56 protein-coding genes (1 of these 56 only partly in view) are annotated in these 55,444 nt (G+C 62.4%); 28 read left to right on the top strand and 28 right to left on the bottom strand.

The genetic code is table 11. The annotated features are described in order from the left end of the window. On the top strand, positions 1–1,406 hold the 3' portion of the coding sequence (locus tag IB236_RS21005; RefSeq protein ID WP_192422099.1) for a PLP-dependent aminotransferase family protein. 91 nt of this gene lie to the left of the window's left edge; 1,406 of the gene's 1,497 nt are visible here — the last part of the coding sequence; the start codon falls outside the window, past its left edge; its stop codon occupies positions 1,404–1,406. A gap of 69 nt (positions 1,407–1,475) precedes the next feature. Here the strand turns inward: IB236_RS21005 and IB236_RS21010 are convergent, their stop codons facing one another. The 12 genes from IB236_RS21010 to IB236_RS21065 all read right to left on the bottom strand — a co-directional run bounded on the left by IB236_RS21010 (position 1,476) and on the right by IB236_RS21065 (position 13,817). Then, on the bottom strand, positions 1,476–2,720 hold the full coding sequence (locus IB236_RS21010) for an HDOD domain-containing protein (RefSeq protein ID WP_056747999.1): 1,245 nt from the start codon (positions 2,718–2,720) through the stop codon (positions 1,476–1,478). A 136-nt stretch (positions 2,721–2,856) separates the two neighbouring features. Then, entirely contained in the window at positions 2,857–4,110 is a 1,254-nt protein-coding gene (gene flgL, locus IB236_RS21015) for a flagellar hook-associated protein FlgL (RefSeq protein WP_192422101.1), read from the bottom strand. Positions 4,111–4,138: 28 nt separating this feature from the next. Next, the gene (flgK, locus tag IB236_RS21020) at positions 4,139–6,115 is read right to left on the bottom strand and encodes a flagellar hook-associated protein FlgK (RefSeq protein ID WP_192422103.1); all 1,977 of its coding nucleotides are present in this window, start codon (positions 6,113–6,115) and stop codon (positions 4,139–4,141) included. Positions 6,116–6,140: 25 nt separating this feature from the next. Further along, a complete protein-coding gene (flgJ, locus tag IB236_RS21025; protein ID WP_099729168.1) occupies positions 6,141–7,058 on the bottom strand; it encodes a flagellar assembly peptidoglycan hydrolase FlgJ in 918 nt (305 codons plus the stop codon). Positions 7,059–7,109: 51 nt separating this feature from the next. Next, on the bottom strand, positions 7,110–8,261 hold the full coding sequence (locus IB236_RS21030; RefSeq protein WP_370539937.1) for a flagellar basal body P-ring protein FlgI: 1,152 nt from the start codon (positions 8,259–8,261) through the stop codon (positions 7,110–7,112). Positions 8,262–8,527: 266 nt separating this feature from the next. Continuing rightward, positions 8,528–9,250, bottom strand: a complete 723-nt coding sequence (locus IB236_RS21035; protein ID WP_056065648.1) for a flagellar basal body L-ring protein FlgH — start codon at positions 9,248–9,250, stop codon at positions 8,528–8,530. A gap of 38 nt (positions 9,251–9,288) precedes the next feature. Further along, complete coding sequence (gene flgG, locus IB236_RS21040; RefSeq protein WP_056648212.1) at positions 9,289–10,071, bottom strand: flagellar basal-body rod protein FlgG; 783 nt, start codon at positions 10,069–10,071, stop codon at positions 9,289–9,291. Positions 10,072–10,114: 43 nt separating this feature from the next. Further along, positions 10,115–10,855: a flagellar basal-body rod protein FlgF gene (gene flgF, locus IB236_RS21045; protein ID WP_056065654.1), complete on the bottom strand. Its 741-nt coding sequence runs from the start codon at positions 10,853–10,855 to the stop codon at positions 10,115–10,117. Between the two features lie 46 nt (positions 10,856–10,901). Continuing rightward, positions 10,902–12,182, bottom strand: a complete 1,281-nt coding sequence (gene flgE / locus IB236_RS21050) for a flagellar hook protein FlgE (RefSeq protein ID WP_192422105.1) — start codon at positions 12,180–12,182, stop codon at positions 10,902–10,904. Between the two features lie 38 nt (positions 12,183–12,220). Further along, positions 12,221–12,874 carry a flagellar hook assembly protein FlgD gene (locus IB236_RS21055; RefSeq protein WP_056065659.1) on the bottom strand — a complete coding sequence of 218 codons (654 nt, stop codon included), beginning with the start codon at positions 12,872–12,874 and terminating at the stop codon, positions 12,221–12,223. Between the two features lie 31 nt (positions 12,875–12,905). Then, positions 12,906–13,310: a flagellar basal body rod protein FlgC gene (gene flgC, locus IB236_RS21060; protein WP_056065662.1), complete on the bottom strand. Its 405-nt coding sequence runs from the start codon at positions 13,308–13,310 to the stop codon at positions 12,906–12,908. Between the two features lie 36 nt (positions 13,311–13,346). Continuing rightward, positions 13,347–13,817, bottom strand: a complete 471-nt coding sequence (locus tag IB236_RS21065) for a flagellar basal body protein (RefSeq protein WP_056065666.1) — start codon at positions 13,815–13,817, stop codon at positions 13,347–13,349. Positions 13,818–14,048: 231 nt separating this feature from the next. On the opposite strand from IB236_RS21065, the gene flgA reads away from it, so the two are divergent. The 3 genes from flgA (at position 14,049) to IB236_RS21080 (ending at position 15,690) form a co-directional block, all read left to right on the top strand. Next, the gene (gene flgA, locus IB236_RS21070) at positions 14,049–14,861 is read left to right on the top strand and encodes a flagellar basal body P-ring formation chaperone FlgA (protein WP_225581286.1); all 813 of its coding nucleotides are present in this window, start codon (positions 14,049–14,051) and stop codon (positions 14,859–14,861) included. A gap of 94 nt (positions 14,862–14,955) precedes the next feature. Beyond that, on the top strand, positions 14,956–15,276 hold the full coding sequence (gene flgM, locus IB236_RS21075; RefSeq protein ID WP_056065669.1) for a flagellar biosynthesis anti-sigma factor FlgM: 321 nt from the start codon (positions 14,956–14,958) through the stop codon (positions 15,274–15,276). A 42-nt stretch (positions 15,277–15,318) separates the two neighbouring features. After that, positions 15,319–15,690, top strand: a complete 372-nt coding sequence (locus IB236_RS21080; RefSeq protein WP_192422107.1) for a hypothetical protein — start codon at positions 15,319–15,321, stop codon at positions 15,688–15,690. 128 nt (positions 15,691–15,818) lie between these two features. Here the strand turns inward: IB236_RS21080 and IB236_RS21085 are convergent, their stop codons facing one another. From IB236_RS21085 to IB236_RS21130, 10 genes are all read right to left on the bottom strand, one after another. Then, on the bottom strand, positions 15,819–16,535 hold the full coding sequence (locus IB236_RS21085) for an RNA polymerase sigma factor FliA (RefSeq protein WP_192422109.1): 717 nt from the start codon (positions 16,533–16,535) through the stop codon (positions 15,819–15,821). 166 nt (positions 16,536–16,701) lie between these two features. Further along, positions 16,702–17,499: a hypothetical protein gene (locus IB236_RS21090; protein WP_056748013.1), complete on the bottom strand. Its 798-nt coding sequence runs from the start codon at positions 17,497–17,499 to the stop codon at positions 16,702–16,704. Continuing rightward, positions 17,492–18,988 (bottom strand): flagellar biosynthesis protein FlhF, encoded by a 1,497-nt coding sequence (gene flhF, locus IB236_RS21095; RefSeq protein WP_192422110.1) that lies wholly within the window; start codon positions 18,986–18,988, stop codon positions 17,492–17,494. Before flhF ends, IB236_RS21090 begins: the two co-directional genes overlap by 8 nt. Continuing rightward, positions 18,985–21,066, bottom strand: coding sequence for a flagellar biosynthesis protein FlhA (gene flhA, locus IB236_RS21100; protein ID WP_056065684.1), 2,082 nt, complete (start codon positions 21,064–21,066; stop codon positions 18,985–18,987). Before flhA ends, flhF begins: the two co-directional genes overlap by 4 nt. After that, positions 21,063–22,217, bottom strand: a complete 1,155-nt coding sequence (locus IB236_RS21105) for a flagellar biosynthesis protein FlhB (protein ID WP_192422112.1) — start codon at positions 22,215–22,217, stop codon at positions 21,063–21,065. Before IB236_RS21105 ends, flhA begins: the two co-directional genes overlap by 4 nt. A 222-nt stretch (positions 22,218–22,439) precedes the next feature. After that, complete coding sequence (locus IB236_RS21110; protein ID WP_056748017.1) at positions 22,440–23,057, bottom strand: protein phosphatase CheZ; 618 nt, start codon at positions 23,055–23,057, stop codon at positions 22,440–22,442. 4 nt (positions 23,058–23,061) lie between these two features. After that, positions 23,062–23,448, bottom strand: coding sequence for a chemotaxis response regulator CheY (gene cheY, locus IB236_RS21115; protein ID WP_010466076.1), 387 nt, complete (start codon positions 23,446–23,448; stop codon positions 23,062–23,064). A 72-nt stretch (positions 23,449–23,520) separates the two neighbouring features. Continuing rightward, the gene (gene motB, locus IB236_RS21120; RefSeq protein WP_056065694.1) at positions 23,521–24,453 is read right to left on the bottom strand and encodes a flagellar motor protein MotB; all 933 of its coding nucleotides are present in this window, start codon (positions 24,451–24,453) and stop codon (positions 23,521–23,523) included. Positions 24,454–24,500: 47 nt separating this feature from the next. Then, positions 24,501–25,361 carry a flagellar motor stator protein MotA gene (gene motA / locus IB236_RS21125; protein WP_056748020.1) on the bottom strand — a complete coding sequence of 287 codons (861 nt, stop codon included), beginning with the start codon at positions 25,359–25,361 and terminating at the stop codon, positions 24,501–24,503. A gap of 251 nt (positions 25,362–25,612) precedes the next feature. Continuing rightward, entirely contained in the window at positions 25,613–27,091 is a 1,479-nt protein-coding gene (locus tag IB236_RS21130) for a flagellin (RefSeq protein ID WP_192422114.1), read from the bottom strand. Between the two features lie 325 nt (positions 27,092–27,416). Between IB236_RS21130 and IB236_RS21135 the strand changes: the two genes are divergently transcribed. Next, positions 27,417–28,892 carry a flagellin gene (locus tag IB236_RS21135; RefSeq protein ID WP_121941109.1) on the top strand — a complete coding sequence of 492 codons (1,476 nt, stop codon included), beginning with the start codon at positions 27,417–27,419 and terminating at the stop codon, positions 28,890–28,892. A gap of 54 nt (positions 28,893–28,946) precedes the next feature. On the opposite strand, the gene IB236_RS21140 is transcribed toward IB236_RS21135, so the two are convergent. Continuing rightward, positions 28,947–29,138, bottom strand: coding sequence for a hypothetical protein (locus tag IB236_RS21140; RefSeq protein ID WP_147455638.1), 192 nt, complete (start codon positions 29,136–29,138; stop codon positions 28,947–28,949). Here IB236_RS21140 and fliD point away from each other — a divergent pair. Genes fliD through IB236_RS21155 form a run of 3 tightly spaced genes read left to right on the top strand, consistent with a single transcriptional unit; the run spans position 29,113 to position 31,367 of the window. After that, positions 29,113–30,555, top strand: coding sequence for a flagellar filament capping protein FliD (gene fliD / locus IB236_RS21145; RefSeq protein WP_121941108.1), 1,443 nt, complete (start codon positions 29,113–29,115; stop codon positions 30,553–30,555). The two genes, IB236_RS21140 and fliD, sit on opposite strands and share 26 nt — an antisense overlap. Before the next feature lie 60 nt (positions 30,556–30,615). Beyond that, positions 30,616–31,065 carry a flagellar export chaperone FliS gene (gene fliS / locus IB236_RS21150; RefSeq protein ID WP_121941107.1) on the top strand — a complete coding sequence of 150 codons (450 nt, stop codon included), beginning with the start codon at positions 30,616–30,618 and terminating at the stop codon, positions 31,063–31,065. A gap of 2 nt (positions 31,066–31,067) precedes the next feature. Continuing rightward, positions 31,068–31,367 carry a flagellar protein FliT gene (locus tag IB236_RS21155; protein WP_007860919.1) on the top strand — a complete coding sequence of 100 codons (300 nt, stop codon included), beginning with the start codon at positions 31,068–31,070 and terminating at the stop codon, positions 31,365–31,367. 326 nt (positions 31,368–31,693) lie between these two features. Here IB236_RS21155 and fliE read toward each other — a convergent pair whose 3' ends face one another. Beyond that, complete coding sequence (gene fliE / locus IB236_RS21160; RefSeq protein ID WP_056065729.1) at positions 31,694–32,005, bottom strand: flagellar hook-basal body complex protein FliE; 312 nt, start codon at positions 32,003–32,005, stop codon at positions 31,694–31,696. Between the two features lie 175 nt (positions 32,006–32,180). Here fliE and fliF point away from each other — a divergent pair, with 175 nt between their 5' ends. The 13 genes from fliF to fliR all read left to right on the top strand — a co-directional run bounded on the left by fliF (position 32,181) and on the right by fliR (position 43,457). Then, positions 32,181–33,875, top strand: coding sequence for a flagellar basal-body MS-ring/collar protein FliF (gene fliF / locus IB236_RS21165; protein ID WP_192422116.1), 1,695 nt, complete (start codon positions 32,181–32,183; stop codon positions 33,873–33,875). Between the two features lie 48 nt (positions 33,876–33,923). Next, complete coding sequence (fliG, locus tag IB236_RS21170) at positions 33,924–34,919, top strand: flagellar motor switch protein FliG (protein WP_056065732.1); 996 nt, start codon at positions 33,924–33,926, stop codon at positions 34,917–34,919. Beyond that, on the top strand, positions 34,906–35,646 hold the full coding sequence (locus tag IB236_RS21175) for a FliH/SctL family protein (protein ID WP_370539939.1): 741 nt from the start codon (positions 34,906–34,908) through the stop codon (positions 35,644–35,646). The genes fliG and IB236_RS21175 overlap by 14 nt, the downstream gene beginning before the upstream one ends. Next, on the top strand, positions 35,630–37,024 hold the full coding sequence (fliI, locus tag IB236_RS21180) for a flagellar protein export ATPase FliI (RefSeq protein WP_099729183.1): 1,395 nt from the start codon (positions 35,630–35,632) through the stop codon (positions 37,022–37,024). The genes IB236_RS21175 and fliI overlap by 17 nt, the downstream gene beginning before the upstream one ends. A gap of 21 nt (positions 37,025–37,045) precedes the next feature. After that, complete coding sequence (locus IB236_RS21185) at positions 37,046–37,495, top strand: flagellar export protein FliJ (protein ID WP_056065736.1); 450 nt, start codon at positions 37,046–37,048, stop codon at positions 37,493–37,495. A 989-nt stretch (positions 37,496–38,484) separates the two neighbouring features. Further along, entirely contained in the window at positions 38,485–38,874 is a 390-nt protein-coding gene (locus tag IB236_RS24410) for a flagellar hook-length control protein FliK (protein ID WP_370539938.1), read from the top strand. 195 nt (positions 38,875–39,069) lie between these two features. Further along, on the top strand, positions 39,070–39,666 hold the full coding sequence (gene fliL / locus IB236_RS21195) for a flagellar basal body-associated FliL family protein (RefSeq protein WP_192422119.1): 597 nt from the start codon (positions 39,070–39,072) through the stop codon (positions 39,664–39,666). 22 nt (positions 39,667–39,688) lie between these two features. After that, the gene (gene fliM / locus IB236_RS21200; RefSeq protein WP_056065744.1) at positions 39,689–40,693 is read left to right on the top strand and encodes a flagellar motor switch protein FliM; all 1,005 of its coding nucleotides are present in this window, start codon (positions 39,689–39,691) and stop codon (positions 40,691–40,693) included. Next, a complete protein-coding gene (gene fliN, locus IB236_RS21205; protein ID WP_015015804.1) occupies positions 40,683–41,123 on the top strand; it encodes a flagellar motor switch protein FliN in 441 nt (146 codons plus the stop codon). Before fliM ends, fliN begins: the two co-directional genes overlap by 11 nt. A 7-nt stretch (positions 41,124–41,130) precedes the next feature. Continuing rightward, positions 41,131–41,496, top strand: a complete 366-nt coding sequence (locus IB236_RS21210; RefSeq protein ID WP_192422121.1) for a flagellar biosynthetic protein FliO — start codon at positions 41,131–41,133, stop codon at positions 41,494–41,496. Further along, complete coding sequence (gene fliP, locus IB236_RS21215; RefSeq protein WP_225581288.1) at positions 41,489–42,280, top strand: flagellar type III secretion system pore protein FliP; 792 nt, start codon at positions 41,489–41,491, stop codon at positions 42,278–42,280. The genes IB236_RS21210 and fliP overlap by 8 nt, the downstream gene beginning before the upstream one ends. An 11-nt stretch (positions 42,281–42,291) precedes the next feature. Continuing rightward, positions 42,292–42,561: a flagellar biosynthesis protein FliQ gene (gene fliQ, locus IB236_RS21220; RefSeq protein WP_015015801.1), complete on the top strand. Its 270-nt coding sequence runs from the start codon at positions 42,292–42,294 to the stop codon at positions 42,559–42,561. Between the two features lie 125 nt (positions 42,562–42,686). After that, complete coding sequence (gene fliR / locus IB236_RS21225) at positions 42,687–43,457, top strand: flagellar biosynthetic protein FliR (protein ID WP_056065753.1); 771 nt, start codon at positions 42,687–42,689, stop codon at positions 43,455–43,457. Positions 43,458–43,466: 9 nt separating this feature from the next. Here the strand turns inward: fliR and IB236_RS21230 are convergent, their stop codons facing one another. Further along, positions 43,467–44,096 (bottom strand): response regulator transcription factor, encoded by a 630-nt coding sequence (locus IB236_RS21230; protein WP_192422123.1) that lies wholly within the window; start codon positions 44,094–44,096, stop codon positions 43,467–43,469. Further along, positions 44,093–45,202, bottom strand: a complete 1,110-nt coding sequence (locus IB236_RS21235) for an ATP-binding protein (RefSeq protein WP_121941103.1) — start codon at positions 45,200–45,202, stop codon at positions 44,093–44,095. Before IB236_RS21235 ends, IB236_RS21230 begins: the two co-directional genes overlap by 4 nt. Positions 45,203–45,397: 195 nt before the next feature. Here IB236_RS21235 and IB236_RS21240 point away from each other — a divergent pair, with 195 nt between their 5' ends. From IB236_RS21240 to IB236_RS21270, 7 genes are all read left to right on the top strand, one after another. After that, positions 45,398–45,844, top strand: coding sequence for a hypothetical protein (locus tag IB236_RS21240; protein ID WP_056065760.1), 447 nt, complete (start codon positions 45,398–45,400; stop codon positions 45,842–45,844). A gap of 49 nt (positions 45,845–45,893) precedes the next feature. Beyond that, entirely contained in the window at positions 45,894–46,256 is a 363-nt protein-coding gene (locus tag IB236_RS21245) for a response regulator (RefSeq protein ID WP_015015796.1), read from the top strand. A gap of 40 nt (positions 46,257–46,296) precedes the next feature. After that, positions 46,297–48,441 (top strand): chemotaxis protein CheA, encoded by a 2,145-nt coding sequence (locus IB236_RS21250; RefSeq protein ID WP_192422125.1) that lies wholly within the window; start codon positions 46,297–46,299, stop codon positions 48,439–48,441. Positions 48,442–48,496: 55 nt separating this feature from the next. Next, positions 48,497–48,985, top strand: a complete 489-nt coding sequence (locus IB236_RS21255) for a chemotaxis protein CheW (protein ID WP_015015794.1) — start codon at positions 48,497–48,499, stop codon at positions 48,983–48,985. A gap of 103 nt (positions 48,986–49,088) precedes the next feature. Next, on the top strand, positions 49,089–49,994 hold the full coding sequence (locus IB236_RS21260; protein ID WP_043565699.1) for a CheR family methyltransferase: 906 nt from the start codon (positions 49,089–49,091) through the stop codon (positions 49,992–49,994). Between the two features lie 30 nt (positions 49,995–50,024). After that, on the top strand, positions 50,025–50,774 hold the full coding sequence (gene cheD, locus IB236_RS21265) for a chemoreceptor glutamine deamidase CheD (RefSeq protein WP_056748055.1): 750 nt from the start codon (positions 50,025–50,027) through the stop codon (positions 50,772–50,774). Positions 50,775–50,789: 15 nt separating this feature from the next. Then, entirely contained in the window at positions 50,790–51,896 is a 1,107-nt protein-coding gene (locus IB236_RS21270) for a chemotaxis response regulator protein-glutamate methylesterase (RefSeq protein WP_056748057.1), read from the top strand. An 80-nt stretch (positions 51,897–51,976) separates the two neighbouring features. On the opposite strand, the gene IB236_RS21275 is transcribed toward IB236_RS21270, so the two are convergent. Continuing rightward, a complete protein-coding gene (locus IB236_RS21275; protein WP_192422133.1) occupies positions 51,977–53,878 on the bottom strand; it encodes an ATP-binding cassette domain-containing protein in 1,902 nt (633 codons plus the stop codon). Between the two features lie 125 nt (positions 53,879–54,003). Further along, positions 54,004–55,101, bottom strand: coding sequence for a bifunctional diaminohydroxyphosphoribosylaminopyrimidine deaminase/5-amino-6-(5-phosphoribosylamino)uracil reductase RibD (gene ribD / locus IB236_RS21280; RefSeq protein WP_116748051.1), 1,098 nt, complete (start codon positions 55,099–55,101; stop codon positions 54,004–54,006). Positions 55,102–55,444 lie beyond the last annotated feature (343 nt).

Consider the following 55,444-nt stretch of genomic DNA (forward strand, 5'->3'; position numbering starts at 1 on the left):
CACGCCTGCCGTCGGTGCGCCAGTGCGCGCAGCAGCACGGGGTGAGCCCGTCCACCGTGGTGGCGGCCTATGACCAGCTGCTGGCGCAGGGCCTGGTGGAGGCGCGCAAGAACCGGGGGTTTTTTGTCCGCGAAAGTGGCCGAGCGGTGGATGCAGCCGACGGCGACCTTGACACGCGCGCTCGCCCCGACGACCTGGCTCTGGAAAGTGCTGCCGCCAACTGGAGCACGGCGCACTGGTTTGCGGCGCGTGCCGCCGGCCGCGCGGGTCCAGGGGTGTCGCCCGTCAACGCCACGGCGCTGATCCGGGGCATGTTCCACAAGATCAGCGACAAGCCCCAGCCCGGCATGGGGGTCTTTCCGCCCGACTGGCTGGAGTCCACCTTCATGCCCGCCGCCGTGCGCAAGGTCACCAACTCGCGCGCCCTGCAGGAGTTTTCGCTGCAGTATGGCGAGCCGCTGGGCGATGCAGGCCTGCGGCGCGTGCTGGCCAAAAAGCTGTCCACGCTCAACGTGCACACGGTGCCTGAGAACATCATCACCACCGTGGGGGCCACGCATGCGCTGGACATCGTGAGCCGCACCCTGCTGCGCCCGGGCGACCCGGTCATGGTGGAGGAGCCCGGCTGGGCAGTGGAGTTTGCGCGGCTGGCCGCCTTGGGCATGCACATCCTGCCCGTGCCGCGCCGCGCCGATGGCCCGGATCTGGAAGTCATGGCGCGCTACTGCGAGGTGCACAAGCCCAAGCTCTACGTGAGCGTGAGCGTGTTTCACAACCCCACGGGCTACTGCCTTACGCCGGGCAGTGCCCACCGCGTGTTGCAGTTGGCCAACCAGCACAACTTCCATGTGGTGGAAGATGACACCTACAGCCACATTGCGCCCGAGCATGCCACGCGCCTCACGGCGCTGGATGGCCTGCAGCGCACCATCTACGTGAGCGGCTTTGCCAAGATCCTCGCGCCCAACTGGCGCATCGGCTTCATGGCCGCGCCGCCCGCGCTGGTGGAGCAGTTGCTCGACACCAAGCTGCTGGCCACGCTGACCACGCCCGCGCTGCTGGAAAAAGCCCTGGCCTTGTGCATCGAGCAGGGCCAGCTGCGCCGCCACGCCGAACGCATTCGCACTCGGCTGGATGCCGCCCGTGCGCGCAGCGTGAAGCTGGCTCTAGGGGCGGGCTGCACCTTTGCGGCCGAGCCGGTGGGCCTGTTTGGCTGGGTGGAGACCGGAGTGGATACCGATGCGCTGTCCCAGCGCATGCTGGACGAAGGCTATCTGCTGGCCCCCGGTGCGCTTTTTCACGCCGAGCGTAAGCCCAGCACGCTCATGCGCATCAACTTTGCGACGACGCAGGACGCGGCGTTCTGGCGCATCTTTGAGCGTGTGCGGGCTGAGCAAGGGCGGTGAGCCGCAGACATTGCCCTGGAGTCGCGCAATCGCATGGTGGTGTCGCCCGCCGAAAACCGGCGCAGGGGCCTACTTTCTTTCCACTTCCAGGTCAGACAACACCCGCAGCAGCGCGCGGTTGACCTCTTCCAGGTCCATCTCGAAGGTCTCGCACAGCTGGCGGATGGCGCTGGCGTCATCTGTCTCCAGTGCGCAGGCCATCTGCAGACCGCCGGTGTAGGGGCCAGTGCGCAACACGGTGGCGTCGTAGATGCGTTCGGACAGGGGCAGGCGCTTGAGGATGGTGCCCAGGGGCTCGCCCAGCAGCTCATCGAGCTGGGAGAGCAGGCCACACAGGTAGATCTCGCGGCGCAGGTCGTTCTCGATGCCCGCGTCCAGCAGCCGCGCGGTGAGCTGTGCGCGGATCACCATGGCTTCGCGCACCGGCTGCATGTTGGCCTCGGTGCTCGCATGGGGCAGCTGGTCGGACAGCCAGCGCTTGATGGAGCTGTAGCCCATCATCACCAGGCCCCGGCGCAGCGAATCAATTCCGGTGCGCAGGCCCAGGGCGGCCGAGTTGGTATAGACCATGAAGCGGTACGCGAGCAGCGGGTCCTCGCCCATGATGTCTTCAAAGGTTTCCAGCGACTGCTCGTCGTCGATGGCCTTCATGAGTTTGAAGATCACCGCGTGCGAGGGCTGCTGCGGGTGGTGGCGCAGGCTGTAGAGCACATCCTCCGTCGGCCACCCAGCCAGCGCCATCGCGTTGCCCTGGTCCAGACAGTGCTCCATGAGTGCCCGGCTGGCGATGTTTTCATACATCTGGCCGGCCAGCACCGGGCTGGGGGTGCGTTTGGCAACAGGTGCTGCTGCGGCTGCGGCACTGCCTGGGCGTGGGGGCGTGGCCTGCAGCGCAGCCACGGCGTCTTCCGGGCGCAGGGTCAGCAGGCTGTTGTCGAAGCAGCGGGCAATCTCGGGCTCGGGCAGCTTGTCCATGTCGCCCCGCCACACCATGCGCAGCCCTCGCTGGTGCGCGGCCTTCACGCGGTCATAGATGGCAGAGTCCGACAGCCACTCGCCGCGCACCTCGATCCACGGTGCAGCCCGTGGCGCGTTTTCGAGCAGGTCGCACAGCAGCTGGCGGGTCTGTGCCGAGATCAGCAGCGGCGGCGAGCTGGCCGACCACAGCTCCTGCAGCGTGCGCAACAGGTGCCCGCCGTCGACGGTTGCCGAGGCCTCGTTGTGGGCATACAGCTGGATGCCTGCAAGTTTGCGGGCGCGGTTCCACAAAGGGCGATAGCCCAGGATCAGGCTACCTAGGACGGATTGGACCATGGGCTCTCAGGCAAAAAAACAGGGCCAGCCAGCGCTCGCGGGATGGGTGTCGCCACGGTGCACCAGCCGGTGCTGAAGCCTGCTGGCACAGCGTGCGATGGGCTCTGCGCCCGAACACCCTCTGCCGCACAGGCTCCTAGCCAATAAAGTTGAACAGCGACAACTTCTGAACCTGCGCATAGGACTTGAGTGCAGCCTCATAACCCACCTGCTGGTTCTGGAAGTCGGAAATGCCCTTGATCATATCGAGATCCTCTGCCCGCGAACGGTCGCCTTCCAGCTGGATTGAGCGCTTGTCCTGGTCGCCGGTGATGCGGTCTGCGCGATTGAGCAGCTCGCCGGCAAAGCCGCGGATGTTGTGCAGCCGCTCCAGCCCAACGTCCACGTTGGCCAGCGCCTGGCCCACGGCCTGGATGGCTGCGTTGCTGTTGGGGGCGTTGCGGATGCCATTGATGGCGCTGTCCAGCGTGCTGAACATGCTGGGGCTGGGCTGCAGGGTGACGGTGTCGCCGTTGCCGGGGTTGCCCTTGATATCGAAGGTCAGCCCCGGAATGCCGGTGACGGAAATAGTGACCGGCTTGTCGGTGGGGTAGTCAGGCACTGTGACCGGCGCGGATACGGCACCCGTCGTGGTGTTGGTCAGCGTGTAGGTGGCGGTGCTGGTGCCGGTCGTGGCGCCCGGACCCACCGCGCTGAAGGTGATGGTGTAGTTGTCACCAGTGATCAGGCTCTTGTCCACAGGCGTGATGGGAGTCGTGGTGAGCTGGCGGGCGTTGGGGATCGTGCTGACACTGGCGGTGTACACGCCATCGCGGTTGGGGTCGAACATGAAGGCGGCGTCGCCGTCCACGGTGCCGGGGATGGTGACGCCATTGCTGGCGGTCTGGCCCGGCAAGCCGTCAAAAACGTAGTCGGGGCTGCTGCTCAGTGGGCCCAGGAACGGTGCCAGGGCACTGCCCAGCGCGCCCAGCAGCGGGATGCCATTGGTGTCCTTGCGATTGGCCACTTCCACCAGTTGCTCACGCAGGCCCTGCAGCTGGTTGGCAATGGTGGCGCGGTCGTTGGGGGTGAGTGCTGCGCTGCCAGCGTTCACCACCAGCTCGCGGAAGTTCTGTACCAGACTCACCGCATCACCCAACGACGATTCGGCCTGTGCAATCGCATTGCGCTGGGTTTCCAGTGCACGCTGCTCAGTCTGGATGCGCGACAGGCGGTTGAGGGCTCGCTCGGCCTGCGCGGCCGACACCGGGTCGTCACTGGCGCGCACCACGCGTTTGCCAGAGGTCAGGTTTTCCTGCAGCGTGGTCAGGCTGGTCTGGCGCGCGCCCAGGTTGCGCAGCGCGTTGTCATACATGTTGGCCGTGCCGACGCGGTAGATGTTTGTGCTCATGTCGAACTCCTCACGCCAGGGGCGGCATTCATCGGCCCAGGCCCTGGATCAGCGAATCAAAAATGTTCTGCGCAATCTGGATCATCTTGGCGGAGGCCTGGTAGGCCTGCTGGTATTGGATCAGCTTGGCGGCCTCTTCGTCCAGGTTCACCCCCGACACTGCTGTGCGGTCGCGCTCCAGGTTGGCTGCGATGGTGGACGACAGCTGCTCCGCAAACTTGGCGCTTTGGGTGCGTGTGCCCACCTGGGCAATGGCGCCAGCGTAGCCGTCGGAGAGGGTGGACTCGTCAAACATTTTCACGTCGCGCAGTCCCATCAGGGCATTCGCGTTGCCTGCGTTGCGGGTGTAGGCGTCTCCGTACTGCGGGTCCAGCGCATTGCCGATCACCACGGTGTCGCCCGTCTTGGGGGTGCCCTGCAGCGTGATCTCCCAGCCGTTGATCGAGATGGGCTGGCCCGAGGTGTAGGGCTGCGCAGTCGCCAGCGAGGTGGGTGGCGCGGTCCCGCGGTCGAGCACGTCGTAGGTCGTGGGCGGCCCGGCGGTGAACTGCAACTGGATACCCCCCAGGATGGGCGGAATGGCTGCTGGGTTGGCATTTGCCGGCAGCACCAGCCCCGGCGGGTTGGGCAGGCCCGTGGCCTTGAGGCTGCCCAGCTGCATGGTGCCGCCGTTGGCCGTGCCCATGGCGGCGTTGATGGGGTTGGCGGCTGCCAGGTCGCGCGGCGAATACACCAGCGCCTGGATGTTGTTGGCAGCCGTGCTGAACGGCTTGAACAGCATGCGCTCGCCAGGGTTGCCGGGCGTGGTCAGGTTGAAGTTGAGCCCATCGATCTGCAGCGTGGCCAGGTTGGCAGCGCTGGTGAACGGGGTTGATTGGCCGTCGGACAGGCGCACCACCTGCCCGGCTGTGCCCGTGGTGAAGCGAATCTCATAGTCGGACGCAGCAAACTGTGTGGGGCCGGTGAACGACACCGTGCCCACCCCTGCGCCGTTGGTATGGCCCGGCATGCTGGTGGGCAGGGCGAACAGATCCTTGCCTGGCACGCCATCGAGCGTCAGGCCCAGGTTCTGCTGGTCGTTCATCGTCATGCCGATGGCCAGCGCCATGCGGCCCAGCAGATTGCGCCCTTCGCTCAGGTCCGTGTTCTGAAAGCGCAGCAGGCCCGAGACGCTGCCACCGCCCAGCACGTTTTCGTCCAGCTCCACGGGGGTGGCGCCGGGGCGGTTGAAAAACAGCTTGGACTGTCCGCTGCCCGGGAAGGTCGTTGCATCGTCGATCGACAGGCTGGCGGCCGTGCTGCCCAGCACCAGGGGCTGGCTGCCCGCCACGAACAGGCCCACGGTGCCGTCATCCGCCGGGATCTGGGTGGTCTGCACATACTGGTTGATGTCGCGGATGATCTGGTCGCGCTGGTCCAGCAGGTCGTTGGGGCTCTGGCCGTTGCCGGTGGCCCGGGCAATCTGCTCGTTGATGGCCGCCATCTGCGTGGCCAGGCTGTTGATGGCGGTCACGCTGCTCTGCAGCTGTTCCTTGACGGTGTACTCGATCTCGTTGATCCGGTCGCTGGCGGTGCGCATGCGTGCGGCCGTTTCGTCCAGCCGCGTAAGGACCACCGTGCGTGCCGTGATGTCGGTGGGACTGCTGACCACGTCCGAGAACGCGTTCATCATGTCGTTGATGGCGGCGCCCAGGCCCTGGGTGCCGCCGCTGAACACTTCCTGCAACTGGCTCAGGCGCTGGGCGCGGATGGCGTCGGCCGCCTGGGTCGATCCAGCCGCGGCCGACTGGCGCGTGAGCAGCTCGCTCTGGTTGCGCAAGATGGTCTGCACATCCACGCCCTGGCCGATGTAGCCACCGCCCGTGAACTGGCCCTGCACGGTCTGCAGCACCACCGTCTGGCGCGAATAGCCGGGTGTGTTGACATTGGCAATGTTGTGGCCTGCCGTCTGCAGGGCCACCTGGTTGGCCAGCAGGGCGCGGGCGCCGACGTTGAGCAGACTCATGGCTTACCTCGGTTCTTCTCGTCCATCACGCCTGGGCGCGCTGTACACGCAGCGCGCTGTTGATAGCGCCGCTGAGCTTCTTGGCGTACTCCGGGTCGGTGGCGTAACCGGCCTTTTGCAGCTCGGCCGCGTAGGCCACGGCAGAGCCCGTCTTGGCGGTGGCCTGGGCTTTTTCGTAGCGCGGGTTGTCGGTGATCAGCTTGGCGTAGTCGCGGAAGGAATCCTCGTACGAGTCGTACGCACGGAACTTGGCCACCACCTTGCGCGGTGTGCCGTTGATGTATTCGGTGGTCGTGATCTCGGCCACCTTGCCGGTCCAGCCCTTGCCCGCCTTGATGCCGAACAGGTTGAACGAGTTGCCACCGTTGGCAGTCTTGATCTCGCTCTTGCCCCAGCCGGTTTCGTGCCCGGCCTGGCCGAGCATGAAGCTGGCGGGAATGCCGCTTTCCTGCGCCACGCGCTCGGCGGTGCCGCTCAGGTGCTGCACAAAGCCTTCGCGGCCTTTGGGGACGGGCAGTGTGGTATCGACGGAAGACGTGGTGGCGGAGGTCGCAGACCGGTTCTGTGCCTGCGGCAGGCTCAGCGTGGACGGCACCGAAAAGTTGGTGTCCGCACCGCCCATCTGGCGCGAAAGCTGGCGGGCGATGGCTTCCGACAGGCCGCCCTGCAGGCCCGACATATTCACAGACAGCTGCTGGTCCAGCATGTCCTGGCCCAGGTTGGCCTGCTCGCCCTCCATCAGGCCGGACTTCATGGTGGCGTCGCGCATGCTCTTGATGAGTTCGCGCATGAACAGCGATTCAAACTGCTTGGCTGCCTCGCGCGTGACCTGTGCGCTGTTGCTCGTGCCCGCGTCGTATTTGAGGGAGTTGAGCGAGCGGATATCGACCGCCAGCGCGTTCGAGGGGCTGGTGGTGCTGGACGAGGGCAGGGTCAGGGCCATGGTCGCTCCCGGTGGATGGTGCGCGCAGCGGCGGCAGCAGGGCGATCCATGTCAGATCACCTCCAGCTCGGCGTTCAGCGCGCCGGCGGCCTTGATGGCCTGCAGGATGGCCAGCAGGTCGCCGGGTGTGGCGCCCAGCGTGTTGAGGGCCTTGACCACGTCGGCCAGCTGCGGCGACGCGGGCATCTGGATCACGTTGCCCGGTTCCTGGTTGATGGTGATGTCGCTCTTTTGCGTGACCACCGTCTGCCCCTGCGAGAACGCATTGGGCTGGCTGACCACGGGCGTGGAGCTGATGGTGATCGACAGGTTGCCGTGGGCGATGGCACAGGGCCCCAGCGTGACCGACTGGTTGAGCACCACCGAGCCCGTGCGGGCGTTGATAACCACCTTGGCAGAGGGCGTGGAGGATTCGAGCGGCAGCTCTTCCAGGTCGGCAATGAAGCCGACGCGGGCGCCGGGGTCGATGGGGGCGCGCACCTGCACCGTGCGACCGTCCAGCGCGGTGGCCAGGCCGTTGCCCAGCTTGGCGTTGATCACCTGCGCCACGCGGCGGGCGGTCTGGAAGTCCGAGGCGTTCAGGCCCAGGTTGATGGTGTCGCCTTCGTTGAGCGGGGTGGGCACGGCCCGTTCCACCTGCGCACCGAGCGGAATGCGGCCTGCGCTCAGGTGGTTGATCTGCACCTTGCTGCCACCGGACGACGCGCCAGCGCCGCCCACCACCATGTTGCCCTGGGCCAGTGCATAGATCTCGCCGTCAGCGCCGCGAAGGGGTGTGACGATGAGCGTGCCGCCCTTGAGTGACTTGGCATTGCCCATGGACGAGACGTTCACGTCGATCTGCTGGCCCGGCTGGGCAAAGGCGGGCAGTTGCGCCGTGACGATCACCGCTGCCACGTTCTTGAGCTGCAGCTGCGACGCCGTGCCGGGTGGCAGGCTGATGCCCATCTGTTGCAGGTAATTGGACATGGCCTGCGTGGTGTAGGGCATCTGCGTCGTCTGGTCGCCCGTGCCGTCCAGCCCCACCACCAGGCCGTAGCCGGTCAACTGGTTGCTGCGCACGCCTTGCACCGCCGCCACTTCCTTGATGCGCAAGGCCTGTGCAGGCGTTGTCAGCCCTGCGGCCACCAGGGCCAGCAGCAGCCACAGCACGCGCGCGGTGCGGGGCAAGAGGGAATGGGACGAGGCTTTCATGGCATCCATTGTGGTAGGCCATGGCCAGAACTAAAACCCAAAAAGAAGCGGGTTCACCGGCTTATTGGCTGGGTCTGAAGCCGCGTCGGCAAAGTCCGCGCAGAAACGGCACGTGGGCGCTCTGGGCGGCGGTTTTTGAGTAAAAACGGCCAGAGGCGCTAGTGCTAAATGCGCCAATAGCTATCAAATTTGTAGTGAAAAAAGGGACGCACCCAGCCGTCCGTCGGATGCCGGAAGGACTGGGGACCTGGGCGCTTTCGGTGCGCCCAGTGCGGTCAGAACGGCGTGACGGTGTTGAAGAACCGGCCCAGCCAGCCCATGGCCTGGGCTTCGTTCTGCGCGCCGCGTCCGCGCGATTCGACGCGCACATTGGCGACCTGGGTCGAGTTCACGATACTGCCGGGTTGCAGTGCGCGTGGGTCCACCGTGCCCGAAAAGCGCAGTACATCCACGTTCTGGTTCACGCCGATCTGCTTTTCGCCAGTGATGACCAGGTGGCCATTGGGCAGCACATCCACCACCGTGGCGGTGATGGAGCCGGTGAAGGTGTTGGCGCTTTCGGTGCCGCCTTTGCCCGAGAACGCGTTGCCTGACGAAGCGCCCACGCCCAGCTTGTCGGTGAAGCTGGTGCTGGTGAAGGGCAGGGCGGTCACGCCCGCAGAGACCTTGGAGTCACGGTCCACCGTGGACGAAGACTTCTGGCTGGCCGTCACGTTCTCCACGATCTGGATGGTCACGTTGTCGCCCACCAGGCGCGCGCGGCGGTCTTCAAACGCGGGCCGGTAGCTGGCGTTGTGGAACAGTCCGCCCGTCACCGGGGGCGGGGTGCGCGGTGCAGCGGCGAGCGGGGGCGGGGTGGTGGGCAGGATGTCCACCGGCGGCGGTGGCGACAGGGTGGCGCAGCCGGCGCACAGCAGTGCTGCGCCCAGCGCGGGGATGCCCGCACGCAGCGAGCCAAGTGCCTGCAGCAGGCGAAGAGGGCGTGTGAAAGTGCGCATGGCGAAGGTCCTGGGCAAAAGCGCGGGGGGCGTTCCGGTCACAACTGGGCGAGCTTGGCCAGCATCTGGTCCGAGGTCTGGATGGCCTTGGAATTCATCTCGTAGGCGCGCTGGGTCTGGATCATGGTGACCAGCTCTTCCACCACGTTGACGTTGGAGGCTTCCAGAAACCCCTGCTTGATGATGCCCAGGCCGTTCGTGCCGGGGGTGCCCTGCTGGGGCTGGCCGGAGGCGGCGGATTCCTTGAACAGGTTCTGCCCGATGGGCTCCAGGCCGGCCGGGTTGATGAAGCTGGCCATGGCCAGGTTGCCCACGGTCTGCGGCTGTGTGTTGCCGGGCACGGTGACTGCCACGGCGCCTTCGGCACTGATGCTGACGCTGGTGGCGTTGGCCGGAATGGTGATGCCATTGACCACGGGAAGTCCGCTGGACGTGACCATGCGGCCCTGGGCATCGACCTGGAAGGAGCCGTCGCGGGTGTAGCCCACGGTGCCATCGGGCATGGTCACTTCAAAGAAGCCGTTGCCGTTGATGGCGACATCCAGGTTGTTCTTGGACTCCTGCAGGCTGCCCTGCATGAAGTTGCGGCTGGTGGCCACCGTGCGCACGCCCAGGCCCAGGTGCAGGCCGGTGGGCAGCTGGTTTTGTTCGGTGGTGTTGGCACCCACCTGGCGCAGGTTCTGGTAGATCAGGTCTTCGAACACCGCGTTGTTGCGCTTGTAGCCCGTGGTGGAGACGTTGGCCAGGTTGTGCGAGATGACGTCGAGCTGGGTCTGCTGGGCAGACATGCCGGTCTTGGCGATCCAGAGGGAGTTGATCATGGTGCTTCCTTATGGCGGGTGCGTGCTGGGGGTGGCAGCGGCATCAGCCGTTCATGCTCAGCAGCTGGCTGGCGGTCTTGTCGTTGGTTTCGGCGGTCTGCAGCAGCTTCATCTGCTGCTCGAACTGGCGCGATGCAGCGATCATCCCGACCATGCATTCGACCGGGTTCACGTTCGAGCCTTCCAGCGCGCCCGACAGCATGCGCGCGTTGGCGTCGTTGGGCATGGGGTCGCCCGACGTGGTGCGAAACAGCCCGTCGTCGCCGCGCTTGAGCGGGTCTTCCGGCGTGGGAGTGCCCAGCTTGAGGCGGCCAATGGCCTGGGCGGGCTGGCCCGGGATCTTGGAGGTCACGGTACCGTCCGACCCGAGCGACACATCGGCACCGGGCGGCACGTCGATGGGCGCTCCGCCATCGGACAACACGGGCAGGCCGGTGGGGGTGAGCAGCTGGCCTGTGGCCGACACCTCAAAGCTGCCCGCACGGGTGTAGGCCTCGGTGCCATCCAGCCCCTGCACTGCAAACCAGGCATTGCCGGCCGCCATGGCGTCGAGGTTGCGGCCGGTGCGTTGTACGGGGCCGGGGGTGTTGACGTAGCCCGAGGTGGCCTCCAGCGCAAACACGCGCGTCTTGGCGCCGTCGCCTTGCAGCGGCACCGAGCGGAAGGTGGACATCTCGGCGCGGAACCCGCCGGTGGACACGTTGGCGAGGTTGTTGGACAGCACCGCCTGCCGGTGGGCGGCGGCGTTGGCGCCTGTCATCGAGGTGTAGATGATGCGGTCCATGGGGGATCTCCGGTGTCCTGAGCGGGTTCAGTGGGGGTTCAGCCGGTCAGCGCAGGTTCACCAGGGTGGACATCACCTGGTCTTGCGTCTTGATGGTCTGTGCGTTCGCCTGGTAGGCGCGCTGGGCAGTCATCATGTTCACCAGCTCGGCCGTGAGGTCCACGTTGGAGTCTTCCAGGGCGCCCGAGCGCAGCGAGCCAAAGCTGCCATCCGTGGCGGTGCCTACGACGGGCTGGCCCGACTCGAACGTGGCCACCCAGTTGTTGCTGCCCACCGAGGCCAGGCCCTGCGTATTGCGGAAGCTCGACAGCGCCAGCTGGCCCTCGGCACGCGTCACGCCGTTGGAATAACGGGTCATGATCATCCCGTTGTTCTCGATGTTGATGCCGGTCAGCTCGCCCGAGGTGTAGCCGTCCTGGCTCAGATTGGACACTGCAAACTTCTTGCCGAACTGCGTCACCTTGTCCAGGCTCACGTCAACGGTATAGGTGGGCAGGTTATTGGGGTTGGGCGGCGTGGGGTTGATGGTGAGCGGCAGCGAAAAGCCCGTGGCGGGTGGCGTGGCCACCGGGCCGGTGATGGCGCCGTTGTTGTCGAACGTGATCTGGCCGATGGGCGTGGCCACCACGGGCGGCACAGCGGTGGGGTCGTCCAGGGCGTCGTATACGTCCCAGGTGTTGGCGGTGGCAGTTTTCTGAAAGTACAGGCTCACCGGTTTGGCCACGCCCTGGCTGTCGAACACGTTGATCGACGTGCCATAGGTGGCGCGCGGCGTGGCCGGGATGGGGGGCGTGGCTGCGGGGTTGCCCGCCGCGTCGGTGGCGCGGGCGTCCAGGTTGAAGGCCGCCGTGATCGTGGTGGTCTGCTTGGCGGGAATCGGCTCGGCGGTCGGGAACACCATGGGGATGGGGTCGGTGCCGCTGCGCAGACCCGTCACCGGGTCCACCGGGTAGCCCATCACCGACGCGTTGTCGTTGGTGATCATGTTGCCTTCCTTGTCCAGCTTGAAGTTGCCGGAGCGGGTGTAGGCGGCGGTGCCATCGGGCAGCGTGAGGGTGAAGAACCCATTGCCATTGATGGCCACGTCCAGGCTGTTGCCGGTGATGGTCAGGTTGCCCTGGGTGAATTGCTGCGCCACTGCGCCCACTTCCACACCGATGCCTGCATTGGAGCCCCCTGCCGAGCCGATGGCAGAGGCCACCATCTCGGCAAACTCGGCCCGCGAGGCCTTGAACCCGACGGTGTTGGAGTTGGCAATGTTGTGCCCGATGACATCGAGGTTCTTGCTGGCGGCGTTCAAGCCGGACAGGCCTTGCTGAAAACTCATGGTGTTCTCCTGTTGACGCGATACGAAGCAGGCTGGTGTTACACCAAGGCCTTGATCTGGCTGTAGTTGATGGTTTTGCCGTTGGACAGGCTCAGCACCAGCTGTCCGTCCTCGGCACCTGCGGCCGTCACCTTGGCAAGGTTCAGTGCGGTGGAGTCCAGCTTGGTGGAGCCATTGACGGCCGTCACGCGGAACTGCAGCCCATCGGTGGAGCCGGTGTACTGGCTGGCGTCCCAGTCGAAGGTGTGGCGGCCCGCCGCCTTGGCACCCAGGTCGATGGTGTCCACCACCTGCCCGCCTGCGGTCGTGACCTCGATCTTCACGTTGGTGGCGGCCGAGCCCAGCTCGAAGCCGCCCTTGCCGGTCTTGTCCGCCACCGCCAGGCTGGAGCCCTCGGTCAGCACATTGCGGCCCACCAGGGCTGTGCCCTGCATGACCTGCAGCGAGTTGAACTGCGAAGCCATGCTCTGCATGGTCTGGTTCAGTTGCTGGATGCCGGTCACCGTGTTGATCTGCGCGATCTGCGAAGTCATCTGGGCGTTGTCCAGGGGGTTCATCGGGTCCTGGTTGTTCAGCTGCGCAACCAGCAGTTTCAAAAAGCGGTCTTGCGCGGCAGCCGGGTCGGTGGACGCGTTGGCCTTGGTGCTGGACGAGTCCGTCACCGTGGGGGCGTTGGTGGCACTGAGAATCATGGTGGTGTCCTTCTTGGAGCAGGCTCTTGCCTTACTGGCCCATCTGCAGGGTTTTGAGGAGTAGCGACTTGGCCGTGTTCATGACCTCGACGTTGTTCTGGTACGAGCGCGAGGCAGAGATCATGTTGACCATCTCCTCAACCGCGTTGACGTTGGAGTGCGTCACATACCCCTGCTCGTCGGCCGACGGGTGGCTGGGGTCGTGCACGCGGCGGCCCGGCACATTGCTTTCGCTGACACCGCTGACCTTGACGCCCGCAGAGCTGTCGGCCCCCATGGGCGCTGTCTGGAACACCACCTGGCGTGCCTTGTAGGCCTGACCATCGGGGCCTGCCACGGCGTCCACATTGGCCAGGTTGCTGGCCACCACGTTGAGCCGCTGCGACTGCGCACTGATGGCGCTGCCCGATACGTTGAAAATCGAAAACATGGACATGGGGTGGCTCGCTTTCTGCGCTGCGGGGCTGGCTGGTTATTGGCCCTGGATGGCGCTGAGCATGGTTTTGGCGTTGCCGTTGATGAACCGCAGCGTGGCTTCATAGCGCACGGCGTTGTCCACGAAGTTGGCACGCTCGCGGTCCAGGTCCACCGAGTTGTTGTCCAGGCTCGGTTGGGTTTGCACCGCATAGCCCAGGGCGCCTTGCCGGTCGATGCTGGTGCTGGAATTCACGGTGGGCAGCGGAATATGGTGCGGATCGGTCGTGCCTGCGGTTCCGTACGAGCCTCCGGTTGCCAGCCGCGTGACCGCTGCGCCGGCAGTGCCTGTGGCGGAAGAAGTCATGCCTGTGGCCTCGCGCAGCGCGTCGCCGAACTTGAAGTCGCGTGCCACATAGCCAGGGGTGTCGGCGTTGGCAATGTTGCTGGCGATGGCGCGCTGACGTTCCCCACGCAGCACCAGGGCGTTGCCGTGAAAATTCAGCTGGTTGGTCATCTTGTCAAGCATGTGTGCCTCACACCGTCGGTTGCAAAGTCGCCATCCCCGGGGGGCTTTTGGCGTGGCTCGATTATGGAAACCGCGCCCTTTTTCTAAAGCGCGAAGAAGTGGCAAATGGATGCGCAGTTCCGGGTTTTGCGTCCGGGTCATCTGCCTATAGTTCCAGGGGTGAAATGGCCCCTGCCTTCCGTAGCACCCCGTGCGCGGGCAGCCTGGCCAGCCGATGCCCAGGAGGCCCCTATGACCGCCCACTTCCTTTTCTCTGACGCCAACACCGACGCCGCGCTGTGCGGCGCCACCCGGCAGTCGCACGTTGTGCGTGCCGGCGCCTTGGTGCGTACGTTCTGCCTGGTGGGTGCATTGGCTGTGGCTGCGCTGGGCCCCCATGGTGTTGCGCACGCCCAGTCGGCGGCAGACCCCGCGGCGGACCTGGGGCCGCTTACCCAGCGCTGGCTGGACGATGCGTTGGCCCGCAATCCGTCCTCCGCGCTGCCACTGCGTATGGAAGTGAGTGTTGGCTCACTGGATTCGCGCCTGCGGCTGGCGCCCTGTGCGCGCGTTGAACCCTATCTGCCCGTAGGTGCCCGCCTGTGGGGCCGGACCCGTCTGGGGCTGCGCTGCGTGGAGGGCGCCACCGCATGGAACGTGTTTTTGCCCGTCACCATCAAGGCGTTTGGCCCGGCCTGGGTGTTGACCAACAATGTGGCGCCCGGTGCCGTGTTGACGGCCAATGACGCCACAGAGGCCGAAGTGGACTGGGCGGCCGATTCCTCTCCCGTCATGGCCAATCCCGACCTGTGGGTAGGGCAGACCGCGGCCCGCCAACTGGTGGCGGGGCAGGCGGTGCGCCAGGCCATGGTGCGAGCCCCCCTGCTGTTCAAGGCCGGTGCGCAGGTGAAAGTGGTGGCCCAGGGGCCGGGCTATGCGGTCAGCTCAGCGGGCCAGGCGTTGACCGCAGGCTCTGCCGGGCAGACTGTGCGCGTGCGCATGGAGAATGGCCGCATCGTGAGTGGAACTGTGAATGATTCTGGGACAGTGGATGTCACTCTGTGATGACGCCCCGGTAATAAATGGCTAAAGTCCGGGCCAAATGGGTCGAAAACATTGCTACTGATGCCCCACATCCAACGGGGTGGTGGAGAGAGCGATGAAGATAGGTCAAACACCGGAACTGCCGGGCGGGTTGCCGCCGACGGGGCTTGCCAAGCAAGCCAAGGCCCCAGCCAGCGCTGCTGAAGGAGCCACCAAGGACGCACTGATGGCGTCATCCGCCGGTGTGCCTGTCACTGTGTCCACCGCGGCCCGGGCGCTCAGCCCTGCCACCCGCAGCACGGCAGATTTTGACGCAGGCAAGGTCAAGGCAGTGCGCGCTGCCATCGAAAAGGGCGAATTCTCGGTCGACGCCGAAGCCATTGCCGACAAGCTGTTGTCCAACGCCCAGGAGATCCTGTCCCGCTCGCGGGGTTGACCGGCGTTTTGCTCCCGGGCGCAATCCATCGCACAATGCGCCATGTCTCTGGAAGAATCTCTCTCGGCTGTTGAGCAGCTGATCGAACAAGTCTCCGCCGCACTGCTCGCGGCCGACCCCACCTCCCTGGAAAAGAACAGCACGGCCTTGCGTGATGCAGCGGCCGATTTTTCGCGTGCGCTGGAGCAGGCGGCCGCGCGGGGGTTGCCCTTGCCGGCGTCGCTGCAAAAGCGCGCGGATGCGATCCGCGGCATGCTGATCCTGCACCGTGAAAGCCTGGCCCGGCTTGCTGCCAGCACGGACCGCCAAGCCGCCGGCCTGTTGCCCCCCAATGCGGCAGCTACCTATGGCGATGGCCTGGGGGCGCGCGGAGCCGCGCCGGGTGTGGCACGCATCTACCGCTCTGCAGGCTGAGCGGCATCCATTGTTCTGAAGGGGTTGTGGGCCCGGTCGCGAAAAGCGGCGGCCTGTAACCCTCTGGCCCTGCGCAACGACTTGCGCAACGACCTGCGCGGCGCCTGGTGTTCGCCGGTGGGGGGGGCTCAGTGCGCGCGCATCTTGGCCCGCAGCCGGGCAATGGACTGGCTGTGCAGCTGGCACACGCGCGACTCGGTGACGCCCAGCACGGCGGCAATTTCCTTGAGGTTCATGTCATGTTCGTAGTACATGCCCATGATGTGCTGCTCGCGCTCCGGCAGGGTTTTGATGGCGTTGACCAGTGACGTCTTGAGCCGCTGATCGCGCAGCAGCTCCACCGGATCGGCCGCGCTGTCGGCAACATGACGGTCCAGAAACCCGTCCTCGTCGTCGCTGCCATGCGTCATGTCTTCGAGGTACACCAGCTGGGTACCCCGCACCTTGCCCAGCAGGTTCTGGTAGTCCGCCAGGCTCATGCCCATTTCGCCGGCTATTTCAGACTCCAGCGGGCTGCGGCCCAGCTTTTGCTCCAGCCGGTGCACGGCGTGCTCGATGTCTTTCTGGCTCTTGCGCGAGCTGCGGCTCATCCAGTCACCCTCACGCAGCTCGTCGAGCATGGCGCCCCGGATGCGCTGGGTGGCAAAGGTTTCAAACTGCACGCCCTGTGCCACTTCGTAGCGCGACAGGGCTTCGGCCAGCCCCATCATGCCGACCTGGATCAAGTCATCCAGCTCGACATTGGGAGGCAGCTTGGCGATCATGTGGTGCGCAATCCTCCGGACCAGCGGTACATGCTGGCGGATCATGGCATCGCGATCAAGCTGGCCTTTGGCGGTGTACATAGAGAGGGTGTTATGCACTGGTAGGGCGGGTATGCGATCTTGTTCTGGAGCCGCTTGGGGGTGCCATCACCCGATCTTTTTCCGCCGCCCGGGGCCAGCAACTTGCCAGACCGTGGGGAGCGTTTCGGGTCAACGTGCGTACGTAGAGGTGCATCACAGGCTCTGGTCAGTGGCTCCGGACAAAATGCGCAGGCATGCCTGTCAAGTTGCTGGGTGTCAGCGCAGCCAGCGCTCCGTTCATAGTGCCCGCATTTTCCAGCAGTTGCAAGGCCAGGCGCTGAAGCTCCTGGGGGTTCTGCGTGGCAATAGTGGTGGTTCGTATCGGGCCGCCCAGATGGCGCTCGGCACATGCCTGCAAGGTCATCAGCTGGGACTGGGCCTTGCGGCGTTCGGCGGCGGTGTTGCCGTGCAGCAAAGCGGCCACCATGCAGGGCAAGCCAGTGTGTAGCGCAATCTGCTTGAGGCTCTTGTAACTGGTCATCACGCCCGCTGCGCCACTGCCCATGACCACCAGCGGAACCGTGGCCGTGTGGGTGAGCAGGGGCCCCAGGGTGGAGGCTGGTGCGTGAATCACCATGAGGCCGTAAGTCCTGAAGCAGGGCAGCAAGCTCTCCATGGGCGAGCGTGTGCTGTCGCTGGCCTTGCGGCTCAGGTGCTGCAGCCCCTTGGCCGCTGGAATCACGGCGAGCGAGGATGCGGTGGCGCCCAGGTTCAGGCTGGCGCCGTCATTCCACGTGGCATGTTGCAGCAGGTGCAGCAGCCCGGGGCTGTCGTCGGACTCCTGCGCCGTGCCGTCGAGCACCACCACCGGATAGCCCAGCCGCTGCAGGCTGGCGCAGATCTGCCATAGCGTTTCCAGGCCGCTCGCCGTGTTGCCCTGGCTGGCGACTGCCAGCAGCCGCAGCTCTGCCTGCGGGGTGAGGCTGTGCAGGCTGGCCGCCTGGTGAAAACCCAGATCAAGCATCGACCAGCCCCCCCTCCGTCACGGTGTCAGGAGAGTGCGAGAAGAAGAAGTTCAGGTCCGTGGCCTTGGGGTCGAAAGCCGACTTCGCCGGCGACCGCATGGAGGCGCTGATGAGCTGGTGGGCGTTGGCACGCTCCCAGTCCTCGGGCACGCGCTGGCCGTTGGTCACGCCGCGCAGCACCATCTGGTGGCGGATCAGTGCGTCGATGGCGGGGCCCAGCTTCACGGCCTCGTCCACCTTGGACAGGATGGCCTGTTGCGAGCCGTCGGTTTTGAAGGCGGTCAGCACGTCATCCAGCGTGTCGCCATGGCAGCCGGCGTTGAGCACCAGCAGGCGGTTCACATGGGGCAGGTCCAGCACATCCAGCATGTCGCGCTTGCGGGGGTCCCTGGGGGCCACGCCGGTGGTGTCGATCAACACCATCTTCTTGCCGCTGAGCAGGCCCAGCAGGTCCTGCAGCGCGGCGCGGTCGTGCGCCAGGTGGGCCACGATGCCCAGCATGCGCCCGTAAGTGCGCAGTTGTTCGTGCGCGCCCACACGGTAGGTGTCCAGCGTGATCAGCCCCACACTGCCGGGGCCGTGGATGCGGGCGCACATGGCTGCCAGCTTGGCGGTGGTGGTGGTCTTGCCCACACCCGTAGAGCCCACCATGGCGAAGATGCCGCCCTGTTCATAAAGGGGGGGATCGGTCTGGTCGGTCTTGAGGTTGCGTTCCAGCACCTCCATCAGCCAGCGCACCGATTCGCCCGCCGACAGGTCTTCGGGCATGCGTTCGAGCACGGCGCGGGCCAGCGATGGGGAGTATCCGGCACGGATCATCTTCAGCATCAGGTTGGACTGGATCGGGTTCTGGCGCGCCTGCCCCAGCCAGGCCAGCGTGTTGAAGCGGTCTTCGATCAGCTCTTTCATCGCATGCAGCTCGTTCATCACGCTCTGCTGGTTGTTCGACTGGATCAGGTGGGCGCTGGGAGCTTCCTGTCGACGGCGCGGTGGCTCGGGCGGGATGTCCATCGGGATGGTGCGCAGCGGGTTGTGGCGTGCCACGGAGGGCGCTGGCATGCGTTCACGTTCCGGTTCCTGGTCGCGGCTGCGTTCAGACAGTGTCTGGGGTTCCGAGGGACCATTCAGTGCCTCGTGGCGGCGGCGCAGCATGCGTTCGCGCACATAGTCCTGGAACGACAGCGTGCTCATGGCCAGCTGTTCGGTGTCTTCCTCGACCGGGTTGCGGCCCAGGCCCGACGCTGCTGCCGATTGGCTGGCGCGCTGTGGGGTGCTGCGCGCAGTGCTGGGCGCCAGCAGGGGCGGGTTGGACGAAGCGGTGGGCGCACCACCGTCCAGAGCCGACAGCGTGTCCTCGGCCGTGGCCACCACTTCCACGCCGTTGGCCGTGGGGCGGTTGGACAGAATCAGCGTGCCGTCGCCAAAGGCCATGCGCGCCTTGGCCAGAGCCTCCCGGGAGGTGGGGGCGGTAAAGCGTTTGATGTTCATGCTGATGCACCTTTAAGGATCGGCCCAATACGGATGGTGTGGGTCTCTGGAATTTCACTGTGTGCCAGCACCTGCAGGCGGGGCGCTACGCGGCGCACCAGGCGGGAGATGGCATTGCGGATCTGGTCGGGAACCAGCAGGCAGGCGGGCAGGCCCATCTCTTCCTGCTTGAGGGCCACTTCGGCGGCCTTTTGTGTGAGGATGTCGGCCACGCCGGGGTCGAGTGCGGGGCCTGCCGTGTTGCCCAGGGCTTGCACCAGCAGGCGCTCCAGGCCGGGCTCGATGGCAATGACGTTGAGCTCGCGGGTGGGGCCGTAGATCTGCTGGACGATGGCGGGCGAGAGCGCAATGCGCACGCGGCGGGCCAGTTCGACGGGGTCCGAGACGCCACCAGCATGCTCAGCCAGCGTTTCGATGATGGTGCGGATATCGCGGATGTGCACAGACTCTTCCAGCAGCAGCTGGAGGACTTTCTGGAACGTTGCGATGGAGACCATTTTCGGAACCACTTCTTCGATGAGCTTGGGGGCCAGCTTGGCCACGTGTTCCACCAGTTGCTGCGTTTCCGTGCGACTGAGGAGCTTGGCGGCTTGCACTTGCATCAAGTGTGACAAATGGGTGGCCATCACGGTTTCGGAATCAACGACGGTAAAACCGGCCATTTGTGCGGCTTCCTTTTGCCGATCGTCGATCCAGTGTGCTGGCAGGCCAAAGGCAGGGTCGGTGGTGGCCGTGCCGATCAGCGGCGTGGTGATGCCGCCGGGGTTGATGGCCAGAAACATGCCAGGGAAGGCTTCGCCCTCGCCCACCACCACGCCGCGCAGCGTGATGCGGTAGCCGCTGGGCTTGAGTTCGAGGTTGTCACGTACGTGCACGGCAGGGGGCAGGAAGCCGACTTCCTGTGCAAACTTGCGGCGCACGCCCTTGATGCGGGTGAGCAGGTCGCCCTGGCGGCTCTTGTCCACCAGGCTGATGAGGCGGTAGCCCAGTTCCAGGCCCAGCAGGTCCACGGGCTGCAAGTCGTCCCAGGTGGCTTCGCCATCGGTGGCGGGTGGCGGTGGGGCTTCGACCACCGGGGGAACCTTCTGGCGCTCATACATCACCCAGGCGCCGTAGCCCAGCAGGCTGCCCATGGTCAGGAACACCACATGCGGCATGCCGGGGATCAAACCCAGCAGGATCAGGATGCCCGCCGTCACGCCCAGCACGCGGGGCGACATGAACAGCTGCTGAACGATCTGGCGGCCCATGTCGTGGTCCTTGCCCACGCGCGAGATCACCATGGCGGCTGCCACCGAAATCAGCAGGCCGGGAATCTGTGCCACCAGCGCATCGCCAATGGCCAGCAGGATGTAGCTGTCTGCGGCCTGCTTGGCCGACAGGTCGTGTTGCAACACACCAATGGCGAAGCCGCCAATGATGTTGATGAGCAGGATCAGGATGCCCGCCACGGCGTCCCCGCGCACGAACTTGGACGCGCCGTCCATGGAGCCGAAGAAGTTGGCTTCTTCCGCCACTTCGGCACGGCGACGCTTGGCTTCTTTTTCGTCGATCAGGCCGGCGTTCAGGTCGGCGTCCACCGCCATCTGCTTGCCGGGCATGGCGTCCAGGGTGAAGCGCGCCGACACTTCGGCAATGCGCTCGGCGCCCTTGGTGATCACCACGAAGTTGATCACTACGAGGATCGCAAAAACGATCAGGCCGACGGCGAAGTTGCCGCCGATCAGGAAGTGGCCGAAGGCCTCGATCACTGCACCCGCTGCGCCAGGGCCCTGGTGGCCTTCGAGCAGCACCACGCGCGTAGAGGCCACGTTCAGCGACAGGCGCATCAGTGTGGTCAGCAGCAGCACCGAAGGGAATGCCGCGAAGTCCAGCGGACGCAGCATGTACGCCGCCACCATCATCACCATCAGCGCGACGGCGATGTTGAGCGTGAAAAATGCATCCAGCAGCCACGGGGGGATGGGCAGCACCATCAGCGCCAGAATCGCCACCACCAGCAGTGGTGCCGACAGGCCCTGCAGGGCGCTGGCATTGGTGCCCGCCCATTGCTGCAAAGACTTTACGGAGGTGTTCATACGGCGGCACCTTGCACCGTGGTGCGGTTCAGCGGATCGAGTTCAGGCGGCACGAAAGGCTCCACCAGGCTGTCGGGCATGCGGCCTTCGCCACGCAGGGCTGCCTTGAGGCGGTACACATAGGCCAGCACCTGGGCAACGGCGGTGTAGAGCGTCGCGGGGATGGCCTGGTCCAGCTCGGCATGGGCATACAGCGCACGGGCCAGCATGGGCGACTGCAGCACAGGCACGTTGTGCTCCTTGGCCACGTCGCGGATCTTCATGGCGATGAGGTCGGTGCCGCGCGAGATGACCTGGGGCGCACTCATGGTCTTCTCGTCGTATTTGAGGGCCACGGCGTAGTGGGTGGGGTTCATCACCACAAAGTCAGCCTTGGGGACGGCGCCTACGCTGGCCCGGTCGGCGATCTCGCGCTGCTTCTGGCGGATGCGGCCCTTGGTGTGGGGGTTGCCGTCAGACTCCTTGTGCTCCTGCTTGACTTCCTCGTGCGACATCTTCAGTCGTTCCTTGAAGAAGAACGCCTGCAAAGGCACATCCACCAAGGCAGCCAGAAACACGACCAGCAGCAACAGGCTCATGCCCGAGGTCAGCCAGTCTGCAATCTGGCGAATGGCCATCGGCGAGGGTTGCAGCACCAGCATGGCGACCGTTTCGAGGCTGTTGCCCAGGAACTTCCAGGCCACGTAGGTCAGGATGGCGGTCATCAGCACCATCTTGGCCACGTTGGCCATCTGCTGCTTGGAAAACAGGTTGGCCAGTCCGGAGATCGGGTTGAGTCGGTTGAACTGCGGTGTGATGGGCTTGGCACTGAGAATCCAGCCGCCCGCCCCGATGGCGCTGATCAGCCCCGCAGCGCTGGTGAGGGTGGCAAACACCGTGCTGGCCACCAAGCCCACGATGACCATGTCCTGCAGCCGCGAGAGCATGGTGCCAGGCGCCATCACCGTGGCCGCATTGAACGCCAGCTGCTGGCTCATGGCCCACTGCATGCGGTCCATCAGCTGTGGGGCCAGCAGTAGCATGCATGCGGCGCCCGCACCCAGGATGGCCAGGTGCGACAAGTCGCGCGAGCGTGCCCCTTGGCCGTCTTCGCGCGCTTTTTGCAGCTTGCGTTCTGACGCGGGGAGGCTTTTTTCTTGGCTGGATTCCATGGTGGCATGACGGCTGGTGTCATGCCATTGTCGTGAGCGACCTGGAAATCTAAAGGCTGATAAGGGGGCTGCAGCCCCCTCTTTTCGGTGGTGCCTGGGGTGTGTCTAGCGGCGGCTCTGTGTCTGACCCACGCTGTGGGTTGCTGTCATTCTTTTCAAAAATGATAGCAATCAGGCCATATTGCACTAGCGCTGTAGGGCTGCCGGACTGGAAGCGGAGCGTCAGAAGCCCAGACTGGCCAGCAGGTCGTCCACCTGGGACTGGTCGGTGACCACGTCGGGGGTGTTCTCCGGGTCCACCACCGGGCCCTGAAGATGCGCTGCGCGGACGGGCTCGGCGGGCACCTGGGCGCTGGGCGGAGCCGTCTGGATGAGCAGTTGCACCAGCTGCTCTTCAATGGTGGCTGCCAGGTTCACCACGCGCGCAATCACCTGGCCGGTGAGGTCGTGAAAATCCTGCGCCATCATGATTTCGGTGAGGTGCGTGTCGGCCTCCTTGGTCACGCGCTCCACGTCGGTCAGAAAGTTGAAGATCTCGCCCTTGGCCACAGCCGCCACCGGGTCCGCCACCAGCGAGTTGACGACCCGGCGCGTTTCCGCCGCAATGTAGTCGTGCTGGGCCTTGGCCTGTTCGACGCGGTTGAGCACCTTCTCGGCCGCTTCTCCCGTCAGGCGGGCGATATAGGAAAGTCGGCTCTGTGCGTCGGGCAGCTCGCCCATGGAGCCGCGCAGCTTGTCGGCATAACCCAGCTCGTTGAGCGAATCGTGAAGCTGACGTGTCAGCAGGCCAATCTTGTGATGAACATCGGCAGGCTGGCTGTTGTCCGGTGTGTCGTCCATGGTGTCATAACCCCATCTTCTTCAGAATCAAGGTCACTTTCTCTTCCAGAGTTGCCTTGGTGAAGGGTTTGACGATGTAACCCGCAGCGCCTCCCTGGGCGGCGGCAACGATGTCTTCCTTGCGGGCTTCGGCGGTCACCATCAGGACGGGCAGGTGTTTGAGCTTGTCGTCCTTCTTGATCTCGGCCAGCAGCTGGAAGCCGTTCATGTTGGGCATGTTGATGTCGGTCACCACAAAATCAAACTTGCTGTTGCGCAGCTTGTTGAGTGCGGCGACACCATCCTCGGCCTCGTCGGCGTCTGCAAACCCGCTCTCCTTGAGCAGGTTGCGAACGATGCGTCGCATGGTGGAGAAGTCGTCAACGATCAAAAAACGAAGGGCTGTGGTCACTTGGGACCCTTTCAGTCGAGATTTACTGTAAGCATTGTCATGGGTGGCAGGTTTGGTGACAAGTCGTAACTGTTACCTGCTTGGGGGGGGATTTTCCCGCTTTTCCGTCAACAGTTCTGTGGACGTGATTTCAGGAATCCCTTTGCCCATGAGCCGTTCTTCGGCCTCCCGGGTCAACACCGTGATGGTGATGCGCCGGTTGGAGGGCGAGCGTGGGTTCTTGGGGTCCAGCAGATCACTGGCGGCCAAGCCCACCACGCGGCCCAGTTTAGCGTCTGGCATGCCAGCAGAGACCAGTTCCCGCCGCGAGGCGTTGGCGCGATCTGCCGATAGCTCCCAGTTGCTGTACCCCTTTTCGCTGTTGCCATAAGGTACGGCGTCGGTGTGGCCTGCAAGGCTGATGCGGTTTTCGACGCCACCGAGGGCTGCTCCAATTTCGCGCAGGATGTCGCGCATGTAGGGTTTTACCAACGCGCTACCGCTGTCGAACATGGGGCGGTTCTGGTCGTCGATGATCTGGATCTGCAGCCCGTCGGGCGTGATGTCGATGCGGATCTGCGACTTGTACTCATTCAGGCGCGGGTTCTCGGTGATCAGCGCATCGATCTTGGCCTCCAGGGCCTTGATGCGCTCCTGGTCCTGCTTGGCGCGTTCTGCCCGCGCGGCATCGATGCTCATGCGGCGCTGCTTGGCTTCTTCCACATCGGAGCGGCGCACTTGACCATGCACCTTGGCCAGATCGTTGCCGCCACCGGGGATGACGCTGGAGCTGTTGCCTGCACCGTCGCCACCGGTCATCGCCACTTTGAGCGGCGAAGCGAAATATGCCGCAATGCCCTGGAGCTCACCCTTGGCCGTGGAGCCCAAAAGCCACATCAGCAAGAAGAACGCCATCATCGCCGTCACAAAGTCGGCATAAGCGATCTTCCAGGCGCCACCATGCACCGCGTGGCCGCCTTTCTTGACGCGCTTGATGATGATGGGCTGGAGCTTCTTTTCTGCCATGGTGGTGGTGGGGCGTTACGGCGCGGCTACTGCATCCGCGGCGCCTGCTACTTCTTGCCCTTCACGTGTCCTTCCAGCTCCGAGAAGCTGGGGCGTACGTTGGAGAACAGCACCTTGCGGCCAAACTCAATGGCGGTGGCGGGGTTGTAGCCCTGCATGCTGGCCAGCAGGGTGGACTTGATGCACTGCAGTTCCTTGGCAGCGTCCTCGGTCTTTTGCTCGACGAGTCCGCCCAGGGGTTCCACCACGCCGTAGGCCAGCAAGATGCCCAGGAACGTGCCCACCAGCGCCGAGCCGATCATGCCGCCCAGCACGGAGGGCGGCTGGCCCACCGAGCCCATGGTGTTCACCACCCCCAGCACGGCGGCCACGATCCCGAAGGCGGGCAGGGCGCCTGCAAGGCGCGCCAGGGCGGCCACCGGGGCGTGTGCTTCCTGGTGGTGGGTGTCGATCTCGCTGTCCATGAGCGCTTCGATCTCATGGGAATTCAGGTTGCCCGACACCATCATGCGCAGGTAGTCGGTGGTGAACTCGATCACGTGGTGGTCGCTGCCCACCGTGGGATATTTCTTGAAGATCTCGGACTCGTGGGGTGTTTCCACATCCTTCTCAATGGCCATCAACCCCTCTTTGCGGGCCTTTTGCAGGATGTCATAGAGCATCGCCATCAGCTCCATGTAGCGCTCTTTGGTGTATTTGGAACCCTTGAGCGCCATCGGCAGTGCGGCCAAGGTGGCCTTGATCACCTTGGGCTGGTTGTTCACCACAAATGCGCCCAGTGCGCCGCCCAAAATGGTGATGATCTCAAACGGCAATGCCTTGAGAATCACGCTGATATTGCCCCCGTGCACGATGTACACACCGAAGATGCAGCCGAGGCAGACGACGTAACCGATGATGACAAACATGCTTTAGACGTGTAGGGCGCTGCTGGGCTATAGAGGTGGCTCTCGCAAGACCACAGACGCTGTTTTACCTAAGGTTACTGCAAATGTATCGGATTGCTGAGCACGAAATGCAGCAATGAGCCGCACGCCGCTGGCGGGTCGACACTGAGGCTAGCTAGGGGCATGGGTAAAAAAAAGAGGCCAAATGGGCCTCTGGTGCTCAAGAGCAGGGCATCGTCTTTCACCCGTTCGATGCAGCTATAGATCACCTGTTACCCTTTGAGCAGGGCCAACACGCCTTGCGGTATCTGGTTTGCTTGAGCCACCATCGCAGTCCCCGCCTGCTGCAGGATCTGCGCGCGTGACAGGTTGGCGGTTTCTGCCGCAAAGTCGGCATCCTGAATGCGACTGCGCGAGGCAGACATGTTTTCGGAAGAAAGCTGCAAGTTTGAGATGGTGGTCTCGAATCTGGCCTGAAGTGCGCCGAAGCTGGCGCGCTGACCATTGACTGCAGCCAGGGCCGAATCGATGATCTTCAGTGCCTTGGTAGAACCATCGACGGTGGAAACATCAATGACGTTCACGGCGTTCAATGTGGATGCCGTTGCCGTCACCGGAGGTGTGCCAGTCAGGTTGGTGATGGCAAAGCCTTTGTCTGAACTCATCTCCAGGTATCCGGTGGCTGTCGCAAAGCCGCCTGCGGGTGCTGCAGCAACGCCTGCGACAAAGGTGGGGGTGCCGGTGGTTGCCGAAGTCGCTGCGTCGTAGGCGCCCACGGCGATAGTGTTGCCTGCGAGAGAGTTGTTCTGGATCTGGATGTTCGCGCCCGATTCGTTGATGAGCACAATTCCATTGCCTGCGTCATTGAGTTTGGCGGTGATGCCGGTTTGCGACGATACATCGTTGAAGCCCTTGATGGCCTCTGCCAAGCCTGCGGCGGTAGCACCGGCGGCAGACACGCTAAACGTGACGTTGGCGGCGGTTGTGTTGTCCCCTTTCACAGCCAACGAATATGAGCCAGAAGCTGCAAATGTGGTCAATTCGACCTGGTTGCGCGCGCTCGCTGTAACGCCTGTCGCTTCGGAGAGTGCATTGATCTTGGCGGCAGCCGTTGCCATGGTGTCGGCCGCCGTGAGCGTCACCGTCTTGGTTTGCAGTCCAGCGACGTCGAAGGTGCCAGTCAACGGAGTGGGGGCGGCAGCTGCTGTTACTACCACGGGCGCCGATTGCTTGAGCTGAGCACCGTAGGTGGTCGTGCGGAAGTTCCCGGTGGTGGCTGTGATGGTCTGGTTTGCGTTCGCGCCCACCTGGAAAGTGGCGGTGCCGAACGATCCATCCAGCAGCTTCTGGCCGTTGAATTCTGTCGAAACGGAAATTCTGTCCAGCTCGGAGAGGAGCTGGCCCACTTCAGCCTGAATGGCTTTGCGGTCGCCTGCTGAATTGGACGCGTTGGCCGATTGCACAGACAATTCACGCACCCGCTGCAAGATGTTGCTGGCTCCGGCAAGGGCGCCTTCCGCGACCTGGGCCAGTGAAATGCCGTCATTGGCATTGCGCACCGCTTGGTTCAAGCCCCGAATCTGGGTGGTGAAGCGCTCGGAAATGGCCAAGCCAGCAGCGTCATCCTTGGCGCTGTTGATGCGCAGACCCGACGACAGGCGCTGGATGGAGGTATTGAGCGAGGACTGGCTCATGCCCAGGTTGCGCTGGGCGGTCAGGGAGCTGACGTTGGTATTGATAGTGGCGGCCATGGATATGCTCCTAAAAGGCTTGAAAAACCAAATCTGCGCCGGTAGAAGCCCCACCGTCCGGCAGACAAGACGGGAACGATGGGTGAATTGTGAAAGTCGAGCGCGGTGCGTGGTGCTGCGATAAAGCGCACAAAAACCCTGCAACTTGTGCGTTTCGCCCTAAAGTTTTCGCCGCAGTGTCCGAAAACATTTGCAACGGGACGTAAATGCCCGCCGTTCATCAGAAGGCCATGTCGGCGCTGTGAACCGTATGGCCGGGTGCCTTGCCTGGCACCAGGTTGGCGGCAACGCCATATTCAGTCAGTTCTTTTCAGGAGATTTGCAAATGGCAGCTACCATCAACACCAACGTCAGTTCCTTGACCGCACAGCGCAATCTGGGCATGAGCCAGGCCTCGCTCAATACCTCCATCCAGCGCCTGTCGTCGGGTCTGCGTATCAACAGCGCCAAGGATGATGCTGCTGGCTTGGCCATTTCCGAGCGCTTTACATCGCAGATCCGTGGCCTGAACCAGGCGGTGCGCAATGCCAATGACGGCATTTCGTTGGCGCAAACGGCTGAGGGCGCACTCAAGGCCTCCGGCGATATCCTGCAGCGTGTGCGTGAACTGTCTGTGCAGTCCGCCAATGCAACCAACTCCGCTGGCGATCGTAAGGCCATTCAGGCTGAAGTGGGCCAGCTGCTGTCTGAGCTGGACCGCATCTCCACTACGACCGAATTCAACGGCCAGAAGCTGCTGGACGGTTCGTTTGGCTCGGCTACTTTCCAGGTTGGCGCCAATGCCAACCAGACCATCACAGCCACCACCGGGAACTTCCGCACGACCACCTACGGTGCTCAGCTGAAGCAGTCGGCACCGGTTGTCGTCGCCGCCGCAGCCGCCGCGACTGCGCTGACGGGTACCTTTGACATCGCCGGTCTGCAGACCAAGACGGTGACCCTCACTGCGACTGACACCATGGCAACGGCTGCAGCAAAAATCAATGCTCAGTCGGAGGCTACGGGTGTTACAGCAAGTGCGCGCAACCAAGTGGAGTTAACCAACTTTGCAGCTTCCGGTTCTTACTCGCTGGCTGTCAAGGGGGACAACACGACCGCTGCCAACGTCACATTCAGCGTGAGTGCAGCGGGTGCTACGGCGGCAGGGCTGGCGGAGACCGTCAAGGCGTTCAACGATGTGTCTTCGCAGACAGGGATTTCTGCAAAACTGAACGCTGGCGGAAACGGCGTGGTCCTTGTGAACGAATCGGGCGCAGATATTCAGGTTCAAAACAATTCGGCTGCTGGCAATACCATCTCGGTGGGTGCTTACGATGCGGTTACATCGGCTACCTCGGGTACTGCCACTTTTGTTGCCGGTGTGGCTGCTGCTCCTGCAGGTGGGTATGCCACCGCACGTGGGTACCTGGAGATGAATTCTGACAAGGGCTTCTCGATCGGGAATCTCACGGGCACTCCTCCTGTCACCGCCTCGGCGTCTACGCTGAACGCGGTGAATACCATCGATGTGTCTACGGTTGATGGTTCCACTAAGGCGCTGAAGATCATTGATTCGGCTTTGTCTGCGGTTAACGGCCAGCGGGCCAGCTTCGGTGCTCTGCAGTCGCGCTTTGAGACCACCGTGAACAACCTGCAAAGCACTTCCGAAAACATCTCTGCCTCGCGTGGCCGCATCCAGGATGCGGACTTCGCGGCAGAAACTGCCAACCTGTCACGAGCACAGATCCTGCAGCAGGCTGGTACGGCAATGGTGGCTCAGGCCAACCAGCTGCCACAGGGTGTTCTGGCCCTCCTGCGCTGATCATCTTTGGTGGGGGTGAAGAGGCGGAGCGGGTTTGTGAAACAAGCTCGCTCCTCACAGGGCGGAGGCGACTTGGTCGTCGCCGCTTTCTGCGTTTTGCCAATCGCGCAGCAACGGGGTAGATTGGCGGCTTTCTGGGGTGCTTTTTGGCTGGCTGCCCGAATCAAAGGCCTTGATAATTTGTGGCGGTTCAACCCGGTATGGATTCAGGAGGTGGAATATGGCTAGCTTTTCATCAATAGGCATCGGTCTGGGCGGAAATGTGGATGTCAATGGGCTGATCAAGGCCTCGGTCGATGCTGTCAAGGTCCCCATCACCAAGACCAACGGCCTGAATCAACAGGCGGCCATGACGAATGCCAAGGTGTCTGCCTTTGGCCAATTCAAGTCCCTAGTTTCCACGCTTGCTGATGCCGCTAGCAAGCTAACCAGCGTCACAGGCTGGAATGGGGTGAGCGCCACATCGTCCAAATCCGATGCGGTGTCGGTTTCTGCCGTGGGTGGTGCTGCCGCCACATCTTTCAACGTGCAGGTTCAGAACTTGGCCAAGGCGCAATCCACTATTTCGGTGGCGTTGTCGCCCGTCAGTCAGGCCGTCGGGGCGGGCACATTGACCTTTGATATTGGCAAGTGGTCCGGGGAGCCCAAGGTGTTCACTCTGGGCGGCGCGGGAACAGTCAACGTCGAAATCAGCGCGACGGATACGCTGGGGGACGTGGCGAGCAAGATCAACGGATCCAAGGCGGGCGTCACCGCCACGGTGTTGAGCGATGCTTCCGGTGAGCGCCTGATGCTGCGCAGCACCTCGACGGGCGAAGATGCTGGGTATCGGGTGAGTGCGGTGGATGCCGACGGCAATATGTCAGACTCTGCTGGGCTGTCGCGGCTGGTCGTGGGCGGCACGACCGAGTACGCTGCTAACGCAAATGCCACAGTGAATGGCGTTGCCGTCACCTCTGCCACGAATTCCTTTTCCAACACCGTTGCTGGGGTGACCTTTACGGCTTTGCAGGTCACAACAGGAGATGTTGCCATCACCGTGGCCAAGGACAACTCTGCCGTCAAAAAGAATGTAGAGGCCTTCGTGAGCGCGTACAACGCGATCAACCAGGCCCTGAATGAGGTTACGAAGTACGATGCAGGCACCAAGACGGCGGGTTTGCTGCAAGGGGATAGTGCTGCCGTGACCTTGCAGAACACCTTGCGCATGGCGCTGCAGTCCGTCAATAGCTCGGGCGCGTTGCGCAATCTGTCTGCAGTGGGGGTGGTATCGGAGGGCGGGTTGGGTAACGTGTCGCCGACCGGGAATTTGACGCTGGATGCGACCAAATTCAACAAGGCCATGGAAAACCCTGATGATGTCAAAACCTTCTTCCGCGGCCCGGATGGTGGCAGTGTGGAAGACGGCTTTGCGGGGAAGTTCAAGGCCTTCACGAACAAATTGCTGGCAAACGACGGGTTCTTTGCTAGCAAGGCAAAAATCTATGAGCAATCCCTCAAGCTCAATGCCAAGGATGTGGAGACGATCAATGATCGTGCGGATCGCCTGGAAAAGAGCTTGACGGCGCGTTTCAGTGCGCTGGATACAAAGATGTCGAGCTTGAATGCCTTGAACGCGTACATCTCGCAGCAGGTGACTGCCTGGAATAAATCATCGGGTTGAGCGCTTCAGTTTTTTTGGCTGTGGCCGATAACTAAAGTAATACTCGCAAGGACTTTCAGCATGTTCAGCGCCTACAGCCCCCGTACAGCCAACGCCTACCAGCGCATCAACGTAGAAACCAGCATGCACACGATCGACCAGCACCAGTTGGTCAGTCTGTTGTATGAGGGTGTTCTCAATTCCATTGCAACAGCGCGGGGCGCTTTGGCGCGTGGCGATGTGTTGGGCAAGGTAACCAGTATTTCCAAAGCCATCCGTATCCTTGAGGAGGGCTTGAACACAGCGCTTGACAGGGTGGATGGTGGCGCACTGGCGGAGAACCTGGGTGCGCTTTATGACTACTGCATCCATCGCCTTACGCTGGCCAATGCCCGTAACGACGACGCCATGATGCAAGAAGTCATGCGCCTGATCGAGCCCGTGGCAACCGGGTGGAATGAAATCAAGAAATCGGGTGCCGGTGCTTCCGAAACGCCCGCCTCGGGCCAGCCCGTGCTGGTGGAGGCCTGACCATGTCTCACATGCTGATTGACTATTACAAGGCGATTGAAGACAGCAGCGCCAAGATGCTAGAGGCTGCCAAGCTCAAGGATTGGGATGGTGTGGTGCGCTATGAAGGCGCCTGTGCCGTGCTGATCGAGCAACTGCGCTTCAAGTCGCAAGAGCACGAATTGCTGCCTGAGCACCGCCGTGAGAAGACCCGCATCATGCAGCGCATCTTGCGCAACGATGCGCAGATCCGCTGCCTGGCAGAGCCTTGGCTCGCGCAGTTCGAGCATCTGTTCGAGGGGCAGCCCCAGATGATGCACTGAGTGTGGGCAGCGCAACACGCCCGGGCTGCTGTGTGCGGCAGCGGCCTAGCGGTCAAAGGTGGTTGCTTGTTAGGGCTGGGATGGCCGGATTAGCGGAGCACCCGGGTGAGGGGGGGGGCGTCCAGTGGGTGCCAAAGTGCGCGGTGCTGAACCTGTCGCTACTTCGACCGCCAAGCGCCTCTGGGTCAAAAAATGCACTAAATGTGCCTGAGGCGCTAGTGCAGCATTTCTTTGCTGCTATCAAAAATATAGTTTCTTGTGTTGGCGCAGCGCAGTGCCACACGGCTGCCCCGTTGAGAACGGGGCCTTCATGCTTCGCTAGCAGCTCACACCTGCATGTTCATGATGTCGGTGTACGCCTGCACCATGCGATTGCGCACGTGCAGTGTGGCTTGAAAGCCGATTTGCGCCTTCTGGATAGCCACCATGGTCTCTTCCAGACTCACGGAGGGGTTTTCCATTTGCACCTCCTTTTGCATCTCGGAAGATTTGTTCTGCGCGGCACTCACTGACTGCAATGCGCCCTTGAGCGCGCCGGAGAAGCCGACTTCATTGCCCGTGGTTTGCGGCGCTGCAGCACGGCGCGCGACGCCAGCGCCCGTCAGCGGGGCGGTTGAGCTGGAGATGCGAAGGTCCATGGCGGTATCCGTAGGGGAATGGCGGTATGCTGCGTATCCTAGCTACCGGCCCAGGATGCATCGCTCTGAATAGATGGCCAAACGGACGGCTTATCCAGCGAACATTTTGGGGGCGTGACCGAATAATCGACCCCACGCTAGGTCTGTTGCAGGGCCTGCTTTAATGGAAAGCAAGATGTCTGCTGTTGCTGAAGTCCCTCTCAATCCGCTCCCGACGCCGGCCAGTCCCAACTGGCTGCAGCGGCTGTCCGCCCTCGACCGGGCGCAGCGCATGCGGCTGGGTGCGGGCGTGGCGCTGCTGGTGGCTGCTGCCGTTGCGGCCGTCGTGATGGGGCGCCAACCCGACTACCGGGTACTGTTTTCCAATCTGGGCGACAAGGATGGCGGAGCCGTGGTGGCACAGCTCTCCCAAATGAATGTGCCCTACAAGTATTCCGAGGGTGGCGGCGCCATCCTGATTCCAGCGGAGCGCGTGCATGACGTGCGTCTGCGACTGGCCACTCAGGGCCTGCCCAAGGGCTCCGTCGCAGGTTTTGAGCTGATGGAGTCCAACAAATTCGGGATGACGCAGTTTCAGGAGCGTCTGAACTTCCAGCGGGGGCTGGAGGGGGAGCTCACCCGGTCCATTCAAGCCTTGTCGTCCGTGCAAAGTGCCCGTGTGCACCTGGCCTTGCCCAACCAGAACGGATTTTTCCGTGAGCAGCAAAAGCCGTCGGCCTCGGTACTGGTGAGCCTGCACCCCGGCCGTATTCTGGACCGTGCCCAACTCGCGGGCATCGTGCATCTGGTGGCTTCCAGCGTGCCGGAACTGGCGCCGTCGGCCGTGAGTGTGCTGGATGACACGGGCAAGCTGCTGTCCCAATCGCCCGACAGCACGGCCGGTGCTGAAATCAATGCCCAGCAGCTCTTGTATGTGCAGCAGCTGGAGCAGCAGTATTCGCGCCGCATCATGGACATTCTGGAGCCCGTGGTCGGCCGTGACAACGTCAAGGCACAGGTGACGGCTGAGGTGGACTTCTCCCAGACCGAGTCCACGTCCGAGCAATTCCGCCCCAACCAGACGCCAGACTCCAGCGCCGTACGCAGCCAGCAGGTGCTGGAAAGCCGGGGCAGCGCGACGAAGACCGCCACGGGTGTGCCCGGTGCGGTTGCCAACCAGCCTCCCGCTCCGTCTGCAGCGCCCATCAATGGCGCCAACCCTGCACCCAACGCGGGCGGCCAACAGGGGACTGAGGAACAGTCCAACAAGCGCGAGTCCACCACCAACTATGAAGTGGACAAGACGGTGAAAGTGGTCCGTGGCAGTACGGGCGCAGTCAAGCGGCTGAGTGCTGCGGTCGTGGTCAACTACCAGTCGGCCGAGGACAAGGGCAAGACCGTGACCAAGGCGCTGACGCCCGAGCAGATCGAGCAGATGACGGCGCTGGTGCGTGAAACCATTGGCTTCAACCGCGAACGCGGTGATTCGGTGAATCTGATGAATACGCCGTTCCAGGTGACTGCAGTGCCCACCACAGACACCCCGCTGTGGAAGCAGCCTGAGGTGGTTGATCTGGCCAAGACCTTTGCCTGGCCGGTAGGTGCGGTTCTGTTTGCTGCCCTGGTGCTGATGGGGCTGGTGCGTCCTGCGCTCAAGGGCACAGCGCCGGCCAAGGCCAGTGCCGTCAAGCCGGTGGCAGGTGGGCAACTGGACGCGCTGGAGGCGGAGACACCCGAGCGCCCGGCATTGGCAGCGCCCGCCCGCAAGGACGAAGTGTTGCCCGCGACCCCCGAGCAGCTGCGCCTGGAAGATGCGCGCACGCTGGCCAAGGAGAATCCGGTCGCGGTCGCCAATATTCTCAAGACCTGGCTGAACGGCGAGCCCGTTTAGTCGCCGCTACCGCTACCGCTACCGCTACCGATTGCACGGACCACGACCATGGACGACCAAGGACTCCACGATGCCGCCATCATGCTGATGTCCCTCGGCGAGGAAGAGGCGGCTGAGGTGTTCAAGCATTTCTCGCCCAAAGAGGTGCAGAAGCTGGGCGAGACCATCGCGCGCATGCGCTCGGTGTCGCGCGAAAAGGTGGACGAGGTCATCAACAAATTCTCCAACGCGGCCGCAGCGCAAAGCCTGTTGGTATCCGACACCGGCAATTACGTGCGCGCTGTGCTCAAGCGCGCGCTCGGCGATGACAAGGCGGGACTGCTGATCGACCGTATCTTGCAGGGCGGAGATGTCTCGGGCATTGAGAGTCTCAAGTGGATGGATCCGTTGTCAGTGGCTGAACTGCTGCGTAACGAGCACCCGCAGATCGTTGCTGCCATCCTGGTACATCTGGACAGCGACCAGGCCTCGGGCATCCTGATGCACCTGACGGATCGCCAGCGTAGCGAAATTCTGTTGCGTGTGGCTACGCTCGAAGGTATCCAGCCGACGGCCCTCAAGGACCTGAACGAAGTGCTTTTCAAGGTGCTGGCGGGCGGGGACAAGATCCGCAAGAGTTCGCTGGGCGGTGTCAAGGCTGCCGCAGAGATCATCAACTTGCTGGGCGGCAACATGGACGCCGTGGTGCTTGAATCCATCAGGGGCTACGACCCTGACCTGGCGCAGAAGATCATGGACAAGATGTTCGTGTTCGAGGATGTTCTCAAGCTGGACGACAAGGCCATTCAAACGGTACTCAAGGAAGTGGCATCCGAAACCCTCATCGTGGCTCTCAAGGGCGCAGTGCCCGAACTGCGCGAAAAATTCCTCTCCAACATGTCTTCTCGTGCGGCCGACGCGCTGCGCGAAGACCTCGAATCGCGCGGCCCGATGCGGCTGTCCGAGGTCGAGGCGCAGCAGAAGGAAATCCTCAAGACGGTGCGTCGCCTGTCTGACGAAGGCCAGATCGTGATCGGAGGCGGTGGTGATGATGCCTTCGTCTAACCAGCGGTCCTATTCGCGGTTCATTCCCAGCGAGGAAGTCGGTGACTTCAAGCAGTGGAAGTTTGCCGCGGTCGACGGCTCCGATCTGGTCGAGCCAGAGCCTGAGCCGGAACCTGTGGCGGAGCTGCCCGCCGAGCTGGATGAAGCGGCACAGCAGGCGCTTGTCCAGCAGGCTTGCGACGATGCGTATGCAGAGGGCTTTGCCCAAGGGCAGGCGCAGACGGCGCTCGAGTGGCAGCGCCGCATGGATGAATACATTGCCCAGCAGGGACAAGAGGCGGCACAGCGCATGCAAAGCGTGCTGCAGACACTGGAAGCCAGCCTGATCGACATGCAGCAGCACATGGCGCAGCAGGTGCTGGAGCTGGCGTGTGACATCGCGCGCCAGGTGGTGCGCCAGGAACTGTCGGTCAATCCCAATGCCTTGTTGCCGGTGGTGCGGGAGGCCGTGGGCATGCTGGTCACTGAGGGGCGGCCCGCCACCGTCCGGCTGAATCAGGAGGATATGGAGGCCATGGCCCAGCCTCTGCGCGAAGAGATCAATGCACCTGGCGTGCAGTGGATGGCGGATGCCGCTGTGCCCGCTGGCGGCTGCATGGTCGAGTCGGCAGGAACGGTCGTTGATGGCAGCATCGACAAACGGTGGCAGCGTGCCATTGCGTCGCTGGGGCTGCAGTCACCCTGGGACGACGAGACGCGTGGGGATGGCGATGACCGTCGACCTTGACTCTGCCTGGACCCGCTTCATGGACGACGCGCGCGAGCGTGTGGCTGAAGGCGCACCGTTGGAGACGCGGGGTACGCTGACCCGACTGACGGGACTGGTGCTGGAGGCGGTGGGGATCCGCGTGCCTGTGGGGTCGCAGTGCATGGTGCAAATGCCGGGGCACGCGCCGGTATTGGCTGAGGTCGTGGGGTTTTCTGCCGACCGTGCGTTTTTAATGCCGGCGGGCGATATCCATGGGCTGTCCAGTGGCGCGAGTGTGGTGCCGGCTGCGCCATATATCCCCATGCCTCGCTTGGGCGAGCCTCCCCGGCCGGTACAACGCGCCGGGGTGCTTCGTTTGCCCATGGGCGACGGCTTGTTGGGCCGCGTGGTGGATGCGCAAGGCCTGCCCCTCGACCATGGTGGACCGGTGCAGGATGTCGTGTCGGAGCCCATGGGGCGGCGGCAGATCAATGCCATGGATCGGGATCCGGTGCGTGAGCCCTTGGATACTGGCGTGCGCGCCATCAATGCCTTGCTGACCGTAGGGCGGGGCCAGCGTCTGGGGCTGTTTGCAGGCTCCGGGGTGGGCAAGAGTGTGCTGCTGGGCATGATGGCGCGCTACACACAGGCCGATGTAATTGTGGTGGGGCTCATTGGGGAGCGGGGGCGCGAAGTCAAGGAGTTTGTGGAAGACATCCTGGGCGAGGAAGGCCGCGCACGGTCCGTGGTGGTGGCTGCACCTGCCGACGCGCCTCCGTTGTTGCGCATGCAGGGGGCGGCCTACGCTACTGCGGTGGCGGAGCATTTTCGCGACAAAGGGCAGCATGTGCTGCTGCTCATGGATTCACTGACCCGCTATGCAATGGCGCAGCGGGAAATTGCCCTGGCCATCGGCGAGCCGCCAGCAACCAAAGGGTATCCGCCGTCCTGTTTTGCAAAGCTGCCGCAGCTGGTCGAGCGCAGCGGCAACGGCCTGCATGGTGTCGGCTCCATCACAGCGTTTTATACGGTGCTATCGGAAGGTGATGACCAGCAGGACCCGATCGCGGATGCTGCCCGTGCCATTCTGGATGGGCACATTGTGTTGTCGCGTGCGCTGGCTGAGACCGGGCATTTCCCGGCCATCGACATTGAGCAATCGGCATCGCGGGTGATGCACAACGTGGTGTCTCGCGGGCATTTTGACTTGGCGCGGCGGTTTCGTGCGGTGTATTCGCGTTACCAGAAGAGCCGGGACCTGGTGCAGGTGGGGGCCTATATGAGCGGCTCCGACCCGGCATTGGACGAGGCTATCCGCCTTCAGCCACAGATGGCGGGTTTTCTGCAGCAGGACATGTACGAGGCGGCCTCCATGGACCACAGCGTAGCCGCCATGGCGGCGGTGCTGGACCATTGACGGCGGACAAGGGAAGCCATCATGTCCAACCTTAACGCCCTCTCTGTCGCCGTCGAAGTGGCCTCTCGCAAGCGGGACGATGCCCGCAAGGTGCTGCAGGACACGCTGGCTGCCGAGCAGGCAGCACGTGCCCAGCTCGATCAGCTGGAAGACTACGCCCGTGAAACCGAGTCACGCTGGGGCATGAAGGCAGATACGGCCATGCAGCCCGAAGTGATGTACCACCACTACCACTTCATGGACAGGCTGGGTCATGCGGCCAGCATCCAGACCAGTGTGGTGGGTGACCAGTCTGCGCGGGTGCAAGCTGCCCAGCGTGCTCTGTTAGATGCAGAGCTGCGTTTGGCCAGTCTGCGTAAGGTGGTGGACAAGCGACGCAACGACCTCGCTCTGCAGCAACAGCGCAGAGACCAAAAACAGACCGATGAACGCGCCGCGCTGCAGTATCGCAACGCGGGCCAGGAGAATTGAACATGGAACCGACCAAAGTAGCCTCCTCGCAGGGCACCCAGCCCGCCCACACAACTCGCGCCAAATCATCGGCCCAGCCTGCTGCCACAGACGCTAGCGATCCTGCGGCTGGGGGTGGTTTTTTGGCTTTGCTGGCGGCGTTGGGGGGCGGGGCAGAGGAGAGTACGCTGGGCGATACTTCGGGTGATACTCTTTTATCGTCAGTGGACTACGGCACTGATGCAGCGTCATTGTCTGCGGCAGACACTTCTGCCGTGGCCGCATGGCAAGGACTGTTTGCTCCAACACAAAGCCGGAATGAGCTTGGAGCGTTCAACGGACAGACTGCCTTGGGAGCCTCCCAGTCCTCCAACCCGGGTTTCGGGGGCATCGCAGCGGTGGGACAGTCAGGTGCGCAAGGGTCTATGGTTTCCCCGGGAACTGCGCTCAACGACATGTTGCTGGGAGGCATCCCTCAAGGTTTGGTTGCTGAGACGGCGAAGCTGGATGCGTCCGCCGATCTCAAAGAGGGGTCTTCGCAAGGGGCCTTGACCGGCTTCGGACGTAACTTTTCGCGTATGCAGAGCGCTAGCGCTCAACGAGGCAGTGGCATGGGTGCGGTCGATGCACCCATGGGCTCACCCACGCTGGGGGACTCTGCTGCGCGTTCCAACGCCGTGCATGGTTTCTCCGCCACACTGGTCGCCTCCGCCGGAGAGCGGGCTTCCGCAGGCGTGAGTGCTGACGTTACCTTCGATCGGTCAAGGCTTGCACAGTCAAATCCTGCCGCGGGTACTGAGGGGACAGTGCCTCTTGCCGACGGTCTGCTGGCTTCCGCTGGGACGTTACATGCTTCAGAGTCACCGGCTGGCGGGCGTTCCAATGGCGATGGCGCGGGGGCTGGCGGCGCCTGGTCTGAAGGTGCGTCAGGGGGCGGGGCTGTTGAGTCGGGCAGCTTCACCGATGCAACGGTCTTTGCAGACCCTAACGCCTTGGGTGCGGAGGAGCAGGTGGCCGAACAGGTGGCCTATTGGGTAAACCAGAAGACCCAGAACGCGGAGTTGACGCTGCAGCGTGATGGTCAGCCGGTGGAGGTGTCGGTGTCTCTGTCGGGCAACGAAGCGCACGTGTCATTCCGCAGTGACCAGCAGCAGACGCGGGAGCTGCTGGACCAGAGCATGGCGCAGTTGAGTGATCTGTTGCGCAGTGAGGGTTTGGTGTTGTCAGGCATGTCGGTGGGCACATCGGCACGCGACAGTGCCGGTCGTGGCGAGGCAGGGCAGCAGCGGCCCCGCGACGGAGCACGCCAGGCACAGGTGATATCTGCCGTGCCTGCGGGCACAGCCTCGCTGGCGCGCAGTGGTGGGGCCACGGACCGGGCCGTAGACGTCTTCGTCTGATTCTGCGGGGTGATGTGGGCGGTCTGTAGTTCTGCTCCCATCTCCGCGGTGCAGGCGAGCGCGGTGAATGCCATGGTTTTGGGCTTTTATTCTGGCTATTATTGGTTACACCCCCGACCCATAATGGGCTAACAGGTTGTGCTTTCACTTTGATAGCGTCTGTTCTGCCTGTTCCCTACCGCAAGGAATTCCATTGTGTCAGCCAATACTCCCGCAGCAGCCGCACCCGCCAAAAGCAAGAAGATGCTGTTGATCATCATCGGCGTGGTGGTGGCTGTGCTGGTGATCGGAGGGGGCGCAGCAGCATGGTTCGTCTCCAGTCGGTCGCATGCCGCTGAGGACGAAGAGGGCGGCGGTGCACCTGCTGCTCACAAGGAGGCGCCTAAGGTAGCCCCCACCTTCCTGCCCCTGGAAAACATGGTGGTCAATCTGGCTGATCCTGGCGGTGATCGCTTTGCCCAGATCGGCATTACGTTGGAGCTGGAGGATGCAAAGACTGCAGAACAGGTCAAGCAGTACCTGCCGTCGATCCGCAGTGGAATCCTGATGCTGGTGTCGCAACGCACGTCCACGGAGCTGCTGCAGCGCGAGGGCAAGGAAAAGCTCGCTACCGACGTCTTGCGTGAAGTCTCGCGCCCTCTTGGCTACTCGGTGCCGTCAGAGCGTGAGCGTGCAAAGGCCGCCGCTGCCGCTGAGCAGGACGGAGATGCAGAGGAACGCCCCGCCGCGCGCAAGCGCACAGAGCGCAATCCTGTGCGCAAGGTGCTCTTTTCGAGCTTCATCATCCAATGAGCCAGCTAGGTAAGGACCAGCCATGAGTGATTCATTTCTTTCGCAGGAAGAGGTTGATGCCCTTCTGGAAGGGGTCACTGGCGAGAGCCAGAAGTCCGTTGAGGAAGTGGCTGAGGCAGGGTCGGTACGCAATTACGACATCTCCAGCCAGGAGCGCATCGTCCGTGGCCGCATGCCGACGATGGAAATCGTCAACGAGCGGTTTGCACGCAACTTCCGCATTGGGCTCTTCAATTTCATCCGCCGCAGTCCTGAAATTTCGGTGGGGACGGTGTCGGTGCAACGCTACAGTGCTTTCCTGCGAGAGCTGGCGGTGCCGACGAACTTCAACATCGTGGCGATCCGCCCCCTGCGAGGCAGCGGACTCATCGTCTGTGAGCCTTCGCTGGTCTTCGGCATCATTGACACCCTCTATGGCGGGGTCGGTAAGTTCCAGACCCGCATTGAAGGGCGTGATTTTTCGCCTACCGAGCAGCGTGTCATCAACCGGCTCGTAGATGTGATCTGCGCGGAGTACAAGAAGGCGTGGCAGGGGATCTATCCGCTGGAGCTGGAATACCAGCGCTCGGAAATGCAACCCCAGTTCGCCAACATTGCTACGCCCAGCGAGATCGTGGTGTCCACGGCCTTTCAGCTGGAAATTGGCGACCTGTCGGGCGCCATCCATATATGCATGCCTTATGCAACGCTGGAGCCGATCCGCGATGTACTGTATTCGTCCACGCAGGGCGATTCCATTGAGGTGGACCGCCGCTGGGTGAATGTGCTCAAGCGTGAAATCCAATCCGCAGAGGTTACGCTGGTGGCGGAGCTGGCGAAGGCCGATGCCACCGTAGAGCAACTGCTGGCCATGAAACCGGGTGACTTCATCGAACTGGACCGCGAGCCCCGTATCCGTGCATCGATCGGAGGGGTTCCTATTTTTGAATGCCAGTATGGAACCCACAATTCCAAGTACGCCATCCGCATTGAAGAGTGCCTGCGCACTTCGGACATGAGTTGGCTGGGAGAGAAGAATGGCAACTGAAGAAGACAACAAGGACGCAGGCGCGGATGACCCGTTTGCGGGTTGGGCCGAGGCGCTTGAAGAGCAGAAGCGGACGGACGAAAAACCGGCGGACGCAGAGCAGGGAGGGCCACTTTCCGGCGAGCCGGTGCGACCATTTTCCGGTGCGGCGGGCGGTGATACCGTCAACGACATCAACATGGTGCTGGACATTCCGGTGCAGCTGTCGGTGGAGTTGGGGCGCACCAAAGTGCCCATCAAGTACATCCTTCAACTGGCACAAGGTTCGGTGGTGGAGCTGGATGCACTGGCAGGCGAGCCCATGGATGTGCTGGTCAATGGCTACCTTATCGCCCAAGGCGAAGTGGTGGTGGTCAATGACAAGTTTGGTATCCGCCTGACCGATGTGGTCACGCCGTCGGAACGTTTGCGGCGGGTGAGCCGTGGATAGTGGGAGCATGACCCAGACGCTGCTGGTCGTGGTGCTTTTTGTGGGCGCCATGGCTTTGCTTCCCTGGGCTGTGCGCCGGCTGCAGCAGCGCCAGTCCTCCGGGACGCTGGCTGCCGGGGTGGCGTCACGCGTGGTGTCTGCAGTGGCCGTCGGCCCACAACAGAAGGTAGTGACGGTGGAAGTCGGCCCTGAACATGCGCGTACTTGGCTGGTGCTGGGCGTCACCGCTCAACAGGTCAGTTGCCTCCACGTGCTACCAGTGTCGGCCAAGGGGGCTCGGGACGCCGTGAACGTTTCACTCCCGACAGAACCATCGTTTGCTCGCGAGATGCGAGCTGCGTCCGCTGATTCTGGAAAGCCCGCGCATGTCTGAGCACGCATCCTTGCTTCCAAGGCGCGTAGCGTGGACAGCTGGACGTGCTTTGCCTTGGGCCGTCGCTGTTGCCAGCGTGGTGGCGCATGGCTCCGCTTGGGCTCAAAGTCAGGGCGCATTGCCACTGGTGGTGGGCAGTGGGCCATCTGGCGCCAGCTACTCGGTACCCATTCAGACACTGCTGTTTTTCACGGCGTTGTCTTTTTTGCCCGCTGTGCTGCTGATGATGACGGGCTTTACACGGATTGTGATTGTGCTGTCCTTGCTGCGTCAGGCCTTGGGGACGCAGTCGGCTCCTCCCAACCAGGTCATCATCGGTCTGTCGTTGTTCCTGACCTTTTTTGTCATGGGCCCGACGCTGGACCGTGTGTACCAGGACGCTTACGTTCCCTATACCAACAACACCATCAGCTTCGAACAGGCGCTGGACAGGGCAGAGGCGCCGATGCGCAGCTTCATGCTCAAGCAGACGCGGCAATCTGACTTTGCGCTGTTTTCCAGGCTGGCACGTCTTGATCCCAAAGTGACGGCTGAGACGGCGCCCATCCGTGTGCTGGTGCCGGCCTTTGTGACCAGCGAGCTCAAATCGGCGTTTCAGATCGGGTTCATGATTTTCATCCCGTTTCTTGTCATCGACATGGTGGTGTCCAGCATCCTCATGTCCCTGGGCATGATGATGTTGTCCCCGGTGTTGGTGGCATTGCCGTTCAAGCTGATGCTGTTTGTGCTGGCAGACGGCTGGAATCTGCTGATCGGCTCATTGGCCGCCAGCTTCGTCACCTAGAGGATTCCGCCATGACTTCACAAATGGTGCTGACCATTGGGCGTGACGCCCTCACCCTGCTGCTGATGATTTCCATGCCAGTGCTGGGGGTGGTCATGGCGGTGGGCTTGTTGGTCAGTATTTTTCAGGCTGTCACGCAGATCCATGAAGCAACGCTGGCGTTTGTGCCCAAGCTGATTGCGGCCATGGTCGTTTTTGCGATTGCTGGGCCCTGGATGCTCAGTACCCTGGTGGACTTCATCCGCCGGACAATCGAATCGATCCCGTCGATGATTGGATAGCACATGCCAATCTGGGCACTTGGCGGCCTCAGGACAATGCTGGGCTGCTGGAGTCAGCGACGAGCGCTGGGGGCGGCCGTGCCTTGGCCGTCAATGCACCCAGGCCTCGCCGGTGGAGGAGGGGCGTGATCACCTTCTCCGAAGCTCAGATCATGGCGTGGCTGTCTCCCATTCTGTGGCCCTTTTTGCGCGTGCTGGCATTGTTTTCCGTGGCCCCAGTGTTCTCCATGCGGGTCGTGCCCATGCGCGTAAAAATCGGTCTCGCTTTCCTTGTGGCCTTGTGCGCGCAAGGTGTTCTGGGCGAGCAGCCTGTCATCAGCGTGAACGGCCGCGAGGCGCTGGGCACGGTGGCGCAGCAGGTGGCTGTGGGGCTGGCGATCGGCTTTTCGGTTCGCCTAGTGTTCACAGCCGTTGAGCTGGCTGGTGAAATCATTGGCCTGCAGATGGGGCTCAACTTTGCATCGTTCTTTGACCCCACCTCCAACGGTCAGATCAGCGCCGTGGCCCGGTTTTTTGGCCACATGTCCATGCTGCTCTTCATTGTCATCAATGGCCATTTGTTGATATTGATGGCCGTGGTCAAAAGTTTTGACCGCTTTCCAGTCGATGGAAATTTTCTGCAGGCGTTGGGACAGATGCGGTTGTATGAGTTGGGTGCTTCGCTCTTTTCCAGTGCGCTCTGGATTGCCATGCCCATGATTGCGCTGCTGCTCTTCGTCAACCTGACCATGGGCATCATCTCGCGTGTGGCGCCGCAAATGAATATCTATGCGGTGGGTTTCCCGGTCACGCTCACGGTGGGGATGCTGGGCATAGCAGCAACGTTGCCGATGCTGGAGCAACCGGTGTTGGCGTTGATGCAACAAGCCGTGGATCTGTTCTCTGTTGGCAGGTAGGGCCGTTAGTTACACCAGCTGATTGCGGATGGCGTAAACGGTGAGTTCAGCATTGTTCGAAAGCTTCAATTTTTCGAGAACCCGTGAGCGGTACACACTCACGGTTTTAGGACTCAGCATCAATTCATCGGCAATGTCAGACAGGCGCCGCCCCGATGCAATCTTGACCAGGGTTTGCAGCTCTCGTTCGGAAAGCGCCGCATGGGGCACCTCCGGCGTGGGTTGAGCCAGGCTGTCCGCAAGCATCTGGGCCACATCGGCAGTGAGGTACTTGCGCCCCTGCATCACCGTGCGCACTGCCGCAATCAGCTCCACCGGATCGCCGGCCTTGTTGGCGTAGCCTTGGGCTCCCGCCTTGAGGCAGCGCAGCGCGTATTGATCCTCGGGGTACATCGAAACCACCAGCACCCGGATGGTCGAGTGGGTCTCGCGCAGGCTGGCCAGTACTTCCAGGCCGCTGCGTCCGGGCATGTTCAGGTCCAGCAGCAGCACATCACAGGCAGCCGTGCGCAGAACTTCACGCAGCTCAGAATACCCGCCCGCTTCGCCGGTCACCTGAATGTCCGGTGCTTCGGCGAGTGTGTCGCGAATGCCGCGCCGCAATACGGCATGGTCGTCGCACAAGACGACATGGATCACTGGGCATCTCCTGGAGCGGATGTGGAAGGAGATGGTAACGGGACGGACAGAATGACCGACGTGCCCTTGCCCGGCCGACTGCTGATGTCCAGCCATCCCCCTACGGTGCGTGCACGCTCTTGAAGGCCCTTGAGGCCGAAGGCTTTTGGTTTGTCGCGAACTGTGGAATCCATGCCACGGCCATTGTCCGCGACCTCCAGGGTCAGTACACCTTCCTTGTCAGACAGTTCAATGTCCACCTTGCTGGGCTGCGCGTGCTTGGAGATATTGGTCAATGCTTCTTGGGCAGTACGGTATGCCACCAATTGGATGTCGGTGGGTATATCGATGGTTTCGCTGCTGCTCTGCATCCTTGTGGTGATGCCCGTCCTGCGCTCAAAGCCCGTGGCCAGCCACTGGACAGCCGCCACCAGCCCTTGTTCCAGGATGGGTGGGCGCAGGTTCATCATGATGCGCTGGCTGGCGCCAATCGCGTGTTGCAGCATGTCCACCGCAGAGGTGGCATGCTCTTGCATGGCAGGATCGGTACTGTGGCGCCCTATCCAGGCTACGTCAAAGCGTACTGCGGTTAGTGCGCCACCAATGTCGTCGTGGATCTCGCGAGCGATGGCGGCCCGCTCATGCTCGATGGAGGTCTGCAGATGCTCGGCCAACTCGGCCAAGCGGCGTTGCGACGTGGCCAACTCGGCAATAGCCTGCTCGCGCGCGTTGCGTGCTTCGTGCACTTCCAGGGTGCGGGCAATTACATGCGGGAGGCGCTGGATATCGTCCTTGAGTAGATAGTCCGCTACCCCGAGCCGCATCGCGTCAACCGCTGCGGGCTCGCCAATGGCACCTGAAAGCAGCACAAAAGGTGGGTGATGCGGTTTTTGCGCCACATGGGCCCAGGCATCCAATGCGGTGAAGCCTGGCAGGCGGTAATCTGCCAGGATGATGTCAAAGCGGCCGGTGTCCGTCAGTCTTTGGAATTCAGAAAGGGTGTCAACCCGCTGGAGGTGGCAACGGAGCCCTGATCGACGCAACGCACGCGCTGCCAATTCATGATCGGCCGGTGAATCTTCAAGATGGAGGATTTCAAGGGTCTGGTCTGGTGTTGCAGGGCCCATAGGAGCGCTATCATAGGATACAAATTGGAACAAACAAGGGTGTTTGTCCGGTTGGGATGGTTTGTGCGTCAGCGTCCAATGGGCGCGGATGCTCCGGTTTGCTCGGGGGCCTTGGCTGGTTACTGATGCAAGTATCGTAGTCCTGTGTATTTGCGTGTTTTGCTGCTACGTGTTACGTGCTGCGATGGAGAAACGATGCAATCTACGCTAACAACGCCTGGAGGACCTGCTGTCCAGGTTCCCGTCATGGTGGCGGCAGAGCTGCAGGACTCTTTGTTGGTCGTGATGCACGACTTGCACCGCCTGGAAGGCTTGCTGAACCACGCCACCGACAACCTGCTGGAACGGTTTGGAGAGGCAAACGCCATGTTGACAGATGCTGTAGTGGCGGACTCCCCGGAGTTGGTGGCCGCGCGTACGGCGTTGCGCAGCGCAGTGACTGAGTTGCAGTTCCAGGACATGGCCTCCCAACTGATATGGCACACCACCAAGGTGCTGCAGGGCTGTGCCTTCCGGCTGGCCTCGGAAGCCATGGGGCATGAAGAAGGTGAAGATGCCGCGCCCTTTGCGGAGATGGCGCCCGACAGGCCGAACCCTGTCACCCAAAGCGAGATGGATGCAGGTTCTGTGGACCTGTTTTGACGTTCACATCACTGGTTACCTTATATATTCAAGTCAGTTGGAGCCATACATGCAATCGATCCTTGCCGTTGATGATTCACCTTCCATGCGCAAAATGGTGTCGTTCACCCTCACTGGTGCCGGCTATCACGTCGTGGAGGCAGTGGATGGGCAAGATGCCCTCGAAAAGGCTGAGACGCATAACATTGACCTGGTGCTGGCAGACCAGAACATGCCACGTCTTGATGGCATTGGCCTGACCCGCAAACTGCGCGAGCATCCCAAATTCAAGACCATTCCCATCCTGATCCTGACGACAGAGTCGAGCGATCAAATGAAGCAGGCGGGCCGCACAGCGGGTGCCACGGGATGGCTGGTAAAACCTTTTGATCCGAATCGCCTGATCGAAGTCATCCAGAAAGTGATCCGCTGAGCCGGGTTGACTGAGATCATTTAGTACACAGGAGCCCACCATGGCGGAAACCTACCAAGAAGGATCAGGTGCAGGCGCTGACTTCGACCTCAGCCAGTTCTATCAGATCTTTTTCGAGGAAGCGGGTGAGAACCTCGACCAGATGGAGCAGATGCTCCTGAATCTGGACCTGAGCAGTGCCAACGACGAAGAGCTCAACGGCATCTTCCGCTGCGCTCACTCGATCAAGGGAGGTTCTGCCACCTTCGGGTTTTCTGACGTGGCCGAGCTGACCCATCAGATGGAGTCCCTGCTCGACCGTCTGCGCCGTCATGAGCTGCAGCCCATCCCTCAGATGGTGGACGTTCTGCTGGAGTCAGCGGATGCTTCGCGCAGCTTGCTGGCACGGCATCAGGCGGGTGGACAAGGTGAGGCGGTTTCCACTACCTCCCTGGTTCGCCGAATCAGCGACCTGGCGGCAGGCTTGGTGCCCGGCGATGCTGCACCTGTGGTCGCAGCGCCGCCTCCTCCTGCACCCGCGCCGGTGGCAGCAGCCCCGGCTCCTGCGCCCAAGGTTTCTGCGCCTGTTATGCCAGGGCAGGCACGGCAGCTGGAAATCCAGATCGGGCCACTGGACCGCCCCGAGCAGGCCGACGCGATCAAAGAATTGTTCCGAGACATTCCCGGTTTGGGGGCGATCCGCGATGTCCCGGGCAGCCAGGCCAATACGCGGGTCTTTGCGGTGGAAACGACGTCCACCAACGATGATCTGCTGGACCTGTTTGCGTTCCATGTTTCCAAGGACCAGGTGCTGATTCGTGATGCTGCCGCTTCTGGTGACGCTGCCGCCGCAGATGCAGACGACGAGCCTGTGGTTGCCGTAGATACCTCCGGGGGCGAAGCGCCTTATGGATTCTTCAACGGCGCACCCGGAGCGCCCCATGGTGAAGCTGCGGCGGCTGCCCATGCGCCTGTCGCGCAAGCTCCCAAAGCTGCGCCCAAGGCGAGCGCCGAGCCCAAGGTGGCGATGCAAGCACAGATGGAGTCCACCACCATCCGCGTGGATGTGAAGAAGGTCGATCAACTGATCAACCTGGTGGGTGAGTTGGTGATTACGCAGGCCATGTTGGCGCAGAACAGCCGGGGCCTTGATGCTGGGGCCTACCAGCAATTGCTGGCCGGGTTGGCAGATCTGGATCGCAACACGCGCGACCTCCAAGAGTCGGTGATGTCGATCCGCATGATTCCAATGTCCATCGTTTTCAGCCGCTTCCCGCGCATGCTGCGCGATCTGGCGAACAAGCTGGGCAAGAAGGTGGAGCTGGTGACCCTGGGTGAAGCCACCGAACTGGACAAGGGCTTGGTCGAAAAGATCACCGACCCGCTGACCCACTTGGTGCGTAACAGCTGCGACCACGGTATTGAAATGCCTGCCGATCGTCTTGCCAAGGGCAAATCCGAGCACGGCACCATCACCTTGTCGGCGTCGCACCAAGGTGGGTCGATCGTGATCGAGGTGCGTGATGATGGTCGTGGCCTGTCGCGCGAGAAGATCCTCAGCAAGGCCCAGGAGCGCGGCATCGAGGTGTCCGATCAGATGAGCGATGCCGATGTCTGGCAGCTGATTTTTGCTCCAGGCTTTTCCACGGCCGATGAGGTGACCGATGTGTCAGGCCGTGGGGTCGGCATGGACGTGGTCAAACGCAATATCGCAGCGCTCAACGGCTCGGTAGAGATCGATTCTGCAGAGGGCTACGGCATGAAGGTGTCCGTTCGCCTACCGCTGACGCTCGCCATCATGGATGGCATGTCGGTGGGGGTGGGCGAAGAGGTTTACATCCTTCCCCTGTCGTCGGTGGTGGAATCGTTCCAGGTCAATGCGGACGATGTCAGCACCGTGGCGCAAGGCTCGCAGCTGGTCAAGGTGCGCGACGAATACATGCCTGTCATCGCGCTGGAGAAGATCTTCCAGGTTCCGCGCTTTGACCTTAACAAATCCAGCAACATCATGGTGGTGGTCGAGGCTGACGGAAGCCGTGTGGCCTTGCTGGTGGATGAGTTGCTCGGCCAGCACCAGGTGGTCGTCAAGAATCTGGAATCGAACTATCGCAAGGTGCCCAATGTGTCGGGCGCCACCATTTTGGGTGACGGCACCGTGGCCTTGATTTTGGACACGGGTGGCCTGGTGCGTCGGGCGCGCCACTAGATACAGGTGCGGGCGCCCCTGGGGGCGCTGCGCCGCCATGAAAGGAGAATGCACCATGAGTGTGATCGGTAAAACTGCAGACGCTGCACCAACGGGTGCTCGTGAATATCTGACGTTCCGCCTCGACCAGGAAGAGTACGGCATCGACATCCTGAAGGTGCAGGAAATCCGGGGCTACGAACCTCCCACCCGCATTGCGAACGCGCCAGACTTCATCAAGGGCGTGGTCAATTTGCGCGGCACGATTGTTCCCATCGTGGACATGCGCATCAAGTTCAACTGTGCGCAGGCGGACTACAACAGTTTCACTGTGGTCATCATCCTCAACCTGCGCAACCGTGTGGTGGGCATTGTGGTGGATTCGGTGAGCGATGTGATGGAGTTGACACCAGAAAGCATCCGTTCGGCCCCTGATATCGAGAGTGCGATCGACAACAGCTGCATCTTGGGCTTGGGGTCCGTGGGCGAGCGCATGCTGATCTTGCTGGATATTGAAAAGCTCATGTCCAGCGTGGACATGGGCCTGGTGACCGCCAACGAATAAGGCGTAGCAGTCAGCAGCCAGTGGTGGCGCAGGCGCATGTCAGGCTGTGAGCTGTGCTCGCAGACCTTTTGGAGCGAACAGGACTTCCCCTCGGACGATCAATATGGCCCAAACCACCAGTGCTTCGGCGTCAGTCCGGTCAGGCCCAGCCAGGGTAGATCCTGCGTATGCCGCAGCCGCAGCGCCCTCTGGCCCTCTGGCCCAGGGGCGAGAATTTGTCTGGACCAATGCAGACTTTGCCCGTGTGCAGGCGCTGATCTATCAGCGCGCCGGCATCAGCTTGCATGATGGCAAACACGCCATGGTCTACAGCCGCCTGTCGCGGCGGCTGCGCGACACGGGGCACACCAGCTTTCACGACTACCTGAGCTGGCTGGAGACCCATGACGGGCCGGAGTGGCAGGAGTTCGTGAATGCGCTGACCACCAACCTCACGGCATTCTTTCGCGAGCAGCATCATTTCGAGATTTTCGCGTCGCACCTGCGCTCCAAGCCATCCGCCAACTGGCGGGTCTGGTGCAACGCGGCCTCCACGGGCGAAGAGCCTTACTCCATCGTGATCACCGCGTTGGAGGCGCTCGGCGCCAACGCCTCTTTCAAGTTGACAGCCAGCGACATTGATTCGCGCGTGCTGGCCACCGCGGCGCAGGGCGTGTACCGGCTCGACAGCGTCAAGGGCTTGAGCCCTGAGCGCTTGCAGAAATTCTTTCTCAAAGGCAAAGGCGGGAACGCGGGCATGGTCCGTGCCAAGCCGGAGTTGCGGCGCGCCATCGACTTCATGAGTGTGAATCTCATCCGCGACGATTGGCCATTCAAGGAGCCCTTTGACGTGGTTTTCTGCCGTAATGTGATGATTTACTTTGATGCCCCTACACAGCGGCGCGTGCTGGAAAGAATCCACCGCGTGCTCAAGCCGGGTGGCATGTTGTTTGTGGGGCACGCCGAGAACTTCAGCGAGTCCAAAGACCTGTTCACCCTGCGTGGCAAGACGGTGTACGAGCGCCGCTGACCTGTCCATGTTGTCCTGCACATTGCAACCATGACCAACATTCAAACAGGTTCATCCCCTTCCAATGCTGCTGCTGTGCCCGGCAGTTCCGAAAGGCGCCGCGCTCCGCGTATTGCGCCGCTGAGCGCCGATATCTACAGCTCTGGCAACGGGCCCGCGCGCGAGTCGTCGCTGCAGGAGCTCAAGGCCCGCAGCCGCAAGCCAGGAGAGGCCTCGTTTTTTTACCTTGATCACCACTTCCAGCACAACGCGGTGAAGGTGCTGCCTGGTGAGTATTTCGTGTCGGATGAGAACATGGTCATCATGACCGTGCTCGGCTCGTGCATCGCTGCCTGCCTGTGGGACAGCCGCGCACGTGTGGGAGGAATGAACCATTTCATGTTGCCGGACGGCGATCTGGCGGACGCATCCGGGCGTTATGGTTCCTACGCGATGGAGCTGTTGATCAATGAAATGCTCAAGCTCGGTGCACGCCGTGAAACCATGCAGGCCAAGATTTTTGGTGGGGCCCAGGTGATGCACAACTTCACCACCATGAATGTGGGTGAGCGCAACACGAATTTTGTGTTGAACTATTTGCACACTGAGCGCATTCCTATCGTCTCCGAGGACGTGCTGGACATCTATCCGCGCAAAGTGGTTTTCTTTCCAGTGACCGGCAAAGCGATGGTGAAACGGTTGGCGCATGCCCATCCCGAAGCCCTCGTGGCCCAGGAGGTTCGTGGCAACGCGGCCACTGTTGCCAAGACCACGTCGGGTGGTTCTGTGGATCTGTTTTGATAAAGGTTTGAGTTAATGAGCAGGAAAATCCGGGTGATCGTGGTGGACGATTCGGCGCTGGTCCGTAGTCTGCTGTCAGAGATCATCAACCGCCAGCGGGACATGGAGTGCATTGGCACGGCCAACGACCCTCTGGTGGCGCGCGAGATGATTCGCGAATTGGATCCGGATGTCATCACCCTGGACGTTGAAATGCCACGCATGGACGGCATTGATTTTCTGGGGCGCTTGATGCGTCTGCGGCCGACTCCGGTAGTGATGATCTCCACGCTGACCGAGCGTGGCGCGGAGGTCACCATGAAGGCCTTGGAGTTGGGCGCCGTCGACTTTGTGGCCAAACCGCGTGTGGGGCTGGCCAGCGGGCTCAACGATTTGGCGGCGCAGATTGTGGACAAGATCCGCGTTGCAGCCGTGGCGCAAGTGCGTCGCGCCCCTGTGCGTGATGCAGGCCCAGCCTCCAGTGTTGTGGGGGGCACCCCTGTGCCCCACGCCGTACCCGCAGCGGGCCTGCTGGGGCGCCTTTCCACCGAAAAGCTCATCTGCATTGGGGCGTCCACCGGTGGTACCGAAGCCATCAAGGAGGTGCTGGTCCAGATGCCTGCGGATTCGCCAGCGATTGTGATCACCCAGCACATGCCTCCCGGGTTCACTACCAGTTTTGCTGCCCGTTTGAACGGGTTGTGCCAGATCACCGTCAAGGAGGCGGTGAATGGCGAGCGCATTCTGCCCGGCCATGCCTACATCGCACCGGGCGGCACACAGTTCCATGTGGCGCGCAGTGGCGCCAACTATGTGGCGGTGGTGGACGATGGCCCTCCGGTCAATCGCCACAAGCCTTCGGTCGAGGTACTCTTCAAGTCCGCAGCAGCGGTGGTGGGGCGCAACGCATTTGGCATCATGCTCACGGGCATGGGCAACGATGGCGCTGTTGCCATGCGGGAGATGAAAGACGCCGGCAGCTACAACTATGTGCAGGATGAGGCGACCTGCATCGTGTTTGGCATGCCGCGGGAGGCCATTGCCCACGGTGCCGCCGACGAGGTGCTGCCGCTGGGGCAGATTGCCCCGGCCTTAATTGCCCGGTTGCGCGGAACAACGGACCGCCTGCACCACCGGATTTAAGGGCGATTACCGAGCCCTGGCGGCGGGCCTTCACCATGTGTGTTCCCGCCAGAGCCTCGCGCCATGAACCGGTTTGGCGCCTATTCAGAGAGTGCTGTCCAGCGCTCCAACGCAGTCATCAGCTCTTCGTCGATGGCGGCTGCTCGGCTTGTCATGGCCGCCGCGCGGGTGGGGTCAGTACCAAAGAGTGAGCCGTCGGCCAGTGCGTCTTGAAGGGATTTCTGTTCCGTCTCTAGCGCACTGATCAGGCCAGGCAGTTGATCCAGTTCGCGCTGCTCTTTGTAACTAAGCTTCTTTTTTGATAGCTGTGCAGGCTTATTTAATGTGCGCTCCGGCGTGCTTTGGTTGGAAACTTCCAGTGTGGGTGGTTTGGAGGACGTTGCAGCAGCAGCTTGCAGTGACCGACTGCGCTTGGATTGGAGCAACCAGTCTTGGACGCCGCCTTCGTACTCGCGCCACAGGCCGTTGCCTTCAAAAGCGAGGGTGCTGGTCACCACGTTGTCGAGAAAGGTGCGGTCATGGCTGACCAGGAACACCGTGCCTTCGTAGTTTTCGAGCAATTCCTCCAGCAGGTCTAAGGTGTCAATGTCCAGGTCGTTTGTGGGCTCATCCAGCACCAGGACATTGGCCGGTCGAGCGAACAGCCGGGCAAGCAGCAGGCGGTTGCGTTCCCCGCCGGACAGCGACCGCACTGGGGAGTGCGCGCGCGCGGGGGAGAACAGAAAATCGCTCAGATAGCTCTTGACGTGTTTGCGCTGATTGCCGATCTCGATCCATTCGCTGCCAGGGCTGATGAAGTCTTCCAATGTGGCGTCGAGGTTGACGGCGTGGCGCATCTGGTCAAAGTAGGCTACTTGCAGGTTCGCTCCCTGCCGGATGGTGCCCTTGTCGGCCTGCAGTTCGCCCAAGATCATCTTCAGCAGCGTGGTTTTACCGGCGCCGTTCGGGCCGATCAGGCCCACTTTGTCCCCGCGCAGTATCGTCCCGGAGAAATTCTGAACGATGGTTTTGTCGCCGAAGGCTTTGCTCACTCCTTGCAGTTCCGCCACGATCTTGCCCTGGTAGCCGTTGGAGCTTCCGGTGGCGACATCCATGCGCACACTGCCAACGACCTCACGGCGGGCCTCCCGCCGGGCGCGTAACTGTTCCAAGCGGCTGATACGGCTCTGGCTGCGGGTGCGGCGCGCTTCCACGCCACGCCGAATCCAGATTTCTTCTTGTGCCAGGAGCTTGTCGGCCTTGGCGGCGATCACTGCCTCCTGCGCCAACTGCTCTTCTTTCTGAATCTGGTATTGAGCAAAGTTACCGGGGTAGGAGCGCAATTGACCGCGGTCCAGCTCCACGATGCGGGTGGCCACACGGTCAAGGAACGACCGGTCGTGGGTGATGGTCACGACGCTGCCCGGAAAGTCCAGCAGCAGGTCTTCCAGCCACTCGATGGAGTCCAGATCCAGGTGGTTGGTGGGTTCGTCGAGCAGCAACACGTCAGGGCGTGCCACCAGCGCCTGCGCCAGCGCCACGCGTTTTTTGGTGCCGCCAGAGAGTGCTCCGACCACGGCTTCCGGGTCGAGATGCAACCTCTGCAGGGTTTCTTCGACACGCTGCTCCCAGTTCCAGGCGTCGTAGGCCTCGATCTCCGATTGCAATGCATCCAGATCCAGTCCGTCCGCTCCCGAGAGGTATTGATCGCGGATAGCGATCACGCGTTGCAGGCCTTCGGAGGCTGCCTTGAAAATGGTGGCATCGGGGTCTAACGTCGGCTCCTGTGCGACGAAGGCAATGCGTACCCCCTGCTGAACTTGCAAAGAGCCATCATCCGGCTTGGCAAGTCCTCCCAGGATTTTGAGTAGGGAAGACTTTCCCGCGCCATTGCGGCCAATCAGGCCAACCCGCTCAGCGGTCTCCAGGGAAAAGCCGGCGTGATCCAGCAGTGCAACATGCCCAAATGCGAGTTGGGCGTCCAGTAAGGTGATAAGTGCCATAGAGCGGGATTATCCGTGTCGCGCTCTGGCGGGATTTTTTGCGCCAGTCACATGATGGAGTGACAGCCGGTCGGGCGTAACTTTGATTGGCGGAAAATTCCGCGATCAGTTACGCAGCGATTTCTTCAGAACCTGTCGCGCCCCTGCAAGCGTGCAAGGACGCGCAGGTCTTCCCCGATCCTGTCTACGGTATGGAAGCTGAGGGCATGTGCCTCGGCAAGTGTCGCCAAGGGAGCTATCTGGGCTAATCCCATGCCCTCGCCCATCAGCTTGGGAGCGAGATAGACCAGTAGTTCATCGACCAGTCCTTCGCGCAGCAGCGAACCATTGAGCTTGTAACCTGCTTCCACGTGCAGTTCATTGATCTCCCTGCGCCCGAGGTCTTGCAGCATCGCGGGTAAGTCCACCTTGCCGGCACTATTCGGCATTGTGATCACGGTGGCGCCAAGGGCTTCGAGCGCGCTGCGTTTTTTCTCGTGTGCAAAGGCTGTATAGATATAGACCGACCGGTTCGCTGCGAAAAGCAAGGCATCCAGAGGAACAGCTAGCTCGCTATCCACCAAAACGAGTGAGGGTTGCCGATCGGTGGGTACATCCCGCACATCCAGTCGTGGGTTATCTGCGAGTACGGTCCCAATGCCGGTCAACACCGCGCAAGCCCTTGCGCGCCATGCATGTCCGTCGGTACGAGCGGCGGGACCGGTGATCCATTGGCTTGCTCCATTGGGCAAGGCGGTCACACCGTCGAGCGAGGCAGCTGCTTTCATGCGGACCCAGGGCGTTTTTCGAATCATCCGACTGAAAAATCCCAGGTTCAGCTCCCTGGATGCTTCCGCCCGTTGCCCTACCTCTACAGCTACCCCCGCCGCACGCAGGCGCGCAAACCCATTGCCCGCCACTGCGGGGTTGGGGTCGGCAATCGATGCGACGACCTTGGCGATACCTGCCTTAATGAGTGCATCGCAGCAAGGACCCGTACGTCCGTGGTGTGAGCAAGGTTCTAGCGTGACGTAGGCGGTAGCACCTTGAGGGGAATAGCCCCTCTGCTCTGCGTCGCGTAGAGCCATCACCTCCGCATGTGGCCCCCCCGCGCGCTGGGTGGACCCCTGGCCAATGATGGTGCCGTCGTGGTCGACGAGCACGCAGCCCACGCGGGGGTTGGGCGACGTCCTGTAGAGAGCCTCATGGGCAAGATCCAATGCCGCCTTGGTGTAATCCGTCATGGTTGGTGTCGATGAAAAAACGACTGGTACGGGTTGTAGTCACAGCAGCTTACGCGACGTTCGCGAGATGGCTGTTGACGCAACGCCTATGGAGACCGCCAGAAAGAGCGTGGCTTTCCTGTTCCTGGATGCCCTGGAGGCAGCGGTGGCGGGCATGCGGGACTGAATCTCTAATCGCATGAGCGGGGCTGGGACGGGCAAATCCCTGGGTTTACCCTGCTGCCTGTTGTAAACCGTGCTATAGTCGAGGGCTTCGCTACTGAGACCTGAGCGCAAAAGTGTTGGGGTCGATGGGGTGGTTTGTGGTGGTGCTTAGGTGCTGCGGCAGATGGCCCGGAAGGTT

The organism is Acidovorax sp. ACV02 (assembly GCF_014851475.1).
In the GTDB taxonomy this organism is placed as follows: domain Bacteria; phylum Pseudomonadota; class Gammaproteobacteria; order Burkholderiales; family Burkholderiaceae_C; genus Acidovorax; species Acidovorax delafieldii.

Coding starts and splice junctions, on each gene's coding strand:
- IB236_RS21010 (WP_056747999.1), bottom strand. CDS start 2,720: ATGGTCCAATCCGTCCTAGGTAGCCTGATCCTGGGCTATCGCCCTTTG.
- flgL (WP_192422101.1), bottom strand. CDS start 4,110: ATGAGCACAAACATCTACCGCGTCGGCACGGCCAACATGTATGACAAC.
- flgK (WP_192422103.1), bottom strand. CDS start 6,115: ATGAGTCTGCTCAACGTCGGCGCCCGCGCCCTGCTGGCCAACCAGGTG.
- flgJ (WP_099729168.1), bottom strand. CDS start 7,058: ATGGCCCTGACCCTGCCCTCGTCCAGCACCACCAGCCCCTCGAACGCG.
- IB236_RS21030 (WP_370539937.1), bottom strand. CDS start 8,261: ATGGATGCCATGAAAGCCTCGTCCCATTCCCTCTTGCCCCGCACCGCG.
- IB236_RS21035 (WP_056065648.1), bottom strand. CDS start 9,250: ATGCGCACTTTCACACGCCCTCTTCGCCTGCTGCAGGCACTTGGCTCG.
- flgG (WP_056648212.1), bottom strand. CDS start 10,071: ATGATCAACTCCCTCTGGATCGCCAAGACCGGCATGTCTGCCCAGCAG.
- flgF (WP_056065654.1), bottom strand. CDS start 10,855: ATGGACCGCATCATCTACACCTCGATGACAGGCGCCAACGCCGCCGCC.
- flgE (WP_192422105.1), bottom strand. CDS start 12,182: ATGAGTTTTCAGCAAGGCCTGTCCGGCTTGAACGCCGCCAGCAAGAAC.
- IB236_RS21055 (WP_056065659.1), bottom strand. CDS start 12,874: ATGATTCTCAGTGCCACCAACGCCCCCACGGTGACGGACTCGTCCAGC.
- flgC (WP_056065662.1), bottom strand. CDS start 13,310: ATGTCCATGTTTTCGATTTTCAACGTATCGGGCAGCGCCATCAGTGCG.
- IB236_RS21065 (WP_056065666.1), bottom strand. CDS start 13,817: ATGCTTGACAAGATGACCAACCAGCTGAATTTTCACGGCAACGCCCTG.
- flgA (WP_225581286.1), top strand. CDS start 14,049: ATGACCGCCCACTTCCTTTTCTCTGACGCCAACACCGACGCCGCGCTG.
- flgM (WP_056065669.1), top strand. CDS start 14,956: ATGAAGATAGGTCAAACACCGGAACTGCCGGGCGGGTTGCCGCCGACG.
- IB236_RS21080 (WP_192422107.1), top strand. CDS start 15,319: ATGTCTCTGGAAGAATCTCTCTCGGCTGTTGAGCAGCTGATCGAACAA.
- IB236_RS21085 (WP_192422109.1), bottom strand. CDS start 16,535: ATGTACACCGCCAAAGGCCAGCTTGATCGCGATGCCATGATCCGCCAG.
- IB236_RS21090 (WP_056748013.1), bottom strand. CDS start 17,499: ATGCTTGATCTGGGTTTTCACCAGGCGGCCAGCCTGCACAGCCTCACC.
- flhF (WP_192422110.1), bottom strand. CDS start 18,988: ATGAACATCAAACGCTTTACCGCCCCCACCTCCCGGGAGGCTCTGGCC.
- flhA (WP_056065684.1), bottom strand. CDS start 21,066: ATGAACACCTCCGTAAAGTCTTTGCAGCAATGGGCGGGCACCAATGCC.
- IB236_RS21105 (WP_192422112.1), bottom strand. CDS start 22,217: ATGGAATCCAGCCAAGAAAAAAGCCTCCCCGCGTCAGAACGCAAGCTG.
- IB236_RS21110 (WP_056748017.1), bottom strand. CDS start 23,057: ATGGACGACACACCGGACAACAGCCAGCCTGCCGATGTTCATCACAAG.
- motB (WP_056065694.1), bottom strand. CDS start 24,453: ATGGCAGAAAAGAAGCTCCAGCCCATCATCATCAAGCGCGTCAAGAAA.
- motA (WP_056748020.1), bottom strand. CDS start 25,361: ATGTTTGTCATCATCGGTTACGTCGTCTGCCTCGGCTGCATCTTCGGT.
- IB236_RS21130 (WP_192422114.1), bottom strand. CDS start 27,091: ATGGCCGCCACTATCAATACCAACGTCAGCTCCCTGACCGCCCAGCGC.
- IB236_RS21135 (WP_121941109.1), top strand. CDS start 27,417: ATGGCAGCTACCATCAACACCAACGTCAGTTCCTTGACCGCACAGCGC.
- fliD (WP_121941108.1), top strand. CDS start 29,113: ATGGCTAGCTTTTCATCAATAGGCATCGGTCTGGGCGGAAATGTGGAT.
- IB236_RS21140 (WP_147455638.1), bottom strand. CDS start 29,138: ATGCCTATTGATGAAAAGCTAGCCATATTCCACCTCCTGAATCCATAC.
- fliS (WP_121941107.1), top strand. CDS start 30,616: ATGTTCAGCGCCTACAGCCCCCGTACAGCCAACGCCTACCAGCGCATC.
- IB236_RS21155 (WP_007860919.1), top strand. CDS start 31,068: ATGTCTCACATGCTGATTGACTATTACAAGGCGATTGAAGACAGCAGC.
- fliE (WP_056065729.1), bottom strand. CDS start 32,005: ATGGACCTTCGCATCTCCAGCTCAACCGCCCCGCTGACGGGCGCTGGC.
- fliF (WP_192422116.1), top strand. CDS start 32,181: ATGTCTGCTGTTGCTGAAGTCCCTCTCAATCCGCTCCCGACGCCGGCC.
- fliG (WP_056065732.1), top strand. CDS start 33,924: ATGGACGACCAAGGACTCCACGATGCCGCCATCATGCTGATGTCCCTC.
- IB236_RS21175 (WP_370539939.1), top strand. CDS start 34,906: ATGCCTTCGTCTAACCAGCGGTCCTATTCGCGGTTCATTCCCAGCGAG.
- fliI (WP_099729183.1), top strand. CDS start 35,630: ATGACCGTCGACCTTGACTCTGCCTGGACCCGCTTCATGGACGACGCG.
- IB236_RS21185 (WP_056065736.1), top strand. CDS start 37,046: ATGTCCAACCTTAACGCCCTCTCTGTCGCCGTCGAAGTGGCCTCTCGC.
- fliM (WP_056065744.1), top strand. CDS start 39,689: ATGAGTGATTCATTTCTTTCGCAGGAAGAGGTTGATGCCCTTCTGGAA.
- fliN (WP_015015804.1), top strand. CDS start 40,683: ATGGCAACTGAAGAAGACAACAAGGACGCAGGCGCGGATGACCCGTTT.
- IB236_RS21210 (WP_192422121.1), top strand. CDS start 41,131: ATGACCCAGACGCTGCTGGTCGTGGTGCTTTTTGTGGGCGCCATGGCT.
- fliP (WP_225581288.1), top strand. CDS start 41,489: ATGTCTGAGCACGCATCCTTGCTTCCAAGGCGCGTAGCGTGGACAGCT.
- fliQ (WP_015015801.1), top strand. CDS start 42,292: ATGACTTCACAAATGGTGCTGACCATTGGGCGTGACGCCCTCACCCTG.
- IB236_RS21235 (WP_121941103.1), bottom strand. CDS start 45,202: ATGGGCCCTGCAACACCAGACCAGACCCTTGAAATCCTCCATCTTGAA.
- IB236_RS21240 (WP_056065760.1), top strand. CDS start 45,398: ATGCAATCTACGCTAACAACGCCTGGAGGACCTGCTGTCCAGGTTCCC.
- IB236_RS21245 (WP_015015796.1), top strand. CDS start 45,894: ATGCAATCGATCCTTGCCGTTGATGATTCACCTTCCATGCGCAAAATG.
- IB236_RS21250 (WP_192422125.1), top strand. CDS start 46,297: ATGGCGGAAACCTACCAAGAAGGATCAGGTGCAGGCGCTGACTTCGAC.
- IB236_RS21255 (WP_015015794.1), top strand. CDS start 48,497: ATGAGTGTGATCGGTAAAACTGCAGACGCTGCACCAACGGGTGCTCGT.
- IB236_RS21260 (WP_043565699.1), top strand. CDS start 49,089: ATGGCCCAAACCACCAGTGCTTCGGCGTCAGTCCGGTCAGGCCCAGCC.
- cheD (WP_056748055.1), top strand. CDS start 50,025: ATGACCAACATTCAAACAGGTTCATCCCCTTCCAATGCTGCTGCTGTG.
- IB236_RS21270 (WP_056748057.1), top strand. CDS start 50,790: ATGAGCAGGAAAATCCGGGTGATCGTGGTGGACGATTCGGCGCTGGTC.
- IB236_RS21275 (WP_192422133.1), bottom strand. CDS start 53,878: ATGGCACTTATCACCTTACTGGACGCCCAACTCGCATTTGGGCATGTT.
- ribD (WP_116748051.1), bottom strand. CDS start 55,101: ATGACGGATTACACCAAGGCGGCATTGGATCTTGCCCATGAGGCTCTC.